We start from the raw sequence: 57,671 nt of genomic DNA, 5'->3' as shown, positions 1-57,671 counted from the left end.
ATGGCATCGGCTTTGGATCGCGGCGACATCGGATACATTGAGGGCAGTGATCACGTGCGAACGCTGCTCGCAACCGCGCCCATGTCACGCGACGGTACCCCACGGATCGATCGTCAGCTTCCCCTACGATACACAGGAGCGATCCTCCACCTTTCAAGTGATGCGGCCCCGCTCTACGCCGCTCGCGCTCGCATCGTGTGGGGGAGCGTCGCCTTCGCGGGCGTCGTATGGTTTTTGGCCGGCTTGCTGGGTTTTGGAATGATTCGTCTCTGGCGTTCGCGTGAAGCGACGGTCGAGCGCGATATCGAGCAGGCCCGGCTGGAAAGCGTCATCGCCGTTGGCCGGCGCATCGAAATCGAGCTGCGTAAAACCGCCGAAACGGATGCCCTGACCGGGCTTCCCAACCGCTCGGCGTTTTGGGGGTTTGCGTCCGAAGCGATCGCGACAAGCCGTGACGCGATCGACTACGCCATCCTCTTCGTCGACCTCGATCATTTCAATATGATCAACGACACGCTGGGGCACTTAGCCGGCGACACGCTCCTCAAGCTCATTGCAGTCCGCTTACGCGAGGCGCTTCCCGCACAAGCATCGCTCTCGCGGCTCGGGGGCGATGAATTCGTCATACTCCTCTCTACCGATACTGCGGGTGCACCCGCCGTTGCCGAACACATCCTTGCGTGCCTGCGGGAGCCGATGGTGGTGACCGGCCGCGCTGTCTATACGACGGCGTCGATCGGCGTCGTCCTGGTCGATGCGAGCTATAGCCGGCCGGAAGAACTCCTGCGCGATGCCGACATCGCGATGTATCATGCCAAGCGAACGGGCCGAGCGAGATACGCCATCTTCGATACGGAAATGCGAGAGCGCGTGGCCGCGGAGTCCGCGTTGGAAAACGATCTGCACCACGCGATCGAGCACGACGAGTTCGTCGCGTACTACCAACCCATCGTCGATGTCGAATCGCGCGCCATCGTTTCGTTCGAAGCGCTCGCGCGCTGGAATCGGCCCGGCCACGGCGTTTTGCAAGCTGCGGATTTCATCGGTTACGCCGAATCGCATGGATTGATCTCGGCGATCGATGCCTCGATCCTCGATAGCGTCTGCCGAGACTCGGCCGCACTCTTTAGGCGCTTCCCAAATACGACGATTGCGATCAATGTTTCGGCGACGCAACTGACCACCACGAAACTCGCGAGCCAGGTTGCCGACGCGCTCCGAATCCATGCCGTTTCAACCGATCTTATTCGGCTCGAGATTACGGAAACCGCGGTGATGACCGACGCCTATCAGGCCCACGCCGCACTCGATCAACTGCATCGCAACGGCATCAAGATCATCGTCGACGATTTTGGAGCCGGCCACTCGTCGCTCGCGTACCTCCATCGATTGCCGATCGCCGGGCTCAAAATCGACCGCTCGTTCGTCGATCCGCTCGCGACCGACCGGCAAGCGGTGGCCATCGTTCGCAGCATCGTCGCGCTGGCAAAAACGCTGGGGTTTTACACGGTCGCGGAGGGCGTCGAAACGATCGAGCAATTCAACGTCCTGCGATCGCTCGGCGTGTCGTATGCGCAAGGGTTCTTGTTCTCGCCGGCAATCGAACTCTCGGAGTTGCTGGAGTTCGAGGCCCATGCAAGTTAGGCTACGCGAGGGGTTCCGCTAGCCGGTCCACGACGATATCGATACCATATCGAGCAAGATCGGCGGAATCGGATGGATCGATGACGGTATCTCCCGCCTCATCAGAATCGAGCACGTAGAGCAGCGACACCAGCGCTCCGTGCGATCGCAGCAACGGTGCGCCGGGACGATGGAGGCCGACCCGGTGCGCGCACTCGATACGCTTGGACATCACGTTCAACGCCTCGACCGGTCCGTCTTGGAGGTCGGCCGAAACCGCCCGCTCTCCGCGGAACGCGTAGGGCCGTAAAGCCTCGAGCGTTACGGCTTCGTCGTCGTCGAATCGCAGCACGCACCCGTTCCCGCTGACGACGACGATCGTACGATCGTATCCCGTAAAATCCGAAAACGGGCCGGCCCGTTCGATGCTCGCGAGCGAGACACGCCACGCAGGCTCGCTTCCCGGAGCGATCGCGATATCCAAGGTGGTACCGTAGCCGTTTTTCCATGGCGCGCGACGGTAGGCCGCGCGCGCTATACGCCGTATGGGCACTACCGTTGCAGAAAGCTCGTCAGCGCGGCCCGAGCCTCATCGCCGCGCAAAGCCTCGGCAAAAGCGCGAAACTCCTCGTCCATCGTCGTGCGAACCAGCTCGGCAAACGGTTCCTTGAGCATGCGTTTTGCATTGGCAACCGCCTTCGGCGGGAGCTTCGCTAATTGTTCGCACATCGAGAGGGCCGTCGCGTCGGTCTCTTCGTCGGCAACCACGCGCGTCGCGAGCCCAACGCGCATCGCTTCGTCGGCGCCGAACGTTTCGCTCGAGAGCAGCAGCCACCATGCCCGCAAGCGTCCCGCAATCAACGGCAGCAACACGCTCGAGCCGCCCTCGGGCACGAGGCCGAGTTTGGTGAACGGCATCGCCATCTTCACAGAATCGCCTAAGACGACCGCATCGCAATGCATCAACATGGTCGTGCCGATCCCGATCGCGGCGCCCCGTACGCCCGCGATAATCGGTTTCGGGCAGTCGCCGAGCGCGCGCAGGAAGCGCACCGGCGGAGGGTCGTCGCCCATTCCGCCGCTCGCGACGAAATCCGCGATGTCGTTGCCGGCGGTGAAATCGTTGCCGCCGAGCAGCGCGATCGCGCGTACGTCCGCATCGCGCGCGGCGTCGGCGATCGCTTCGGATAACGTCGCATACATCGCGGTGGTGAGGGCGTTTTTCTTTTCGGGGCGATTCAAGCGAATCGTCGCAACCGCACCCGTTTTGGCATAGAGAATCTGTTCGTTCATGACCACGGCAATCGTTGGAGCGGCGTCGACGAGCGCGCAAGGACTTCGTCGGGCACAAAGAAATCGGGGACGAGCGGCGAGGACGGGTCGTTTGCATAGGGCGCGAAATCGGTGATGCCCTCGGCGCGAAGCACTTCTTCGTCGATGAAGAAATTGCCGGTACAATCCGCGGCCGGCCGGCCGAGAATCGCTATCGCGGCGTCGGCGACGATTTCGGGCTTGCGTGAGAGCTTGGCCATACCGTCGCCACCGAGTACGTTCCGCACGGCGGCGGTATCGATCGCGGTCAACGGCCAGAGCGAGTTCACCGCGATGCCTTTGCTCTTGAATTCGGCCGCCATCCCGAGGGTACACATCGACATGCCGTATTTTGCCATCGTGTAGGCGACGTGTCCCGCAAACCAGCGCGGGTGCATGTCCAGCGGCGGCGCCATGTTGAGGATGTGCGGATTCGAGGCGTTCAACAGGTGCGGAATCGTCGCCTTGGAGCAGAGAAACGTGCCACGCGTGTTGATGCTGTGCATCAGGTCGTAGCGTTTCATATCCGTTTGCAGCGTCCCGGTCAGCGCGATGGCGCTCGCATTGTTGATGCATGCATCGATCCCGCCGAACCTCTCGACCGTTTTAGCGACCGCAGCCTCGACTTGTTCTTCGCTGCGAATGTCGCACTGGATCGGGAGCGCTCGGCCGCCCGCAGCCTCGATCTCCGCTGCCGCGGTGAAGATCGTGCCCGGGAGCTTCGGATGCGCCTGCGTCGTTTTTGCGACGATGGCGACATTAGCGCCGTCGCGAGCGGCCCGCAGGGCGATCGCCAAGCCGATGCCGCGGCTCGCACCGCTGATAAAGAGCGTCTTTCCACGCATTACGGTGCCTGGACCGGCGTCGAAGAAAGGCTCCAACCGCGAACGATGAATGAACGGTAACGTGCAACGATCATCACGTCTGCTTGTTCGCAACGGAGAAGCGATCCCTGCTTTGCGCACGCGCATCCGCACGCCGCTGGGGATCGACTTGCTGGTCGCGACCGATGGAGACGCGATCACCGCGAGCGATTTTGTCGCCCGAACTCGCGCGAAGAGCGAGCCCGCGCCGCATCCGCTATTGGCGCAGGTGCGCCTACAAGTAAACGCCTATTTCTCCCGGCGGCTCGATCGCTTCGACGTGCCGCTCGCCCTGGCGGGCACGCCGATGCAAGTGGCGATCTGGCGTTTCGTCGCGCAACTGCCGTTCGGCGAAACGATCTCGTATGCCGACGTCGGGCGAGCGCTGGGGTATCCGCGCGCGCACCGGGCCGTCGCTATGGCCATGGGCCGATCCCCATTCGATCTCTTCATCCCCGCACATCGCGTGGTCGGCGCCGACGGCCGCATCAAGGGCGCGGGCGTGGGCTCGACCCGCCGCGCTTTACTGCATTTCGAGGGCCTGTTCAGGGCCGTAGCAGATGACGCCATTCGATCATCGGGCCGATCCCCACGTTCCGGTCGGCCGCCTCGCCCGTCGCGATAAATCGCGCCGTGAAATTGAGCGTCCGCACGCCGAAAAGCCACTCGGTGCGGCGGTGATGCCAACCGAATGCAAGCGATGCGTCCAGTTCGGAGGCGCGTTCGTCCTTGTTCACCGGCGCCGTGACCCCGTCGCTATACAGAAAACGATCGACGCCGGCGAGGCTGGGCGCCACGCCAAGATACGCTTCGATAAAATGCCCGGGCGATCGCGTGGACCGGCGCGCGACGAGCGTGTAGCGCACGCCGGCTAACCGGGACGAAACGACTTGCTGAAGATTCGGCAGCGGAGTGCGCTGATTGATGATCGTCGTACCGATGCCGAGCCACACGTCGCGCCGCGCATCGAGCGCGGCCTCCACATCGCCGTTAAAGAGGCCTAGAGCCGGTGTTGCCTGGCCGTAAAAAGCCGATGCCCGTTGCGGCGCGCTCACAACCGGAATGCCTTCCAGATGGAGCGCGAAGCGCTTGGTGCCGGCGCCAATTTCGAGCAGCGGCGCGCCGCCGATACCGTGCTGCGTACCGGCAACGTCGCGATGCTGCCCCACGATCATCAGCCCCTGGACGCCGAAATAGGTCTGCGGAATCGGGCTAGCAGGGGTATCGGCAGAAGCACTGCCGGCGGCAGCGCAAAACAGCGCACATGCCACGAGTACGGAACGGATCACATTACCTCTTACTAGCGTCGAGCAGTACGATGCCTCGTTGGCCGGAGGAGCGAAGCGTCGAAAGTGCGCCCAGGGCCGCGCCGATGGGCGTATTGGGGTCGAGCGCTTCGCTCACCGTAAAGCCGGTCCGCGCCTTGGCTTGCGCGTCGATCGGGTCGCGAAATACGGCGGGGAGCATCTTGTATTTACCGATCAAGCTGATGAACGAGCCGGCTTTGGCATCGAGCTGGGCCGGATCGATCGCAATCACCACCACGGTATGACGCTTGCCCGCGATCGGTTTCTCGAACGACCCGAACGCTAAGCCGAGCGCGTTGGCACGCAGACGCGCTTCGTCGAGCGCGCTTCCCTTGAGAGCGACGGTGTAGCCTAGGGGCGGCATCCGGTCGATCGTATCGATCCACGATTCGAGTTGCGGGAGGGTCGCCGAGGTCTGCGCGATCACCTCATGCCCGGCGTACGACCCGGCGCCCTGGCCGTAGATGCTGCGCTGGTTTTGAGCGGTAGTTGCGCCGACCGTGGCATGCCAATCGCGCGTTGCGACGACGGCGCTACCGGCGTAGAGCGGAAAATCGACCGGATTCGTCGTCGCCGTTTCGGACGACGGGCTCGAGCCCGATGTCGTCGTCGATCCATGCGAACACGCGGTCAGCACCGCCAATACGACGGCGGCGTAGCGGAACTTCATCTACCCCTCCAAGATGTCGAACGAGGAACGCTGCCGCTTTCGAGGAGAAGCGCGCCAAGCCCCGTAAGCCCTTCGGTACTATGACGTTCGAAGAGTTTTGGCCGCGTTACCTCGCCGCTCACCGCGACCCGCGAACCCGGGCCTATCACGTCGCCGGGACGATCGCGGCAACCGCGATCGTTCTCGGAGCGATCGCGTTGCGCAAGCCGTGGCTGGCGGCCGTCGGCCTGGCCGCCGGGTACGGGCCGGCGTGGTACTCTCACGCTGCCATCGAGCACAACAAGCCCGAGACGTTCCGCGCGCCGCTTGCCTCCCTCCGGGGCGACTACCTGATGGCCTACCACGTGCTGCGCGGCAGCATCGACCGGGAGTACGCACGCATCGGAAAGGACTCGGCATGATCCGCAAAATCGCCGCTACCATAGCCCTCGCATCGTTCCTCTGCGCAGCACCGGCGCTCGCCATGCAATTGCACGCCACCGTCTTTGTCGACGCCTCGCAGACGGCGATGGTCGCGGCGGGCGACGATTTCTTCATCGCGCTTCCCTCGAACGTCACCACCGGGTATTCCTGGACAGCGAGCGGCTTCGACGGAAAGCTTCTCGCATACGAAGGCAACGTTTACCAACCGCCGCTCGGCGGTCTCCCCGGCGCGGGCGGGCAGCAGATCTTCGTCTTCCACGCGAATCGCACCGGCACGACGACGGTCACCTTCAACTACTCGCGCCCATTCGATAGTAATGCCGCGCCCGCAAAGAGCGCGACCTTCACGGTTACGGTTCAGTAGCATCGTGGAGCAGCGCCTTTCGTACGGGAGCTATCTGCGCATCGACGACCTACTCGCCTTGCAGCACCCGGTCTCGTCGCCTCCGCATCACGATGAAATGCTGTTCATCGTGATCCATCAGGTCTACGAATTGTGGTTCAAACAGGTGCTGCACGAAGTCGAAGCCGCGTGCCGGGCCTTGGATCGCGACGAACTCCACCGCGTGGCGAAGCATTTCAAACGCATCCACACGATTCAACGCCTGCTGGAGCAGCAAGTCGACATTCTGGAAACGATGACGCCGCAAGAGTTCAATCAATTTCGCGATCACCTCAACCCGGCGAGCGGCTTTCAGTCGATCCAATTTCGCGAGTTGGAGTTTCTGTGCGGCGTGCGCCGTTTGGAAACGCTGCAGCACATTACCATGAGCACGCCGGAGCGGGCGCGTCTGGATGCGCGCCTGCACGAACCTTCCCTCTACGAACGCCTCAAGCAGGCGCTCGCGCGCCGCGGGTTTGCCGTGGACGACGAGACGCAACTCGTCGAAAGCTTACGCACGATCTACGTCAACGAAGCCGGCCACTACGACCTGTACATGCTGCTCGAAGATCTGATCGAATTCGACGAACGTTTTCTGCTCTGGCGGGGGCGGCACGTGCGTATGGTCGAGCGCATGATCGGCCATAAGACCGGCACCGGCGGATCGTCCGGCGCCGAGTATTTGAAGCGCACGCTCGAGTATCGCTTCTTCCCCGCACTCTGGGAGGTGCGTTCGCATCTCGGCCAAGGAACCTACGCATGAGTTCGACGTTGACCCAGGCGCTGCGGCGCGAAGAATTTCCGATATTGCAGAGTTCGACATACCTGGTAAGCCATTCGATGGGCGCCGCGCCGCTCGGCGCCAAGGCGGCTTTAGACGACTATTGGAACGATTGGGCAACCGATGGCCCGGAAGCATGGGAGCGCTGGTTGCCGAAAATCGGCGAAATCGCCGACGGGATCGGGGCGATCATCGGCGCCGCGCCGGCGAGCGTGTTCCTCGGCCCGAACGTTTCGGTCTTACAAGCGGCAATCGCGACCTGCTTCAATTTTAAGGCCAAGCGCAACGAAGTGGTCTACGAGTCCCTGCAGTTTCCGTCGCTCACTTACGTGTGGCGCGAATGGGAGCGCTACGGTGCCACCGTGCAGATCGTCGATTCGGATGACGGGCGCACCATTCCGACCGAGCGTATTATCGCCTCGATCACCGAACGCACCGCGATCGCCGTGCTTTCGCACGCGTACTACGTCTCCGGCGCGGTTGCCGACGTGCGCGCGATCCAAGCGCACTGCCGCAAGGTCGGCGCCATCCTCTGCGTCGACGCCTATCAAACGACCGGCGTCTACCCATACGACGTGCAGGCGTGGGATCTGGACATGGTCACCGGCGGCTCGCATAAATGGCTGATGGGCGGCCCCGGCTGCGGGTTTCTGTACATCAAGCCCGCGCTACTCGACCGCTTTCTTCCAGCCGTGACCGGATGGATGGCGCACGCTTCGCCGTTCGCCTTCGAAGATGCGCCGATGCGCCACGCGCCGTCGATGTATCGCTTCGGCACGGGCACGCCGACGATTCCCGGCTACGTGGTCGCAAAACCGGGGCACGATCTCATCCGCTCGATCGGCGTGCCGCGCATTCGCGAACACAACGTCCGGCTCACGTCGATGATTGCCGAGATGGCGCTCGAGCGCAAACTCCGCGTCAATACGCCGCTCGAACCGGCCGCGCGTACCGGCTGGATCGGCATCGATTTCGAAGGCTCGCAACGCGTCAGCGAGCGATTGATCGCGGATCGCGTCTTTCTCGATTACCGCCCGGGATGCGGCCTGCGAGTGAGCCCCCACTTCTACACCACCGACGCCGAAATCGAAACGTTTTTCCGAACCTTGGACGAACATCGGCGCACATGACCTCCGCGTCCATGATCGTCGATCACCGCCGAGTGGGCGCCGCAGTGCGGCGCCTTTCTCTTCCGCTTGCCGTGCAAATGCTCGGCGATCAATTGCTGGGCATCGTCGATACGATCGCTATCGGCAGCCTCGGGGCCGTCGCACTTGCGGGCGTAACCGCGGCCACCACCGTTTTTTTTACCGTCATCATGACGCTGGGCGGGTTGTGGAGCGGCCTGGGCATCATCGCGGCGCAGCGCATCGGCGCGCACGACGTAGATGGCTTCGGCCGTACCGTCCGGGCAGGCTTCGTGATCCCCTGTATTGCGGCGATCGCACTAGCCATTGCCAGCACCTTCGCCGGCGTGCCCATCATCCACCTGATGATCGGATCGATGGCTTCCGCGCATGCCAGCGGCATCTATCTCGCGCTTCGCTGCGCGTCGCTGATTCCAATCAACATTTCCGCAACGCTAATCGTCGGATTAGGCGCCGCCGGTAATCGTAAACTCGGCATCTATCTGCTTGCCGTCATCAATCTCGTCCACATCCCGTTGTTGCTGATGCTCGCGCTTGGATGGTGGACGCATCATCCGTACGGCATCGTCGGAGCCGGCATCTCCACCCTCATCTCGGAAGCAATCGCCGCGATTTTCGCGGTCGTCTACACGGCACGCAAACCCATCTACCGCGTCTTTTCATCCATGACGCTCGACTGGAATCTTGCCGCGCGATGCGCGTGGCTCGGCTTGCCGGAATCGGTGTTCGGGCTGGCGATCGTCTCGCCGGATATCGCCATCGTCGCGATGCTCGCCCCGCTCGGTGCAGTAGCCATCGGCGGATTCAGAGCGCTCAACGTCGTGAGCGACCTCACGTTCGTCGTTCCCGGCCCGCTGCAGAGCGCAGCGCAAACGGTCATCGGGCAACGCTTAGGTGCCCGCGATGCCGAAGGCGCGCGCTGGTTTCTGCGCCGTTCGCTTCACCTGACGCTGTGGGTCACGTCGATCGCAGGCGTATTCGTCGCGATCTTTGCATGGCCGCTGGCATATCTCTTTACGCTCAACGCCGTCATCGCATCGGTTGCCGCGTTGCCGCTCGCCGTACACATGATCACGCTGCCGATCAAAGGCTGGGCGATGGTCTCGCTCTCACCGATCCGCGCTGCAGGCGACACGCAATTCTCGATGTTCGTGGGCATCCTGTGCGGCGTCTTGGTGCTACCGATTGCGTGGTTCTGCATCGAACGTTTGCACGTGGGATTATTCAGCATACCGATCGCGTGGATCGTCGCCTGGAGCGCGCGCGGCGCGCTCACGGCATGGCGGCTGCGCGACGACGCATGGAGCCGCGCCGAACCCCTTGCAGCGTAGGTGCTAGGCTCGACGTAAGCGGGCTCCTGAGAAGCCTCGGTGTTTCGGGGGACCGTTCGTCGGCGTGCATCCTGCACGCCTCCTACTCCTATGTTTTTGGGCAACGGCCAAAGGAAGTCGACATCCATGTCGATTGCCCAAAAATCACAGGTCCCCAGAAACACCGAGGCTTCTCAGGAGCCCGCTTACGCTAGACCGGATTCTCCAGCGAACCGCGGCCGTAACCGGCGTATGCTGCGAGCAAGAGGATGAACGCGTGCAGCGCAACGTCGTAGCCGTAGATCGGCGCGACTCCGAACAACGTATCGGTAATCGGAATCGAGCCCAGCACGACCAGAACGGCGTAGACCCACGTGACCGCGCGGCAGTACGTGACGGCCTTAGCGAACGTACGCGCCGCAATCAATCCCCAGATTCCGAAGATGACGTGCAGCCCGTCGTGCACTGCATTGACGGGGAAGAGATACGCGAGCATCCGATAAACGTGATCGAGCGTCACGACTTGCGCGTCGAACGGCATCGGCGCCGTGACGTAGGGTAAAAACCCCGCGATCCCCACAAGCAGAAGCAGCACGCCCAGGATGCGAGCGATCAGCGGTGCGTTCATGGCGGGAAGGTTACCCTCGCCTGCTAGGCCTTCCTTGCAGCGGGTACATGCCTGGGCCGGGCAATCATGCATCGGTCGCCGGTACGCACCCGTTCTTTAAGGGTAAGATGCGGAGGATGTACCTTCGATCGCTACGACAGGCGCAGCGCTGGGCTGCCTGGATGCAGGTCCTCCTGTTCGTGGCAGTGACCATCGTCCCGGCCCGCGCGTTCACCCTCCACGAGCGCCTCGTTCCAGAGCCGTTCGCCGAGATTGCCGTTCTGCTGTTCCATCAAGTCAGCAACCATCCGATCGAGAGCGCCCACGGAGTCGACCATGTCCAGAAGCCGTGGACGAGTCCCGCTGCCTTCGATCGCTTCCTCTCAGATCTAAAGAGCGACGGCTATCATGTGATTCCGCTCTCGCTGGCGCTCGATTTTTTCGAGGGCAAGGTCGATGCCGCGGCGCTCCCTCCGCATCCTGCGCTGCTCACTTTCGACGATGGGTTTCTCACCGCGCTGACGGTGGCCACGCCGATTCTGCGCAAGCACGGCGACGTTGCGACGATGTTCTTCGAAGGCCACGCAACCGACAATCCGGCAGTTCCAGGCCGATTAGGGCGCGCCGATCTCAAGCTTATGGCGAAATCGGGGATTTGGACGATTGAATCGCATGGATTCGCCGGACATAGCAACCTGCAAATCGATAGCAAGGGCACGCTCTCGCCGTATTGGTATGCCAACCTCGCGTGGCTGCCCGCGAAGCAGCGTTTTGAGACGAAGCCCGAGTTCGAAGCCCGCGTCCAGAGCGATTTGCTAAAGATGCGGACGATGTTCCAGCCGGTCATCGGAGCGTCGATCCGAGCCTTTGCGTTTCCGAGCGGAGAGTACGGGCAGAACGCCGCGCTTGCCCCGGGCGCCGATCCGAGCACGCGGATCGAAGCCGGGCACTCCAACGCTCTCGGGTTGAGCGCGCTGGTCATCGAAGCGCTCAAGAATGCGGGCTATCGGGCGGCCTTTGCGGTCTCGCTGCCGGGAGCGGCCCATTTCGCACAGCGCAGCGATTCAATTTGGGAGCTGCCGCGCCTGGGTGTCGGAGCGAATTTTCGTGAGAGCGAGCTTTCGGCATTGCTCGGAACGGGTGATGAGTACCCCGAGATCGCCGATGGGCGCTACGCCGACGTCGGTCCGATTTGCCCGCATAACGGCGGGCTGTTGGCGGCGGCAACCAATCGCCCAAGGATCTTTACCCTCAATCGCAACGGACGGGTACTTGGAAAGCAAGACTTCCCGGCGCTGATCGCCGATCGGCCCGGCGGCAGCGCCGCCATTTCGGGCCTAGCATGCGATGCCGCTCACATGTGGGCGGTTCAGCAGGCGGGCTTCGATCCGCATCCGCAACCCTATCTCGATGCCTTCGCCCTGGACGCCGGCGGAGCTACGCTCGTATCCCATACGCCACTCCCTAGCGCGATGAGCTGGCTGGTGGGCATAACCATGGACGCGGGCATCCTCTACGGAATAGACGACCATGGCTCGGTTTTCAACGTTACGACGAGGATGAAGCTCTTCGAACTCGATCCCTCGCTCGCGCAGATCACCCGGCAGAATCGTTTTGCCGGGCTCGCGACCCGTAAGGGACTGCTCTATTCCTTCGATCGCCGGGCAAAAACGGTTGTCGCATTCGAACCCACGGGAGCGATCGTCGATCGCATTCCCGTGAACGCCGCTCTGCACGACCTCACCTTCGACGGATCGACGCTCTATGCGAGCAATTGGCTACAGGCGCGACGCTCGCTGCACGTGTACGATCTGCTCGAAGGGAACCCTTAATGTGCCGCACCGTACTCCCTTGGCTGCTCGCCCTCATCGCTGCGACGAGCGCGTTCGCGCAGGCGGACCAGGCCGGGTACCTCTATACCTATGCGATCAACGAGAGCCGCTACGGCGACTTCGTCTACTCCGTCGACGCATACAAACCGGTCGGATCGCCGAACGCTCGCATTCGGCCGTTCGTCGACGTCTTCGGTAACGACGATTCAAAATCGGCCGGTGGATCCGTTCCGCGCATCTACTCCGACAACTACGCGGGTGGCGCGTTCGGTTTGCAGTACACCACGCCGGCCGGGCTACGCATTTTCGCGCAGGCCGGAGCGACGCATTCGATCGGGCCGATCGCATCGGTTCCTTCGGGCGGCGACGTACGCGGCGGCATCGAGCTCTATCGCGAATGGGGTGGCCCGAATAATCGTAAGCGCACGTACGGTAACTTCTACGGCAGCGGCACGTATTATAGCCGCTACCAAGATGCCGTGTTTTACAACCAACTCGAGACCGGACGCACCTCGGGCTCGGCAAAACGGCCGATCGACACCTACGTTCGCGGCGTACTCACCGCCGATAGTCATTCGTTCTACTACGACAATATCGCCGAGATCACCGCGGGAGTACGCTTCCATCCGTTTGGCCTGAAAGGCCCCTCGATAGCACTGGAAGAGGCGGCCGGCATCTACACGCGCGCGGCGCTACTGCCCATCGGCACCAATCGCAGCTACTTCGATTTCCGCCCGACGATTTCGTATGGGGTCAATATTTAATGCGATCGCCGCTCGAACTTGCTGCGGACGCCGCGAACGATGCGTTAGCACAGTTTGCGCTCGCGCACGTGCGCGTCTGGCTCGTGGAGCCTCCCGGCACCGGCGAGCCGATTCTCGCCGGGAGCGCAACGGCGCAGAGCAACATCGTATATGGCGGCCTGACCGCAAAGCAGATCGCCAGCTCGTTAGAAGTCGGCGCTTCGATGCTCCACGCAAAGCCGAGCGCGGATGCGCGCGAAGGCGCAATTCCGAACGGCGCGTATCTCGGCGTGCCGATTCTGGGCGATGGCGTGACCTACGGCTACGTCGAATGCTATAGCGACGGCGCGATCGGCTTCGCCGAAGCGGCGGCGATTGAGACGTGGGCCGCAGGCCTAGGCGCGGCCTTACTCTCCGGCAACCAAACTTCGGCGCTCGAGTCGCCCAAGCGCGGGCACGTGCTGATTGCCGACGACGACCCGGCGATTCGCAAATTACTGCAAACGCTGCTCTCGCGCAACGGCTTCACCGTCACGGCGGTATCCAACGGATTGCTCGCATTCGAAACCGCGCTGAAGATACGGCCCGACCTCATTCTGCTGGACTGGATGATGCCCATTCTCGACGGCCGCAGCGCCGCCCACAAGCTCAAGAACGACGAGCGCACGCGCCATATCCCGATCGTCATGCTCACGAGCCAAGCGCGCACCGAAGATAAGGTATCGGCGCTCGAAGCGGGCGCACAGGATTACATTACCAAGCCCTTCGATTCGCGCGAACTGGTCGCACGCATCGAGCAGCAGCTCCGTTGGCGCAAACTCCTTGCCGACGATGTCGTGTCGCCGCAGCCCACGGCGGGCACCCCCGCCGCAGCGGCTCCCGCGCAGGATCCTTACGTCGATGCAGCGCCGCCCGCCGACGGCAATTATTGGAACGCGGCCGTGCAAGCGCAGCAGCTCGGAAAGCTGCGCGAAGCGCTCACGCACTACGTCGCCGAAGCCGAACGCGCCGAAATCGCCAAGCAGTATCCCAGGGCCGCGATTGCCTTCCGCAACGCTTCGGCGGTAGCCGGCCAGCTACAAAATCTCGATCTCTCGAATAAATTTTTGCGTCTCGCGGGGAAGATGTATCTCTCCTGGGCAGAGACGTCGAACGACGGTAAGGCGATCCAAGACGCCTACGTGAATGCCGCTCGGTGCTTTCTTGCAGCCGGCAATCTGAAGCTGGCGCGCAAATCGGTTGAGATTGCCGAATCGATGCACTCGGTCATCTCCGACGATCAGCCGTCGAACCTGCGTTGATGCGCATCTGCCTGTTGACCGAAGGAACGTATCCATACGTTCGCGGCGGCGTCTCGACGTGGTGCCGCGATCTGATCGCCGGGCTCCCGGAGATGACGTTCGACGTGTACGCGCTGGTAGGAAATCCCGCGGCGCGGCTGGAGTACGAGCTTCCGAGCAACGTGCGCCGCGTGCTCAACATTCCGCTGTGGGGGCACGAGCGCCTGACCGAATACAATGCCGGCGACCTGCACAGCGCCGGGCATCGCTCGGTGCGGGCTTTGCGCCAAGAGTTCATCCCGATCTTTACGGCCTTCCTCGGCCAAGTCGTACGAGGAATGGATTACGGCGAACCCTACCAGTTAGTGGAGGCCATCGGCGCGCTCTATCGGTACTTCCGCCACAACGACTACGATTGGACCATGCGGCGCGAGGAGACGTGGACCGCCGCGCTCGAGCTCTTCCGCGCGCAGCCCTGGCACGCTCGGTTCATGAGTTCGCTCGAAGCGATCGAACTCGTTCGCTCGCTCTATCGCTACCTGCTGCCGCTCGCGATCGAACTCCCCGAATGCGACGTGATGCACACGAGCGTCGCCGGGCTCTGCTCGCTGGCCGCTATCGCGGCAAAGGCCGTGCATGGAACGCCGATGATCCTCACCGAGCACGGCGTCTATTTGCGCGAACGGGTGCTCTCGCTCGCGCGTGCCGGCTTTCCCGCCAGCGATCGTGCGATCAAGAAAAATTTGTTCTCCGCGATCGCACGCGCCGCGTATGCCGCCTCGGATATCATCGCGCCGGTCTGTTCCTACAACACCACGTGGGAAAAATACTACGGCGTCTCGGACGGGCGCGTGCGCGTGATCTATAACGGCGTCGACGAGCATCGCTTCGCCGACCGCGACATCTGGCCCGCCACGCCGACCGTCGGCGCGGTGCTGCGCATCGATCCGCTCAAGGATGTCGCAACCATGATCGCCAGCGCGACGCACGTGCGCGAACGCGTGCCCAACGTGCGGTACGAACTCTGGGGCCCCGTGCACGATCGCGACTACGATGCCTTCTGCCGAAGGCTCGTCGAGGAACTCGATCTCCAAGAAACCGTGTTCTTTATGGGATCCACGAAAGACCCGGCCGACGCCTACAGCAATGCCACCATCGTCGCGCTCTCGAGCATTTCGGAGGGTTTTCCCTACACGATTATCGAGGCGATGATGTGCGGCAAGGCCGTCGTTGCGACCGATGTCGGCGGCGTGCGCGAGGCGATCGACGATTGCGGAACCGTCGTTCCGCCCAAACGCCCCGAACGTCTCGCACAGGCGCTGATCCCCTATCTCACCGACCCGCAAGTCGCGCGCTCGGTCGGGAAACGCGCTCGCGAACGCGCGCTCGAGTTCTTCACGCAGAAGCGTTTCCTCGATAACTATCGCGCGCTCTACGCGCAGGTTGCGGCAAGCTCGCATATCCCCGAAGCGGCATCGCATGGATAACGCCGATTTCGAGCCGTTCGAGCGGCGCGCGCGCGAGATCGAGATCGCCGCGCGGAGCATCGTTTCGATCTGCCGCAGCGACGCATTCGGGCGCGGATGGCGGCCGAAAGGCATCGACGAAGTCGCGATTCTGCTGGAGTCACTCGGCTACTCGAACGACATCGTCGCCGAACTCTGGTATCCCGATCTCTTCGCCTTGGCCCGCGACGTCACCGAGCTGATCGATCAGTACGTGAGCGACGAGGAGCGCACCGAACAGCGCGACCTCTCGTGGTTCGTGGACGCCTGCCGCGACTATGCGATCGGGTCGCTCTATTCGGGGCCATGGATCATCGCGGTGATCGGGCTAGCCGTCTTCGGCGCTTCGCTGTGGTCGAGCCTCTCAACGCCGCTCCACCTCGCCACCGCAATCGCACTAGGAGTGTACGTCGCGCAATTGGTCAGCGGCTTCTACTCGCAGGCCATCGCGCGCCGGCTGACGTTTTATTTCCTACAAGATAACACCGGCCTGATGCGATGGACGTTCGAACGCTTCATCACGCTCGCCCTCGGCACGACGCTGGTGGCAGCGTTGCTGCTCTGGTTAGCGCTCCGCGCTGCGTACGGCAACCCGGATGCATGGCTGGCCGCGAGCTTCTGCGCCGGGAGCGCGCTCTTTCAGCTCTCGCTGGTTCCGCTCTACACGCTTCGGCGCTTCGCCTGGATTATCGCGATCGCAACGGTATCGACCCTCGTTACCGGCGTAACCTTCGTGCTGCTCTTCCACCGGCACGTCGACGTGCCGTGGGAACCGGCCACGCTCGCCGCGGAGATCGGCGCCATCGGCGCGCTCGTGCTTTTTGCGACCTATCGCTGGCTGGCCCGCGCCGCGGCAAGCGCGAGAAGCGACTTCGTTCCGCCCTCCTTGCGATCGATCACGGCTTCGACGCTCCCATATGCAACGTTCGGATTACTGTATTTCGCCTCGATTCTCTGCGATCGCATCTTCGCAGGCATCGCCGCCGCAGGCGGACACGGCTATGCGTATTCCGAGGTCTATGAATTGGGGGCGGACGTTGCGCTGCTGGCCGTGCTTCCCGTCACCGGCGTCGTCAACGTCATCCTAGAAGCACTGCCCAAACGCATCCTTGCCGGCGCGAGCAAGGGCATCGGCTCGACCGGAACGATGCAGGCGGGAATGTTTCGCTTCTATGGCCTAGGCGTGCTCGCTATTCTGGCTTCAACGCTCGCAGCGGTCGCATTAGGCGAGATCGTCGGAGCGCTGGTCGTTGCATCGCCCCATTTAGGCGGCGGCAATCCCGATTCGCTGCTCGTCCTCCGCTACGGTGTTGTCGGCTATGCGCTCATCATGCTGGGATTGCTCAACGCGCAGCTCCTGTTCTTCTTGAGCCGTCCGTTATGGCCGCTGCTCGGTAGCGCTATCGCGTGTGCCGCAAGTATCGCGTGGTGCAGCGTCGCGCTGATCCTCCACGCGCAACCCGGAGCCATGGTCGGCGGACTCGTCTGCGGAGCATTAGCATTCGTTATCGTCACCACGATCGCGGCAGCTTCGGCGATGCGCCGCTTCACCTACACGTACTACGCTGCATACTAGCGGGCAAGTGAACGACGCGGGCTACCCTGCCCGATTGGGGGACCGCTGTTGGATTTTACCTCCTGTAAAATCCAACGCTGCTACGTTTTTTGGGCAAAGCAAGCTTTGAAACACACCTCCTGTGTGGGCCCAAAAAATCGCAGCTCCCCCAATCGGGCAGGGTAGCCCGCGTCGTTCACTTGCCGGCCCGCGCCAGTTCGCCATCAAGGCCCGCGTGGATCCGGCCGTTCGTCGCGAGAATCGATGATGCGTCCAGCGCGGCGGTAGCTCCGCCGAGTTGCGTAACGCGGCCGCCGGCTTCGCGAACGATCAGCGTACCGGCTGCAACATCCCATGCGTGCAAATCGAACTCCCAAAAACCGTCGAAACGCCCGCAGGCGACGTAGGCGAGATCGAGTGCGGCCGAGCCGTCGCGCCGGACGGCTTGCGCCACCTGCGATATCGCCCCGAAGTGCGCGCCGTTGCGCGCGTAATCGGCGGGATGAAACCCGGTGCACACCATGGCATCGCCAACGGCGTCGATCGTGGAGACGCGGATGGGCTTGCCGTTTAACGTCGCCCCGCCTCCGCGCTCTGCCGCGAAGCATTCGTCGAGGGCGGGAGCGTAGATGGCGCCCGCCAGCAGTTCGCCCGCGCGTTCGTAGGCGATCGAAACGCAATAGATGGGGTAGCCGTGCGCGAAGTTGGTCGTACCGTCAAGCGGATCGATAATCCAGCGCTCGTCGCTACTACCCGGGCTCGCCCCGCTCTCCTCGGCCAATATGGCTGCATCCGGGTAGGCTTCCCGAATGCGGGCGATGACGATCGCTTCGCTCGCTCGATCGGCGCTCGTCACGATGTCGGCACGCCGGTCTTTCTGGCGGATATCGAGCGGCAAGCGACCGGCCTCGAGTAAGGCCGCGCCCGCTTCGCGCGCGGTCTCGATGGCGAGTCTCAACGGGTCGGGGTGCTTGCGATGTGCAATGCTCATGATATGTGGAGTATGCTTCGCCTCTTGGTCCTCGGAATCTGGGTCGGCGCGATGATCGGGTTCGCGTTTCTTTTTGCGCCGGCGGCGTTCGCCTACGTCGGCCCGACCCCCGCCTTCGCTGCGACGATCGCAGCCTGCGTCGGCTTGCTGACGCGCCTGGGGGACTGGTGCGGAATCGTTGCGGCCGGAATCACCGTCTTCGCGTATCTCGAAACGCGAAAGACCACAACGATCATCGTCGCCTGCATCGCGGTAGCCATTGCGTTTGGATTTGTCGAGACGGCCTGGATCGTTCCGCAGATGCAATCGACCCCGTTGCAGACTCCGGCTTACGACGCCCTGCACCAGCGCAGCAGCACGGTTTATTCCGTTATCGTCCTCGCCGCGCTGGTCGCGTTCGCGCTCTCCGCATGGAGGCCGCGAACGCGAGTTTAGTTCGGGATCAGCGTATAGGTCACGGTGACGACGTGGGCCGTGATCGTTTCGTTGCCGATGGCGATCCGGTAGTTCTGGATCAGATCGTACGGCGTCGAGCGGTTGGTTTCCGGAACCGTACCGACCAAGAGTCCGCCGCTCGTTGGGACAACCGCCATCGTGGTCTGACTAAAACCTATACCGGCCCCCTGCGTCGAGTTCGTACTGTCGATATCCGTCAGCATCTCATTGGTCGGCGTTCCGGTCGAATTCGTGGGATTGCTGTTCGCGCTCACCTGCAAGAGTAGATCGTGGCCGGGAGTCGTCGCGCCGGTGTAATAGACGCTCGCACGCACGACGTCGAGGAAATTGAATGCGGTATTGTTCGCGATGTTCCCAAAGTCGACGGTCGTGCCCGAGAAAGCGCACGGGTTACCGCAATTGACTACCGGCGTCGACCCGCCGGGCCCGGGGTTGCTCGGATCCACGATGATATCGAGGCCGATCTTGAACGACTCGCTGATTTCGTCGGCGCCCAGCCATGCCGCACCGGCGTTGCTTCCGTCCACCGTCGCCGGGAAGACGTAGCTATCGCTCTGCACTTCCGGATTGGCGGCGGTGAAGTTGGCGTAAATGGTGTCGCCGGGTTTGAAATTCGTGCATCCGTCGAGCGTGATCTGCCCGTTCGCTCCAGCGGTCGTCGGGTTGAACGTCTTGGTCGCGCTCGTATCAACCACGCAACCGCCGATACCGTCGGCCTGGCCGCCGGGCGCACTGAGGGTTACGCCGCCGCTCGCGATGTTGGTGATGTTCCACGTGTTTCCGCTCGGGTCGGTCGCGTTCTGATTGTTCACGTCCAGGCCCGGAATCGTGATGATCGTCGTGGAAATATTCGAGGTTTGGCTGGTGTTCTTCACCGCGTACTGATAAGTGTTCGGGCTGCCGCCGATCGTCGGGACGGTGTTCGTCGGCGTTACCACGCCGTTGACCTGATTGAACCAGATCGAAGCCGACTCGGGTGTGACCGTTAGCGAGAACGGTTGCCCGGCAGACCAGCCGCCGGCATCGGCGCCGTGAGCGTACATCTTCCACGTCTGCACACCGTTGGTATTGAAATTGGTGAACTGCATGTTCGAGATCGTCACCTTCGCCCCAGGACGCGCAGCGTTGATTTCTTGCGCGCCCGTACATGGCGGAGGCGACGGATAGGGATTCGTTAACGGCACGCCCGACGCACCGTTCGCCGTCGGCGGCCCGGCGTACGTGCCGTTGCTGGCCCCGTTGAACTGATTGGTGCAAAGCCCGAACCAGTACTGCGTCGCCGTCGCGCCATTTTTCTTGAACTGCCCGAGATAGCTCCAGCCCGCAGGTGTCACGCTTGGAGTAGAGCTCAGGGTGAGTCCGGTGCTCGGGGCTTCCAAAACGACGATATCGAGCGAATCGGGGTTGGGATCCACCGATGTCGAGGTGTTCTGCACTTGGGCTCCGAGCGTTGCCGTAGAACCCTGGCCTACCGTCGACGGCGAAAAATACGTCGTCATGTCGGAACCCACCAGCGAATACACTCCGAACGAGAGATTATCCAGCGTATTCAAGCCGTCCGGAGTCGTATTCGCCCCGGCAGCCGGCGTCATTGCGAACCATTGGTTGTTCGCGTAGGCCTGCATGGCGATATCTTGGAACGGAAAGCTCTGCAGCGTCATCGTCAGATCGAGATAGATGTAATCCGAGTTTCCGGCCTTTACGTTACCGTTGTTGAGGCAGATCCACTGGACGCTAAAATTGGCTGGGCAGGCGGCCACGAACCACGCGCCCGGAGTCGCACCGTCGAGTGCATAGATGCCCTGGTTCAAGTACAACGGCGGCAGCTCAATCGCCACCCGCGAAATAACATTCGTCCCGGTGTTTTTTATGGTAAACAGGGCGATGTCCTGATTGGAGGCGTTTTGGTTGGTGAGCGAGACGGGGACGTTGTACGGCGAATTGTTATTGTAATCGGCTTGCATAAACGGATTGAGGAAATAATGCGTACCGACGAACGGAGCGCTAAACGGCGGCCCGGGGTTTAGATTGTAGTTGCCTTGATTGAGCGAGCCGACGAGTTGAAACATCGCCGTGCCGCTCTCGGAAGCAGACGAGTTCCGGAAATACACCGGCTGCCATGCGAGAGCGCTCGTCGTATTCGACCAAGTAAGACCGTGTTGAGGAAATTCCGACGTTAGCGCCTGGCATGAGTTGCCGCACGTCGCTCCTGTCGAGCTAAAAAACGTGACGTTATTGAGATTGATATATGCGCCCGGAGCGAGGGTCGTGCTAGTGCTTGCCGGGTCGAGCTCAAGATTGCACTCGCCATTTTTTTGTTTCGTGGTTGCGCTGCACGTTACCGTCGCGTTCCACGTGTTACCACTAGAGTCGGTCGTGGTGGTCGAGCATAAGCCGCAGGGATTGGTGGCGCCGTTCACCACGGACATCATGATTCCGTTTCCGGTCGTGTTACTGACGTTAAAATCCGGTCCGGTAGTGAAAATGATCTTACTGAGATTATCGCCAAACCCGTTGTAAATTCCACCGCCGTTATTCGTAAAACGAATCCCTTCGGTGACCTGGCTATTCGGCGTGATGGCCACCGTGGAACCGAGCGTGCCGGCGTTGTTGAATTGCGTCGTCGTGGAGTAACCGAGTACCTGAAAACTCTGCGATGCCACGACGTCGTTGTTCGTCGTATCGTACAACTGGACCGTAAACGTGTGCGAGGGGTAGCTTCCGGGCTGCAGCATGTTGGTGTTGTCGAACGTAAAGACGTGGCTGCCGGCATTCCCGGCGATCGTCCCGGCAGCGGTCGAAAGCACCTGCCCTTGCGGGTCGCTGAGCGTCCACTTGTAATTCGAGCCGTTGCTCGCGCCGGAAATCGACGCACTCACGCCGGTCGCCGATTCATCGATGGGATTGTTACCGTCCCACGCAATGATAGTCGCCGGGGTCGGCGCCGGGATCGGCGCGGGGGATGGATTGATGTTTGCGCCGGTTCCATCCGCACGCGTGATCAATACCAAGCCGCTTGAGCCCGTCAGCGAAACCTGCACTTGTCCGAGTCGAACGCCCTGGGTAAGGTCGTAGACTTCGATCGAATAGATCCCCGATTTGAGCGTCGGGCCGATCGGCCACGTGACCGAAAGATTTCCTCCCGGAGCCTGGATGCCGGTCGATGCCGTCAGAGCGCATAGCTGGTTCGCGGGCGGCGTATATGGTGCGGGAAGCGGAGCCGGAGCGATAAAGACACAGTTCGGCGCTACCGACGTTTGCGTGATGCCGACGACGTAGTAGTCCGACTGCGAGACATTTTGAAGGTAAATATAGGCGTTGTTGCTGGTACCGGCATCGAATTGGTACGTCTCTTGCGAATGGAACGAGTCCTGATAGACCTTGATCGAGAACACCTGGCCTGCATTCACATAGATGATTGCCGCCCATTGCCCTTTCGTCACATCGTAGGTACCGAAAATGTACGTCCCGGCAGCACTCAGCGTCGTCGAACGCCCCGGGCCGTTCCCGCTACCGTGCGCTCCGCCGACCGCTGTGGCGCCGGCGTTTAGCTCGTTGCCGTTAGTTGAGAAAACGTAATAATCCTGATACGTGTCACCTGCAGGCATGCTCGCCGCATACCATTGCAAGGCACAACCTACGTTAAAATTATCGCCGAGCGCGCCTTGCGTAAAGCAGTTGGTGTTGGAAATATCGATGTACGCACCGTTAGCTGCCAGCGGATGCACGCGTGCGCGCGCCATCTTCGGCGTGACGGTGTTGAGCGTGCTTGCACGCGGCAGCATCGGTAGCCGCGACAGCGGAACCTTCGTGCCCGGCGGGACTACACCGATGTACTGTGAGTTCGAGGTGGAAACGCCCGGCGCGGAAGGCAGGCCGATCGGGCGGCCGATCGGAGGCATCGTCACCGTCACGGGCGGCATCGTGACGCGGACGATCGGCTCGTGCGGAGGTACCCCACGCACCTGCGCGAACGCCGTCGCGGCTAACGCGATGAAGGCGATGAGAACGAAGAGCCAGGCTCCGCGCAGATGACGCATCAGTAGTACACCGTGTAGATCGCGTTGGAACTATAGGAACCGGCCGGAACGCTAATCGGAACGCTGACCGTTAAGGAGACGCAATAGGTTTTCTTAAGCGTATTGGTATCGACCAGCGTCCACATGCTGCTGTCATCGGCGTAGACGGCAAACGGCGAAGATGTGGGATGAGGGGTCGCAAGGTAATTGTCGCGCCCGACGTCCTTTCCAGGAAAGGTCGATCCGTAAAAGTCGGTCCCCAAGCCATCCTTGAGCTGCCAATAGGTTTGGGTCGTATCGACGGTGACGTGGTACGCGCACGGAACCGTGATGCTTTGTCCGGCGGCGACGTTCACCGTCACCAGGCTCTGATCGCTGTACAGCAGGGTTGCCAAGGGGTTTGGAGAGACCTCAGCCTCCACTTTTACCGCCCTCTGGCTGCCTTGGGCGACGAGCATCGAGGTCCGTTCGAAATGCAGGCTCTCCGCATGAAACGACGTTTTGCCGGTCGCGCCGGCGAGCGCGAGCGTGCCAAAGACCCCTCCCGATGCCGCGTTCGGCGCGTGCAGATTGACGGCAAGCGGCGGAGCGACGTTGACCACGATCGTCACGCCGATCTGGTCGCGCTGCTGAACGAAGAGCGCTTGTACGGCTACGGGAAGCAATGCCAATATCGCAAAAGCGATGAGCATCCGCCGCATAACGATCGTCATTTAGGCACCACCGTATAGACGATCCAAACGTAGTACAGGCCGCTGGTTGCTGTCGGCGGCACCTTCATCTGGTAGTCGTAGTAGAAGTCGCCCGTCGCGGCCGCATCGGCGGCAATCGGGGAGGGATAGGTCGTGTACGAAATCGACGGCGTCGTGAATTGCCCGTTACCGGTAACCGCACCGGCGGTCCGATAGAACGGCAGTCCGGGCGAGAAGCCGGTGTTGCTATCCGCCGGAGAGCCGCTGGTTGAGTTGACGTAGTAGAGCGTTTGGTTGAGCGTCTGCGTCGAGCTATCTACCGTGTTAAAGAAATCCGCGGCGCCTTCGCCGTACAGATCAAATCCGGTCGAAGAGTTGGTGACGACGTTCACGTGCGCCGCATACTTATACAGATACGTGTTGCCGGCCAGCACCGAGCCGAAATCGATCGGCGTCCCGGGGCCGGTTGCGTCGGGTCCGTGCGTAGGTGCGGGTTGCGTACCGAACACCGCCTTGACCGAGCCGTAGCCGGTCGCGTAATTGCTCGTTAGCGTGACGTTGACGATCGCTTGCGCCTGCCACTTGATCGTGACCGGGCTTGAGGGAGCGGCTGCGCGGGCGGGGCCGAGCGCAGCGAGCGCTGCCAAAAGGGCGCCTCCTACTGCTATCGACCGCCGAGTAAACCTTTTCATCTGCGCTTCCTATACACTCCCTGTTCCACGCAAGCTCCATCCTGCGTGGTGTGCGGCTAATGAACTTCGAAGTTGATCTCGCCGCCGGTTTCGTTTTTTCCGCCGTAGTCGATCGTGGCGATGGCCTGATACGAGCCGGGTGGAAGGGCTTTACCCCGCACCTCGACATCGCGCTCGCCGCCGCGTTCTACCAATAAGTTGTCCGGCATCGCGGTTTGGTATACCGATGCACCGTTTTTCTGTACCGTTATTTGGCCGCGCAGATAGACGTGCGCGTTTCCGGTATTTTTGAAGAGCACCCGGAAGATCTGGCCATCTGGCGTCTTCGCGCTCGTCATCTTGACGATCGCTCCTTCAATCTTGACCGTGCCCGGAATCGTTTCGTAAATCTTTGAGGCCACGCGAACGGAGAATGCTACGTTCTGTCCGGGTTTGCGTTCCGGCCGGGTTTGGAAGAAAATGATGCCGGCGTATTCGCCCGTGAGATGTTGGTTGGACGGAATGGCCAGCGTCAATTGAACTTGCTGCGAGGTTCCGGGAGCGATATCGAATTCACGGGGGCGAATCGCGGCCCACTTCAAGAGCGAGTACGGTCGCGAACCAACCTTGCCGAATTCGTAGTTGCCGCTTTGCGAGAGGCCGAAATCCACCATGGTCGCCTGCACGTGCGTCGAGGAGAAGTTGGAGTTCTGAACGGTGACCGGTACGTTGTAGGTCGTCCCCAAGGGGATCGAGACTTCGAACTTGCCGGGTGTCACCGAGAGCCCTAGTCCGACCGAACCGGCCGGGGTTGGGATCAGTGCCGCCACCGCCAGCAGGCCAACTAGTACGGCAATGCGTCGTGTCTGCATCATGTCGGCCTCTTCGCCATGGGGCCGCAAGCGGCCCCGTGACAAAGCGGTACGTTACCCTTCAGAGACTAGTTGAGGGCCATCGTGTAGGTGACGACGCCCGAGTTTGCGCCGGTCGGCGCGTTCGGAGCGATCACGAGTTCGACGTCGGCGCCGAAGTTTGCGCCGGCGGTCGAGGCTGCGCTCGTGTACAGGGCCTGCGTCGTTCCCCAGATGGTCGTGTTACCTGCGCCGCAAGAAGTACCGCTGGCCGTCGTCGTGACGATCGACGTTACCGAAGCATTCGTCGTGCGCGTGCTTTGGGCAACCGCGCCCGTATTGCTGTACGTGCCGTTGGGCAGGAGACACAGCATGTAGCTGCCGGGACTCGTAGGTGCGGTCGTCTCTTGAACGTTGACGGCGTATCCGAGCGTATCGTTCGTCGCGACGGCGGCATTGATGCCGTTGTCGTAGAGGCAATCGACGTACTTCGCCGAGTCCGGGGTGACGTTGCCGAAGTTCACGGTCGAAGCAACTTCGCTGCCGGCGCCGGCAGCCGTGCATCCGGCGCTGGCTGCGCCGCCGTTGGTGTTCTGAAAGATCGCCGGGGCGCCGAGGCCCTGGGCGCCGGTCGCCGAGTAGTTGGTCGTCAGGGTCATCGTGGCGATCGATTGGGTGTTCCACTTGATCGTGACCGTTCCGGTCGGGTTAGCCGCATACGCGGGTGCCACTGTGGTGGCGAGCACTGCTGCAAAGGATGCGAGTGCTGCAAATTTCTTAATGTTCATCGTCCTTATTTCACCATGCGCGAGAGTGCCATCCGTGGCAAAGTTCTAAAGCGGGTTACATTAAACTTATCGGCAAGCGCGAGCCCTTGGTTAGCAGTACTCCGTGCAGAGGGCGTAAAGAAATACGCAGGCTGAATGTAAAGATGCGCCCGACCACGGGTTTGCCCAGAATCGTCGTGGTGCCGTCCTGCCACTCGATGCGATCGCCTTCCCGCACGTCCACCAGGAAGCGCGCGCGGACGCGAACGTACTGGCCGACGATCGCATTAGCAGGCTGCACCTGCAAGATCGCAATCGGCATCTTTGGATCGACGACGAGTTTCGCCGAGGCCGGCTTGGTCCCGGACCCGACCGTCGCCGCGATGGTGTACGTTCCCGCCTTCGCGGTAGCGGGCACGATGACGTCCCCCACCCACGCGCTGCGGCGATCGTCGTACACGAGGTCGCGCAATGCTCCGAAGGCCTCGAGCCGGACGCGTTCGGCGCTCTTGGGAGCGTCGACGCTGACGCTCGCGATGCCGTGTGGCGGAAGGCGCTGCTCGCTCAACTGCACCTGCGCGGGCGCCGAAGCGGTCGCGCCGCTTCCGAGGAACGAGAACACCACCTTCTTCTGCGCATGCCCAACCAAGAAACGCAGCCCGTGATAGTGCTCCTCGGATCCCAGCGCGACCGGCACGCTATCCGGCGTAGCGCCCGTTCCATCGGGAAGCGTCTCCGGATCGACGGAGACGGTGTAATCGCCCGGCGGAAGGTTGTCGATGATGAAGTCGCCGCCGTCGTCCACGATCGCCGCATGTTCGCCGGGCTCCGCTACGACGTAGGCGTTGGGCACGGGGCCGGTCATGTTCTCCGAGGCGAGTTCCGGAGCGAACATGATCGAACCGGAGATCGATCCTAGCGGCTCGGCATCGAAGTTGAGCGGCGTGTAGACGCCATCGTGCACCTGAACCACCTCCGTTTCGGAGGCTTTGCTGAACGACGCGAAGGCGGGAACCGACTGCGGCACGATGGTGACCGTGTGCTTGCCGGGGCGAAGCCGCCCGAAGCCGTACGCTCCGGCGCCGTCGGTCTGCGAGTAGGCGCCCCCGTCCACGCGGAGCAGGACGTTGGGCAGCGGAACGATCGCGCCGGTATCGTCGCGGCCGTAGACGTGCCCGCTGATGCCGCCGAAGTTCCCGACCTGGAAGATAACCTGCGCGGTTTGGCCGCCCAGGACGCTGATGGTTGCGATGGGTTGGTCGGCGGTCACCCCGCGCGGGAGCGACGAATTCTCGATCCGCAATTGGTGCTGACCCGGCGTGACGAACGAGAATTGGAAGCCGCCGGTTACATCGGTGCGTTGAATCGTCTGGTTGTCGAGCACGATCAGGATATTGCTCACGCCGCTGCTCGCGAGGCCGGCGAAGCTCGCATTCGTGCCCGCGTCCGTAAGCACTTTGCCGACGATCGTTGCCGGAAGCCGCGCGTCGCTCCGGCCGGTGACGATGCTGTTTCCGTAGCTGAACGGCGCGTTGATCTGAAAGCTGAACGTTCGCGATTTGCCGTTGGCCGCCGGGTTGAGCGGGTCGCGCAGCGTCTGATATCCGATCGAGGTTTGGACCGAGATCACCGGAGATATTTGACGCGTCACGGTAAAGAGCGGATTGGTCTGCACCGCCGCGGATTGCGCGCTGTACGTGTGCGAGAACGTCTCCGAGAGCCCGAGCGAGGTGCGTCCCCACGTCCGCGTCGCGTTGAAACCTTCGGACGCAATAGTCGTGCGCCCGTAGAGTTGCGAGATCTGCCGATAGGCCTGATACGAAGCGCCGAACGTGATCGAGCCGAGCGGCTCCTCGAGCGACGCATTGAAGCCCGAGCTGCCGACGTCCCCGCCGAAAGATTGGGTCGTGCGCGAAGCCTGCGATCCGAGCAGCAAAAATCCATGGCCGAGGTTCGCCGAAAACTGCCCGATCGCGGTCCCGATCCACTGCGAGGTAAGCCCGGAGCCCCCCGTATTCTGCGATTGCAGGCTGACCGTATATTGGCCGAAGCGCGCCGGGCCGCCGTAGGTCATCGATTCCTGGCGGTTCGTCGATGCTCCGCCGAGCGTATTCCCGATCCGCTCGCGGCTGATGTCGAACGAAAAATTCTGCAGCGTCGCGTTTTTGTGATATCCGAAATCTTCGTAATCGTCCCCGTAGATCTCCCCATTACCGAACGCAACGAAGTTGTTGGACACGTGGCGCAGGATCGCGGTCACGTACGTGTTCGTGCCGCCGTCATCCAAACGCAGTTGATAGGTGAGGCCGGAGGCATTCGCGTCGCCCCCCTGCCGGTGTTGCGCCGCGGCCTCGCCGGTGAGGGTCAACGGCCCTCGAGACGCCGCCCCGCCCAAAATCGCGGTCACCGATTTTCCGGTTTCCAGCCCGTTCGCGAAGGCCAAGCCGGCTTCGTAGAGCGCGCCGTTCCCGAGGTGGCGGATGCGAACGCCGTAGAGCGGCACCGTCTCCGAGAGCGCCCCGATCGCCGGGCCTTCATAAAAGGTGGCGTCGCCGGCCGGCAGGGGCACGATCATGAACGGGCCCCGCTGCGTTCCGCCCGCCGGGATCTGCCCGAAGAGCGTCAGCACCTGCGAGCCGTATCCAATCGCGTACTTCGGGGTCGAAAAAATCGCCTGTACCAAGCCGAGCTGCGTCCCCTGGCTGCCGAACCCGAGCGGCAGCTTGATGTCGGTCATCGTGCTTCCGGTGCGCCGAGTCAGCTCGGCAAGCATCCCCACCGACTCTTGGGCGAGCGACTGATTCGTCGTGAACGTGGAGCCGATGAACTCCGACGGGCTGGCGCTCGGGGATGGGCTGGCCACGCCGAAGGGACTGTATTGCGTCGAGCTGATGGAACGCGAGCCGAACGAAAGGCTGCCCGAAAGGCCGAACTCGAGGGGTCCGCCCCGCGTAGCCCGGTAGGCCTTCGGCGTGGGGGTCGCATTCGGGAGCACGATGCCTCCGGGCGCGGGCGACGGCGAAGGCGATGGGCTCGGCGATGGGCTGGCGACCGGAACGATCGCCACAGTCGAGGCAAACGAGCGAACAAGGCGATCGACGGGTGCCATGATGGCGGCATAGGCGGGGGTACGAAAAGCGGCCGCATAGAGTAACCCTATCAGCATCGTTCCCGCACCAAGACACTGGAGCAGACGGCCGACCAAGCGGCGCCTACGCCGGACCACGCAACTTCCCATCTTCTATAAGTGGGTTTCGACGCTCCGGCCGAGCGTCTTAACGGGAGCCTTACGGGGTTATCGCAAACTTTTCCAGCCGTAGCGCCGATAGTAGGACTACAAGGGACTGTTTCAAGGAGGAAACCGCCTTTTCCATGGATGTGCTGGGGAGCTCGGGATTGATTCTACGGAATCTCTCTCTGGTTCAAAATAATTTAGGTACGGACGCTCACACGCTAGCAACAGGCTTGCGTGTGAATTCTGCTGCCGATGACCCCAGCGGTTACGCGATCGCGCAAACGATCCAATCCAAGATCAACGGGCTGCAGCAGTCGGTGCAGAGCGTCCAGACGGCAAACAACTTGCTCGACGTCGTGGACGGCGCACTCAGCAACGTCGAAATGATCCTCCAGCGCATCCGATCGCTCATCGTTGAGTCGCGCAGCGATATCAACTCGCTGAACGATGTCCAAAACATCCAAACGGAAATCGATCAGCTGCTGCTCGAAATCAACAAGATTTCGCAGAACACCACGTTCAACGGCCTCTCACTGCTTAGCGGCAAATACGATACGGGCCAGGGAATTTCCAGCGTTCCGTACGGCGCGACGCAAGTGGACAATCTCATCCTCGCGCCGGGCGGTTATGCCGGCACGTCCACGGTCGTCGATTCGCAACTCCCCGGATACGGTTCGGGCCCCGGCCCGCTCGTTGTCCCGGGCGATGGGACCCCGGGGTCGCCGGGCGTTCCACCGGTCGGTTCGTTTACACCGGCTCTGATGATTTTTCAAGTTCTTAGCTACAGCGCCAACCAGATCGATCCGAACACCGGCATCAACGTTGGGCCCGGCGTGCTCGTGCAATTCACCGCGTACAGTAAATCGCCGTCGATGGGTGCCGCGCCGACCTTTATCGATCAAGAAGCCGTCCCGATCAATTCGGGCCCGATTACATCATCGTACGCCACGCCGGGCTCCTATACGAGCGGCGGCGGAGCTCCGGGCGCAAGCCTCTTCAACTTCACGATCGCGAATCTCACCCAAGCGGATGTGGGCGCGACGATCGCGTTCATCAGTACGGACGGTACGCCCACCAATCCGAGTGGCCAAGCGCTCAGCGTCAACGACGGCGGCCAAGAAGGTACGATCGTCCCGATCGACATTCCGTCGGTCAGCACGAACGCGCTCAACATCAGCGACATCTCCGTACTGCCGACCGCCGATGTGAACCTTTACAACCAAATCATCGGGCAGAATTCCAGCAACGTCGTCCCGGCCGGCGATGCGGAAATTCGCGTCGATGCCGCGCTGCAACAAGTCAACGCGGTGCGCGCGGTGGTCGGAGCGCAGGCGGTTTCGCTGCAAGAAGACGGCGCCAACGATTCGGTTGCCGCCCTCAACCTGACGACGACGGTCAGCAACATTCGCGACGCGAATATCGGCGCGACGGTCACCGATTTCACCAAGCAGCAAATCCTCACGCAGGTCGGTAGCAAGCTGCTCGCGCAGATCGAAGTCTCGGCCTCGGGGCTCACCAACCTCCTCATCGGATCCTTCGGCGGCGGCGGGGCAAGCCTCAAGGGTTGACGCGGGCGCCTATACTAAGAAGTAGATACCTCGCTAGGTGAGGCGTCCACGCGATACATAGGCCGCTGCCCGGAAACGTCGAGAGACGCCAAGTGGGTAGACCAGACTGCGCCGACTTAAGGCGGTGTCTAACGCGGCTGAGGACCTCTCCCCAATGGGAATTCTCTACGATGCGTGGTGCCAAAGCTGTGTGCGATTGAGGTAGGGTCGTAGCGGCTGCATCTTTCCTCATTCACACCGGGCGCCAGGCGGGGCGTGCCGGTATTTTTATGCGTCGAAGTGGAGAGGAGGTGCCCGGCCATGTCGTTTCAAGAGGGATTCATCTCCGAACTCGTGGGGCGAAAGGCGACGATCGACGATCTGCCGATCGGCCGGGTCGCCGATTTTCTCGTCAGCCAGCCCGACGCAGTTTTTCCGCATATCGACGGCTTAGTCATCAAGACATCCCAGGGCCCCCGCTACGCGCCGATGGAGAGCGTCATCGATGTCGACGCCGACGGCTGCGTTGCCCTGCGTTTAGCGCCCAAAGAGCCGGCCCCACCCGACGTCGACTCGCTCTATCTGGTAGCCGACCTCCTGGACAAGCAGATCGTCGACGTCGATGGCCGTAAGGTCGTGCGCATCAACGATATCGAGGTGGCGAACGCCGGCGGCGCGCTCCGCGTGGTTGCCGCCGACGTCGGCGTCGCCGGGCTGCTCCGGCGCTTGGGGCTCAAGGCTTTCGGCAAGCGCTTCACGCCGGGAATCTACCGTTCGGTCCCGCGTTCGATGATCGCGTGGGATTCTGTCGCGCCCATTCGCGACGCCAACCCCTCGCAAGTCAATCTTTCGGTGAAAGAGAGCAAGCTCGCACGGCTGCACCCCTCCGAACTCGCCGAGATCATCAGCGATCTCTCCAAGCGCGAAGCCGCCGCCGTCGTAAGCCAGCTCGATGACGAGACCGCCGCCGACGCCTTCGAACATCTCGACGCCGAAACGCAGCGCTCCCTGATCGAAGACATCGGCACCGAACGCGCCGCCGACATCATCGAGGAGATGGATTCCGACGATGCGGCCGATTTGCTCGCCGAACTCCCGAAGGAGCAGCAGAGCCTCTTGCTCGCGGAGATGAGCGACTACACCGCGGACGAACTGCGCGAACTCGTCAAATACGCCGAAGACTCCGCCGGCGGTTTGATGACGACCGATTACGTGTGGATCTACCCGCATCGCACGACCGAAGCGACGATCCGCAAGATCCGCGAAATCGCGCCGAAATCGGAATTCATCTACTATCTCTACGTCGTGGATAAAGACGACACGCTACTGGGCGTGCTGAGCTTGCGCGCGCTCCTGCTCGCGCTACCTACGGCATTCATCGAGCGCATCATGAATACCGACCTCATCTCCGTGCACCCCAATATGCACGCCGACGACGTTGCCGCCACCATCGCCAAATACGATCTTCTCGCGGTCCCGGTCACCGATCCCAACGGGAAAATGCTCGGAATCGTCACCGTCGACGATGCCATCGATCAACTGATGCCCGACGACGCCATCAAGCGTCTACCACGCATCACACGCCATCGCGCGGCGCATAACCACGAGCACAACGGCTCTCAGCAATGAAGCAACCGACGAACACCTCCGCGCTTGGAATGCGGTGGCGCGCGAACCTGCGCACCGTGCTGATGTTTTTTTCCATCGTCGGCCCCGGCATCATCACCGCCAACGCCGACAACGACGTCGGCGGCATCACCACCTACGGCCTAGCCGGCGCTCAATTCGGCTACTCCTTGCTGTGGCTGCTGATCCCCGTCACGCTCGCGCTGATCGTCACCCAGGAAATGTGCGCCCGCATGGGCGCAGTCACCGGCAAGGGCCTCGCCGATCTCATCCGCGAGAACTTCGGCGTCAAGGTCACCTTCTGGGTGCTGCTGCTGTTCGTCTTCGGCGATCTCGGAAATACCGCCGCGGAGTTCGCCGGTATCGCTACGGCCTCGCCGATCTTTCAAACGTACGTCCCGCTACTCTCGAAGTTTCTCTTGGTGCCGTTGGCCGCCGCATTAGTCTTTTTCACCATCACGCGTGGGAACTATAAAGTCGTCGAGCGCGTCTTCTTTGCCTTTTGTATCGTCTACCTCGCGTACGTCGTCAGCGGATTTCTCGTCCATCCCAACTGGCCCGACGTCTTACATCAGACGATCGTCCCGCACTTCACGCCATCGAGCGCCTACCTCCTCATGGCCATCGGCGTCATCGGCACCACCATCTCGCCGTGGATGCAATTCTACATCCAATCAGCCATCGTCGATAAAGGCGTGACGAAGTCCGATTATAAGTACTCCCGAGTCGATGTCGTCGTGGGCTCGGTGATTACCGACATCATCGCTTTCTTCATCATCGTCTCGAGCGCAGCAACGATCTACGTCCACAATCTCCACGCGGTACATCCTCTGGCTATCAACGACGCCGGCGATATCGCCGCAGCCCTCGCGCCGCTCGCGGGCAAGTTCGCCTCGCTCCTCTTCGCAATCGGCCTGCTGAACGCGGCGATTTTCACCGCATCGATTCTGCCGCTCTCGACGGCCTATTACGTCTGCGAAGCCTTCGGTTTCGAACGCGGCGTCGACCACAGCTTCAAACAAGCCCCGATCTTCTACAGCTTCTATCTCGCGCTCATCGTGATCGGAGCGGGAACGGTCCTCATCCCCGGCTCGCCGCTGCTCGCAATCATCTTTTACTCACAGGTCCTCAACGGGGCGTTGCTGCCAATCGTTCTCGTGCTTATGTTACTGCTGATCAATAACAAACGTTTGATGGGCACCTGGACGAACGGCATCTTCTTCAACATCGTCGCCTGGGCGACGGTTATTATCGTCGGATTACTCACGATCGTCTCGACAGTACAAACGATTTTCCCCGCGCTCGGCGGAAGCTAACCGCACGGAGCGGGAGTCGAATCACTCCCCGCGCGAGGACGCTTTCTTTAATTCGCGGCGTGCCGCTTCGGCGTTCGCGAAGCACCAGCGGTTGCGGCCTTCGTGCTTGGCGCGGTAAAGAGCGCGATCGGCTTCTTCCATCAGATCGGGGATCGTCGCGGCGTCTGAGGGATAGAGCGCGATGCCGATCGAGGCGTGTGCGAGGTGCGCGTGGCCGTCGATGACGACCGGATCCTGTAACGCCAAGTGAATCTTGCGCGCGAGATCCGCTGCATCGCTGGGGCCATCGACGATGGGCTGCAGAATCACGAATTCGTCGCCGCCGAATCGCGCGACCGTATCGCTCTCGCGTAGCGTCCTTTGTAAGCGCTCGGCGACGACCGTCAAGGCCGCATCGCCGATCGCGTGTCCGAATCCGTCGTTGATCGCTTTGAATTGATCGACGTCGAGGTACATCACGGCAAATCCGCGGCCGTAGCGCTTGGCAGTCGCCATCGTGTTGACGATGCGATCGTTGAAGAGGACCCGATTGGGAAGGCCCGTCAATGCATCGGTGAAGGCCATCTGTTCGATGCGTTCGTTCTGCCCGGCGCGTTCGAGCGCCGCCGCGACGAACAATGCCATCAGTTGAATGAACTCGCGTTCGCGCCGATCGATACCCTCGTGGCGGGCAAGCCGCCCTGCAAAGACCAGGGCACCGAAGACGCCGTCGCCGAGATTGAGTTGCACGGCTAGGTAGGAACGCCAGGGAGCCGTCGTGCGCGCGGGGTCGTTCCGCCACTCCTCGCTCTCCATATCCGGGATCCACAGGAGTTCGGCACCGCCGGCAAGGTGGCGCGAAAGCGACGTGCCGAGCGGATAGCGCGTGCCTTGCGAAATCGCGCGTCCGCCGCACGCGTTACGAATGAAGACCCGATCGCCTTCGAATTGCGTAACGTAGGCGTCGTCGAAGCCGAAGAGTTCCAGCCCAAGGCGAAGGGCCGCGTCGATCTGCTCGTCGGTCGACGCGTCGCGTGACGCGGCGACGAGATAGAGGCGCCGAATCCGCTCGTTTTGCGTCGCGATCGCCCGTTCGGCTATGCGCTGCGGGGTGACGTTTTTGAAGATCGCGTAGGCGCCCAGTATCGCGGCGCGCGCGTGGAGCGGGACGAGCTTGAGTTGCACGTCCAGGCGGTTGCCCAGCCGGTCGAGTAAGAGGGAGTCGGATTCGACGGCTTCGCCGCGCATCGCCGAACGGAGCGCTTCGTCGGCGGCGGGGCGCATCTCCGGAGCGATTAAATCGATCCAGGGCTTGCCGACGATTTGCTCGCCGAAGAAACCCGTCTCGCTCTCGAGCGAAACGTTGATGCGCGAGATTTGGCCGGTCGCCTTGAGTTCCATGATGCCGTCGGGGTGATATTCGAAGAGCGATCGAAATCGCTCTTGATTGATGCCCAGCGACTCCTCGGCGGAACGTAACGCGATAATGTCGCGCGCCTGCGCGAAGACCCCGACGACCTGGCCGTCGAGACGCGCCGGAAAAACGTCGCACTCCACGGGGACGATCGAGCCGTCCTTGTGGCGCGCGCTGGTTTCGAAATGATCGCTTCCGCCGGCTAGGGCGGTCTCGAACGCCAGGCGCACGCGGTCGATATCGCCTCGCGCGACGTGGGTGCGATACTCGGACCCAGCGAACTCCGAGAGAGGGTACCCGGTTAAGATCGCGGCGGCTTCGTTGGCGTCAATAACGTGGCCGCTACGATCGTACAGGACGACCGCATCGGGGGTATCGGCGTACAGCGAGGCTGCGATCTCGCGAAGTTTTGTTTCATCCATCGTTCAAAGAGCCGAAGCTCTCTTCGCCGAAAGGGCGCGCATGACTCCTGTGGAGGTCGTCGAGTTTGCCGAAGGACTGGCGCGCATCGCCGCCTCGGGCGGCGGTGCCAAGGCGCTCGCGACCTACGTCGCGCAGCGCTTACCGGTCGGCGTCCTCGTGGAAGACGCAGAGTGGCGCCACGTTGCTACTGCCGGCGAGGCGACCATACCGTCGTCGGCCCGCGATCTCTTCGATCACGAAACCGGCGACGGCCAAAGCGCGCCGCGCGCTCACCGCAACGGCGACCGTGGGAGCACGCTCCCAATCGTTGCCGGATCGAATCATCTGGGCTGGCTCTCCGTGTTTCCGACGAAGCGCGCCGCGCCGGAGGATTTAGCCCTAACGATGCGCTTGGCCGCGGCGGCGATCGCCGTGGAGTTGGCTCGCGATGCCGACGGAGGGCGCGGGCGCCGGCGCACCTATTGGGAACGGCTCATCGCCGGGACCTATCCCGACGCCACGACCGCGCGGGACGATGCGATCGCGCGCGGGATCGCACCCGCTCCCTCGTACATCGCGATCGCGATCGAGACCGAACCGAGCGATGAGGCACACGCGCCGTCACATGCGGCCGACGTGCGAAGCATCGTCGCCCAAACCTTTCATGCCGGCCAGACGGATCTCGGGATCCTCGACCGCGGGGGAGCGCTCTTGGTGTTGGCTCCGGTAGCGCGCGAAGTGGATGCCGAAAACGCGCGGACCGCCGCGACGCTGCTGCCGAAGACGGTCGGCAAACGCCTTGCAGGGCTGCGCATCAGCGGCGGCGTCGGGACGGCGGAGCCGTTGCTGAACACGAACGAAAGCGTCGCGCGAGCCGAAGCCGCGCTGCAAATCGCGCGCAGGCTCTACGGCAGCGGCCATATCGGGCTCTACGAAAGTCTTGGGGCGTACCCGTTGCTCCTGGAAGGCGCGAGCGTCGATCGTTTGCGGCCCTTTGCCGAGCGCGTGTTGGCACCGCTCCGCGCGTATGACGATAAACACCAAACCGAACTGGAGCGAACGTTGCAACTCTACTTCGAAACCGGCGAGAACGTCAAAACCGCCGCCGCTCATCTCAACGTCCACCGTCACACCGTTTTTTACCGGCTACGGCAAATCGGCGACATCGCCGGATGCTCGCTGGAGAGCCCGCACGACCAACTCACCCTTCGTCTAGCGATTGCGATCGATGCACTCCACACCATCTGAACCACGGCGCCCCGCCACCAAGCGCGACGCGCTCAAACTCGCCAAAGAGCGCAACGTGCGCTTTATCCGTCTGGTTTTCGCCGATATCTTCGGCGTCTCCAAGAACGTCTCGATTCCGTTCGCGGAACTGGAGGCGGCGTTCGAAGGACGCGTGACGTTCGACGGAGGATCGATCGACGGTTTCGTCCGCGGCGAAGAGCTCGACATGGTGCTGCGCCCCGACCCCGCAACGTTCGCGCTCTATCCATGGACGAGCGCGGAGGGCGCGGAAGCGCGGCTCATCTGCGACATCGCGATGCCCGATGGGTCGCCGTTCGAAGGATGTCCGCGCACGACGCTGCGCCGCACGCTCGAATCCGCGCGCGCGCATCTACCAAATCTGCGGATCGGCTCCGAGATCGAATTCTATCTCTTCGACCGCACGCAGAGCGCGTTCGGATCGACCCAAACCTCGGACGTGGGATCGTACTTCGATTTCTCCGCCAACGACCCGGGCGAACACGCGCGCAACGCGATGGTGGCGGCGCTCCAATCGATGGGCGTGCCGATCGCTTCGGCGCATCACGAGCACGGAGCCGGCCAGCACGAAATCGATATCGCGATCGACGACGCGCTAGCGGCTGCCGATCACATTCTCACGCTGCGCACGGTTGCAAAACAACTCGCGGGGAGTTGCGGCTTGGAAGCCACCTTCATGCCCAAACCGCTGGAGGAAAGCGCCGGAAGCGGCCTGCACGTGCAATTCGATCTCGGCGAAGATGCCGATGAAGAGCGCATGCTCTACGCGATCGGCGGCTTGCTGGCGCACGCCCAGGCGAGTACGGCGATCTGCAATGCGACGGTTAATTCCTACAAACGGCTGGTGGCCGCGTGGGACGCGCCGATTTATACGGTCTGGTCGGAGCGCAGCGCCAACGCGCTGGTACGCGTGCCGCCCGCGTCGCGACCGCGTGCGATCGAGATGCGCAGCCCCGATCCCGCCTGTAATCCCTATCTAGCACTAGCGGTCCTCGTCGGCGCCGCAGCCGACGGCGTCGCCAACGCCACGCTTCCGGGCGCGGCGCTCACCGGATCCACCTACGATTTAGGTGCGCGCGAACGGCGCGAACGCGGGATCGGCACGTTGCCGAAATCGCTGCGCCAAGCGATCGTCGAGCTCGATGCGGACCCGATCGTGCGTTCGACGCTCGGCGACCATCTCTACCACGCATTTCGCGACGCAAAGCTCGCGGAGTACGAGCAATACCGGCGCGCCGTGCATCCGTGGGAGCACCGCGCGTACCTACGCCTCTACTGACGATACCGCGCGCAACAGGTCGGCGACCAAGAACGGACGCGGAAGGAGATCGTCGTAAGCTTCGGCGTCCGGGCTGCCCAGGCCGACGTAGCGTACGCCGATGTCGCGCGGCACGATCGCGGCGATATCGCTGCGGGCAGCGGTCGCCGTGTCCACTAGGACGACGTCACCATCCCGAATGTCGTCCACATGGGAGAGATCGGAGACGCTCGCGCACTCGCGCACGCGAAAGCCGCGCGCCCGCAGTTCGTAGGCGACAAAATGGCGCAAGCTCGCATCGGCGGTGACGACGGCGACGCGCATCGAACGCTGAGCGTTCGCCGCGTCGAGCGACGGCAGCATCACGGTGAACGTGCTGCCCTCTCCGAGCACGCTCTGAACCGCGATCTCGCCGCCATGACGCTCCACCACCATCTTTACGATGAAGAGCCCGATACCGGTGCCCGCGATCTTCGCCCGCTTCGCGTTCGAAGCTCGCGAGAAGCGCTCGAAGAGACGCGGCATTTCGTCGGTCGGAATTCCCATGCCGCGGTCGCGCACGTCGACCAGAAAGCGGTCGTCCTCCCGGCGCACGTTCACCTCGATCGGCGACCCCGGCGGCGTGTACTTGAGCGCGTTGCGGAGCAAGTTATCGAAAACCTGACGCAGACGATCTTCGTCACCTCGCACCATCGCCGAGGTACACGACGATGCGAACGCGATGTCACGCTCGCTCGCATGCGAAGCGATCGTCGATTCGATCAACGCGACCAGGTCGACATGCTCGTCGGCAATCTCGAGGTCGCCATGTTCGACGCGAGAGAGCGCGAGGACGTCGTTCGCAAGCGTCGCGAGCCGGCCCGCGCCGGAGCGAATCGTCCGCGCCGCGTCGACCGCGGCGGGGCCTTCCAGGGCCCCTTCCTCAAGGAGCTCGGCGTACCCCATGATCGAGGTCAGCGGGCCTTTGATATCGTGCGCGAGCACGGCGATCAGATCGTTTTTGAGGGCGTTCAATGCCAACACGCTCCCGCGCTGACGCTCCAATTCGTCGATGCTCGCGGCTAGACGCGCGCGCAGGTCCTGACGGTCGACCGCGTAACGCAAGGCGCGGCGCAACACGACGTCGCTTGCGTGCCCCTTGAGCAAGTAGTCCTGCGCTCCGGCTTGCACGGCGCTCGTCGCCATGCGTTCGTCATCGTCGCCGCTGAGAATGACGACGGGCACGGCGGGCGCGACGTCTTGAATCGCGCGCAGCCCCGCAAGGCCGCTTCCATCCGGAAGGCCCATATCGAGCACGACGACATCGGTGCGGCCGTTTCCGAGTATCTCGATGGCCTCGGCGATACGGGATGCCACAGCGATGTCGAATTCGCCGCCGTCGAGGACGGCCTTTACGTAAGCGGCATCGGCTTCGTTGTCTTCAACGAGCAGAACGCGCAGCGGCTTCATTCGGCCACGACCGGAAGTTTGACGACGGTAAGCCAAAACGTCTCGATCGCGGCAATGACCGCGAGAAAGCGCGTCAAATCGACGGGCTTCTGAATGTAACAGTTGGCGTGATACTCGTAGGCGGCAAGCACGTCGACATCGGCCTGCGAGGTGGTGAGAATAACCACCGGAATCGTCATCAACCCGGGATCGGTCTTCATCCGTTTGAGCACTTCCCGGCCGTCCATTTTCGGCAGGTTCAAATCGAGCAACACCAGATCCGGACGCGCGGCATCCGCAAAACGGCCCTCCCGCCGCAGGTACGCCATCGCTTGGACGCCGTCGCTCACGACGGCCAGATTGTTGCGAACCTTCCCATCCTTGAACGCCTCTTGCGTCAATCGGGCGTCCGCGGGACTATCCTCAACCAAGAGGATCTCGACGACTTCGGAGGGGAGCGACACTACGATATCTCCGCGGGTAGCGTAAAGAAGACAGACGTGCCGCTTCCTTCGCTAGATTCGAGCCAAATCCGGCCACGATGGCGTTCCAAGATCCTGCGGCAAAGGGCGAGCCCTATACCCGTGCCTTCGTATTCATCGCGCGTGTGCAGGCGGGTGAAAATACGGAAGATCTGCTCGTGGTACTGCGGGTCGATCCCGATCCCGTTGTCGGCTACGCGGAGCACCCACCGTCCTCCATCGCGCCGCGCACTAATTTCGACACGCGGGTGTCCGTCTTGATTGTATTTTATGGCGTTGCCGATCAGGTTCAAAAAAAGCTGCGAAAGCTGGGCCGGATCGCCCGTGACGGTCGGCAGGCCTCCGAGGACCACGATCGCCGCGGAGCGTTCCGCAATGCGTCCTTGCAGCGCCGTGACCGCGCGCTCGACCGCACTCCCGATCGCGACGCGTTCGAACGTTTTCCCGTGCGTCGTCACTCGCGAATACTGGAGGATGTCGTTGATCAGCTGCTGCATACGCTTGGCGCCGTCGACCGCGAACCCGATGAATTCGTCGGCTTGCGCATCGAGTTTTCCCGCGTAGCGTTTTTGTAAGAGCTGCGTGAAGCTCGCTACCGTGCGAAGCGGTTCCTGCAGATCGTGCGAGGCGACGTATGCGAACTCTTGCAGCGACTGATTGCTGCGCTCTAAAGCGGCGTTGCGAGAGGCAATATCCGCGCGCAGGCGCACCTCCTGGGCGAGCCTGCGCCGTTCGCTGCTCACCGCCAACGCTCCGAATCCCGCCGTCAGCACGACGACGACGAAGACCCAGCCTCCGATCGCGAAATTCGCGACGCCGGCAATCCACTGGCTTCGGCGCCGCAACTGTGCGTCGATCGTGGCGGCTAGCGTGCGCATGCGATCGAGCGGCGCCGCTCCGCCCCGGTCGCGCTCCCATTGCGAGTGTTCGACATCGTAGCGCTTAACTTCGCCGAGCATCTCGGCCTGCTCGGTTAAACCCAGATCGTTTTCCAATCGTTGGAGGGCGGAAACATATGTGCGATGCGCGGAATCGTACTCACGGCGAAACACGACGTCGCCCGTCATCGCGAAGCCGCGGAGGCTCGTGGCTTCGTCCTGCGTCGCTGCGACCAGCCGCTGTACGTCGACCCGCGCATCCAAACTGCGAATAAAGATCGCGCGATGCTTTGCGATAACGTGAAACGCTTCGATCCCGGTCCCCAGCATCAACAGGACCAACACGACAAAGAAGCGCGCGGTGGAGCCCGCGGGCCGGGCGTCCTTGACATCGATCATCCGAGCACCGCCTCGCGCTCGAGAATCGCCCACGCCGCCGCAACGTCCTCGCGCCGAGTGCGCAAGTTTCCGATCGCCAGGCGAATTGCATAGCGGCCCTCGATTTTCGTGTGCGAAACGAACATTTCGCCGGTCGCGTTGACGGCATCGAGCAAGCGAGCGTTGAGCGTTTCGAGTATCGGCTCGCCGTCGTTACCCCGCGGATGGTACCGGAAGCAGACCACCGAGAATGGGTGCGGCGCAAGGAGTTCCCAGTCCGGCGCCGCCTCGATCCACGACGCGAAGAGTTGTGCGAGAGCAACGTGCTCGCGTAGCCGCTCGCGCAATCCCTCGGCACCGAACGACCGCAGCACAAACCATAGTTTTAGCGCGCGAAAACGTCGCCCGAGCTGAAGGCCGTAATCCATGTAGTTACGCACGTCGCCGTCGGTGGTGGTGAGATACTCCGGTACGAGCGCGAACGTACGGCGCAGCAACGCTTCGTCTTTGACGTACAACGCCGAGAGGTCCATCGGAACGAAGAGCCACTTGTGCGGATTGACGACCAGCGAATCGGCTGCTTCCACGCCGTCCATCAGCCAGCGAAACTCCGGGACGATCGCCGCGACGCCCGCATAGGCGGCATCGACGTGGAGCCAAACCCCGTGCCGCTTCGCAACGATCGCGATCGCCGCAACCGGATCGACGGAAGTCGTCGACGTCGTTCCCACCGTTGCGACGACCGCGAGCGGGCGCATGCCGGCGGCGAGATCCTGCGCGATCTGCCGATCTAGCGCCGCAGGACTCATGGCAAAACGGTCGTCGCAGGGAATGCGCACGACGTTCTCCTGTCCGATGCCCAGCGCGATCGCGCCCTTCTCGATGTGCGAGTGCGTGTGCTCGGTGATATAGACGCGCAGCCGCGGCAGATCGCGCCCGGTCATGCCCCGTTCGCGAATCTGCAGTCCGAGCGATTCGCGAGCCGCGGCGAGCGCCGTGAAACCCGCGATCGAGGCCGTATCGTAAATAATGCCCGTCCATGCGGCGGGGACCCCGATCAGTTCGCCGAGCCAGCCCATCACGACCGATTCGAGTTCCGTCGCGGCCGGAGACGTGCGCCAAAGCATCGCCTTCACATCGAGCGTGGCCGCCAACGCTTCCGCCAGGATCGCGACCGGAGCCGCGCTCGTCGCGAAATAGGCGAAGAATCGCGGATGATTCCAATGCGTGATGCCAGGGATCACCAATCGCTCGAAATCGGCGAGGATTCGCTCGAAAGGTTCGCCCTCTTCGGGAGCGTGGGACGGTAGGGAACGGATCAGATCGCCCGGCTTGGCCCGTGAGAGCACGGGATACCGCCCCGGATCGCCGAGATAGCGCTCGATCCAGCGTGCTACGCTAGCAAAGTCGTCTTCGAAAACGGCCTGATCTTCCACACTATGCGGAGTTGGCGGCCCATGTGTCGAAGCCCGCCTTCGAACCCAGTAAGGAGATCGAGCATGAAATACCGGACGTATCCTAATAGCGATGTCACCGTCAGCGAGGTCGGCTTCGGCCTATGGACCACCTCGACCGGTTGGTGGGGCAACAACACCGACGACGAAGCGGTCGCGATGCTTCGCGAAGCGCATGACTTGGGCATCACCCTCTTCGATGCCGCCGATACGTACGGCAACGGGCGCAGCGAGGAGCAACTCGCCACCGCGTTCTCGGGCGTGCGCGATCGCGTCATCTATGCGACGAAATTCGGATACGATTTTACGTCGGATCCGAACGCACGGCGCGGACAGTTTGAATTGCCGCACGATTTTTCTCCCGCGTTCGTACGCAAGGCGTTGGAAGATTCGCTCCGCCGGCTCAACACCGATTATATCGACATCTATCAGATGCACAACGCGCGCATGGCGCAAGTCGCCGACGACGCGTTGTGGGAGCTCCTGGCTTCGCTCAAAGCCGAGGGGAAGATCCGCATGTACGGCGTCGCGCTCGGACCGGCGATCGGCTGGCTCTACGAAGGGGTCGACGCGGTCAAGGAACGCAACTGCGCAACGCTGCAAATCATCTGGAACATCCTGGAGCAGTATCCGGGCAACGAGCAGATCAAAGCCGCGTACGAAAGCAGTGCCGATACCGGCTACATGATTCGCGTACCACACTCGAGCGGAATGCTTGAAGGGCACTATACCAAGGACACCGTTTTCGCGGAGAACGATCATCGGCGTCATCGCCCCCGTTCGTGGCTGCTCGGCGGCATCGAAAAAGTTGAAACGCTGCGCTTCCTCGAGCGTCCCGACCGCACCCTCGGGCAAGCGGCGATCCAATGGTTGCTCGCGGAACCGCGCGTGATGTCGGTATTGCCGAACATCTACAATCGCGAACAGTTACAGGAATTCGCGAAGGCGCCGGATACGCCGGTTCTGACCGCCGATGAATTGGCGCAAGTCGCGGCGCTATATGCGAAGAACTTCGGCATCGAAGAGCCTCCGATGAACTTCAAGGGCACGATGACGCGCGACGAGATTCACGCTTAGTGAGCAACGAAGCCGTCCTCACTTCGGGAGCACCCGCTCCCATCGGCCCGTACAGCCAGGCCGTCCGCAGCGGTAAGGAGCTCTTCTGCAGCGGCCAGATTCCGCTCGATCCGCAGACCGGCGAGTTGGTCGCCGGCGACATCGGCGCGCAAACGCAGCGCGTGCTCGATAACCTCGGAGCCGTGCTGCGCGAGGCTGGATTCGATTACGGCGACGTCGTCAAGACCACGATCTATCTCATCGACATGCAAGACTTCGCTGCCGTCAACACGATCTACGAACGCGCCTTCGGTGCCGCGAAACCTGCGCGTTCCACCGTCGCCGTCGCAGGCCTACCGCGAGGCGCTCGCGTTGAAATCGACGCGATAGCACGCAGGAGCTAGCCGCGTGGAGCACCTGGGACTGGGTCAAGCACTAGCGCTGATCGCAAGTTTCCTGGGAGGCGCAATTTTTGTGGCGGTGGCCGCCCTGCGTCCGCCGCCTCCCGTCGCCGTGCCGATCATCGGCGAACCGCATTCGCCGCGTGAAATCTATTGGCCGCTGTTGCTCGGAACCGGAGAGCGGCTCTTCACCCGCGAGCAGCGCCTTTCGATGCTGCGCGAGCTTGCGAGCAGCAAGACCGATTGGTCGATTCCGATCCTGCTCTGCGCGCGCGAACAAGAACTCGACCCCGATCTTTTAGCCGCCATCGACGCCGGGCTTCCCGCATAGTCGCGGTGGGGACACTGTTGGAGTGCGCGGGCGCGGCGAGCGCGGGCGCGTATCTGGCGGCGATCATGGCCAGCCTGGTGCGGCCGGGGTGGTTAGGCGCGCGGACGTCGCTCCCGGGCGCGGCGCTGATGTTGCTTGGATTCGCGGTGCTACGCGCGATGCCGGAGTGGGCGTTTTATGCCGCGCCGTTTGCGCTCGTGGGCGCCGCGATCGCCATCGTTACCGCCCGGGGTGCGCTGCAGATCGCGCTGGCCGGCCCGTTAGCGCTCGCGATCGCTTCCCTCGCGGCCGCAACGTTCGTTCCGGCCGCCTCGGCCGCTACGCTTCGCGACGCGGGAGCCATAATGCTTGCCCTCCCGGGGCCGCTCGTTGCGGCAATCGTGGCAGGGCGTTGGATCGCCGCGACTACTTTACGACGATCGCAAACGTAAGGGTGCCTTGGCTCTTCTGCCCGGCATAGTTGATCGGATAGAGCGAGAACGCCGCACCACCGATCGTGGCGGTAAACTTCGTCGCCGCGGTACCGCTCGGATGCCCCGCATCGTAGGTGAACGTCGTTCCCGCGGTTGAGTCTCCGCACGTTCCCGCCGTCGTTCCGCAGTTCACGTTGGTCGCTCCCAGATTATTGGAGAGCGCTTCCTTGAGACCGTTACTGAAGGTTGCCCAGTTGGGAACCGTGGTTTGGCTCGTCGTGCTCTGCGTCCCGTCATCGGTTACCGCGAACGAGCCGGCGCCGGTCTCTAGGAAGGCGCTCGGCAACGTCGCTTCGGTTCCAAGCCCGCCGCCGGCGACGATGTTCCGGTAATCCACGGTATATTGCAGCACGCCGCCGGGACAGACGCCAAGCGTCGGATACGTCGGCGTCGCGCCGGCCGGACAGCCGTTCGAAATCACTTTAAAGCTCTTCGTGAGCGGTACGAAGCCGGGGTAGAGCTCGTCGTGGGTCGCGTTGTAGCTGTTGTTCGGCGAGGCGATGTTATCGGTTGCCGCTATCGAAGCATCGTAGCGTTGAAATGCCACCAGCCCATTTGCGGGCGCCGTGTAGATCGTCCAATACCAGTCGTAAAACTTACCGCTATTTTTCTCCGCACAGTACGTTGCCGTGTAGGTGTTACCGATGGTACCCGCCGTGCCGGCTATAATCCAATTGTTCGGCGGCGGCCCGAAATTCGACGGCTTACAGGTGACTCCAACGTTGTTCGTCGCACAATTCGGCGTCGTCGGCGACGGTAGCGGTGGACCGGTTCCTCCGGTATAGTTATCGGCGCAGATTTCGACCGTCCAGCCGCTCGGGGCGGTCGGCGCTTGTGCGGTAAGCGTGATGATGTGGTTTGCGTTGCTCGTCGTGTTGTCGTAGTAGAATGCATGCGGCACCTGGATCGTTACCGCCGATCCGAGGCTGAGCGTATTGCCGGCCGGGGACCCCGGCGTGGTTGAAGTATTGACCAATGACGTCGCGCCCGTCGGGATACCCGCGGCCGTGAAATCGTTGTTGTCGGTCACGGGCACCGAGCCGTCGAAACTTCCCGTAAGATTTGCTCCGCCGTAAGTGGTATCGGCACTCGAATCGGGGCCCGTATACAATGCGTTGGTTCCCGTTGCGCTGTAACACTCGGCACCCGATGCGACGCCGGGAATCTGCGTTGCACTCACAGTAGATACGACCCCGCTCTGTCCGTTCGTCGCTCCATAGGTCGTCGCATAGGTTGTGGTCGTCCCGGCCGCTCCGCCGGCAACCGTTGCCGTGACGGGGCTGCTGGTGACGACGATGCCGCCACCGCCGCCGCCACCCGGCCCATGCTGTTGCGCGTACGAATTCGGCGCTGCGTTGGCGGTCGTGCCTGCAGCTCCGTCTGCGTGGACGGTGATGCCGCTAAATGCCGTCGGTGACGTAATGATGACCGTGCCGCCGGCTCCGCCGCCGCCGCCGCCGTCGTTGGCGGGCGCGAGGCCCGTGGTTCCGTCGGCATAAATCGTCGCCGCACTACCGCTGGTTTGCGCGATACGCATCATCACGACGCCGCCGCCCGTGCCGCCGGATGAACCGTAGTTGTTGTAGGTATTGTTATTGCTGCCGTTATTGTTGGCGCCGCCGCCACCACCGCCGCCCAAGAACGCATGCGCTACGTCGACAGTGGGGATGGCCGTGCCGCCGCGGCCGCCGATGTCGTGGAAGTTGCCGGCTGCGTACGTTTTCGTAGCCCCGTTGACGTACGGATATTGCAGGTACGACGGCGTGTTACCGCTATACGTCGGCGTCCAGGGATAGCCGCCGTTACCGCCGGAGCCGCCGTTCGCACCGCCGCCGCCGCCGGTATTTTGATCGTTAGCGTTCGGGTCGTCGTCGGTGCCGCCGCCGCCGGCGTCGCCCGGCGCGCCGCGCGCTTGGTCTCCACCCGGATAACCGTCGCTGCCGGAATTGGCGATGGTCGGGCCGGTGGGCGTAGACGGTGTCGTATACGTGTTGTAATAGAAGGTGTAGTTCGGCGAGCCGAGTATCCCTTCGCCCTTCGAGCCGTCCGCCGGAGGCGTTTGCGCCGTTGAGGTTTCCGCGTAGTCGCCACTGCTCCAACCGGCCGGCGACGAAGTCTGCACCGTACGAGCGCCCCCGCGAAATCCGTTTCCGGTGGCATAGATCGTCGCGCCGCCTAAATTTAACGTGCTCGCGAGATCGAGCGCCGCAACTCCCCCGGTCTGCCCGTCCCAGTATGCGGCTCGGAAGTTGCCGCCCAGGGTCGCGGTGAGGAATTGCGGCACGCGGATAATTTGGAAGGTTTGTTGCCCGGCCGTTCCCGTCGCAGCACTTTCGTGATAGGTGTTGATGAGGCCGCCCCCACTACCCGCTCCGGCAATCGTCACGGTGCTGCCCGCTATACCCGTGACCAGGACGTATTCGTAGAGTCCGGCATTTCCTTGCCCCGTGTAGCCGGAGCCGCTGGCGCCGTCGCCGTACGCCGAGCTATTGCTCGAATCGAACGAACCGTCTTGCATTTGAATGATCAGCAACTCGTCGCCGACCGTCACCGCATTGGTAGCGCCTCCGCCGGCGGTGTCTTGGGTTCCAAGCGAGAACGAGGTGCTTCCCGCAGCAATCGTCGTCCCGGCCGACGGGGCATAATACGTATTATAGGTTCCGCTTAACGTGCCGGGCGAGCCGTCTTTTCCGGGCGTTGCACAGACGGTGGACGCTAAAGCGGGCCGCATCGCCGCGAATTGAGCGCCGATCGAGATGCCGGCTAACAAGGTGAGTTGCACGAGAATCGTCGTGACGGCAAGCGCCTTGCGAGCGAGCCTTCCTACTGATGCCTTCACGTTACGGCTTCCCCCATCCGAAGACCCGGTCGACCAGCGAAGTCAGCATCACGTAGACGCCCTTACGATCGGGATGACCCGTCAGCGTCGGATCGACGCTCCCGGAGAAATTATAGCCCACGGCAACGCGCGAACTCGATCCGACCGCATAGCCGGCTTCGACGGCGAAGTCCGTCGCGCGCGCTTGAGCGGCCTGGGGAATCGCGATCGTTCGTACTGCAGCGCCGATATCGAAGCGTCGACCGATACTCTTGCGCGCGCGTAGCGAGAGATACGTCGTCCGCGCGGCATAGGCGCCGCCGTTATCGAGTTTGTATGCAACGCGGCTAGCGAATTCGAGCGTCTCGATGGGGCGATACAGCTCCTCGAACGACACCACGCTCGCCGAACCCGGCGTGGAACTGCCGTCGTTGGTGCGCTGGTAACCAAAGAGTGAGGTGAAGCGATCGTTCTGGGTTGGGCGATAGGCCATCGAGATGCGATCGTCGATCGCGTTGCTGCCATTACCGTATGCGCGCGAGATACGGCCCAAGACCGAGACTTCCGAGGAGAGCTTACCGGTGATGCCCATGCCGATCGTCGAGCCGCCGCCGGCACCGGTTCGGTCCTGATAGGCGAGCGCCGCATGAATGCCGTTCTCGCGCGCATACGCGAGCGATGCGGTGTACACGTTAAACCCCGATGCCGTCCCACCGATCGCATGCGCGAGCTGGGCCGATACGGCACCGCCGAGATATTTGCCCAGATGCACCTTCTGGTTGACGCCGAGCGCCGAGTAGATGTTCGCGGCGCTCCCGACCCCCGAGACGATATACTGCGAATCGACCGTGGTCGTCGGCGAGAGATCGTTTTCGATGCCGAATTGCATGATGTGGGTCGACGATGCCCCCAGCGCCAACCCGGATGTCGCATTTGCGAACGTCGCGGCGGGCTGCGCGCTCCATAATTCGCGCAAATAGGCACGCCCAACTTTGGAGAACCGATAGCTCACCTGTGCCGTCGTCCCCGATGGCTGGCTCGACCCGACGTCGCTCCCCGATAGCGTTTGCGTACGCGCGGCATCCATCTCCAACCGCTTGTTCGGCGTATATGTGATGCCCACTTCCGCCTGCGTCTGCGTAAGGTTGGCGAGCGGAATCGCGCCCGGCGTCGAGGAGGGCAGCGGTGCGGGAGCGGCGGCATTCTGTTTGTGCTGCGTTAGCCCAAAGAGCAGCGCATACGCTTTGCCGATCGCGACGTTGTAGGTCGCCGAGGCGTCGGTTTGCGCGCTGGCCTGCCCCACGCCGCGGTTGGCCTGCCCGTCGAACGAGAGTGAGAACGAGTGCGTGCGATCCTTGCTCCGCGTCCATGCGAAGCGATAGGCAAGGAGCCCCGGTGAAGAGAGCCCGCCGAACGGATCGGCGAAACCGGCGGTGGTCTTTTGAAAGGCCGCATCGTAGCGATTGCTTTCGTGCTGCTCGTGCATGACGAACGAGATCGCGTCGCCGCCCGGTAAGCCGGTTACGGCCTGAACGACCCCGGGAACTACGCCGCGATTCGACGCATGCTCGATCTCCCAACTCCCGCCGTTCCACGTCCGCGTAAACGATTGCGACACCAGTGAAAAGTTCGCGGTGCCGCTCGCGTCGTTGACGTAGCCGGTCTTTAGTTTCGTACCTTTGTCGCGCCCGAGTGTCAATTCGACGCCCGCGCCGGTAGTCTGCGAGAGGACGCCGGGGCCCTGGTATTCGTATTGAATCGAGATCGCTTGCGGATTGAAATTAGCGTCGAATGGCAACGGCACGTTGATGAAGCGGAGCACACCGGTTGCGTAGTCGATGGTGTAATCGACGTTCCGAATCAGCGGCGTCTGCGAGATGACGATGCCGGTGTGCCGGTCCAGGACGATCAATTGCAGAATATCCGACCCGACGACGATGTTGGGCTCCAATGGCTGCGCGAGCGCCGCCAGGCCGCTGATGGGCAGGACGAGCGATGCAAACGCCTGATCGTTTCGCGCCGTAAATCCGAGCAGACGCACGCGTCCATCGCGCCCGAGCGTGAGATCGGCCTTTGCCCCGCTGAGCAGTTGATGGTAGGCCCCGATGGTATCGCCGCCAGCCGCGACGTTGAACTGCCCCCACATCAGGCTGCTTCGTCCGCGCTCCAGACGCGCGTAGAAATGATCCGCGGAGTGGAGCGTATCGCCCGCCACACTCGAATCGCCGTATGTGAGATACGGCCGCTCGTTAGGGTCTTGAATAAACGGGCCAAAGGATGAGACCGGCGAGAGCCTATTCTGCGATTCGTAAGCAAAAGTCAACACCGACGATGCGCCGATGCGCCCGTTTCCGAAGATGGCGATACGGCCGCGGCGCGCGCCACCGCCATCGTAGATGCCGTCACCGTCGACCGCAACCGGCATCGAACCCGCACCAATCGAGATCAGTCCGCTCACAAATGGAGCGCGCGCATTTGGCGCGATATAGAGGCCGAGGCTCGTCGTGATGCCGCCCGCGAGGATGTCGATGCGTAGCGGTCCGGCGACCGTCCCCGGGACGACGTGCAGGTCTTGCAGGCCGCCCACGGGCAAGGGCCCTTCATAGACAAGGCCGCTCGCCACCTGCGCGCGATTTCCGCGATCGGGCGATGATGTAACGTCCGCATGCGGATCGCCCGCCTGAGGTCCGGTGCTCAACGGATCCGGCAGCAGGACGCCACGGTCAGAAAAGTGCGCGTCGCCGCGGGCGATCGTGATGCGTAATTTCGTTCCGGGTATAGCCGCGTGGCCGAAGCGGTCGAGTACCTGCACGCGCAGAACCGTCGAGGAAACGCCGTCGGCAATCAGCGCACCTTCCAACACCGCACTCGCGCTCGCCGGTTCGTCGGGCCCATACACCACTTGCGTCGCCGAATCGCCGCGTAGCCCACCGGCGCCGAGGGCGGTAATCTGCAGCGTATTCGGCCCCGCTACGAGCGGAACGCCGTAAAAGAAATACTCCGTCCGGCCGGTCTTTTCGTTGACGGTTCGCTTGCCCAAATGTTTGCTGTCGACGATCGCGCCGTTCGCCCGCAGTTCTATGCCCGCGCCGCGTACCGTTGCCGCCGTCACTTCCACCGCGTCGACCGGGGAAGCGCTCTGCGCGCTCGGGCTCACGAACGTTGCATGCAGATCGCCGGTCGCCGTATACGTGAGGTGCGAGAGATCGCCGTAGACGGTACGCGAAGCCGGCGGCGGCGTCGGTTCGGTAATCGTTTTCCCGCTAGCATCGCGGCGGCTGGCTCGTGCCGGAAGATCCGACGCCGCAAACAGCGCCGCGACGAGCGCGCCGGCGAGGGCACGCCGCACGAACGACGCGCGCAGCATCACGTTTTCGGTTCCAACGCGAACTCGATGTCTTGCATCGACGCATCGTCGAAAATGCCGTGCACCAAGCGTTGGAGCGCTTTGTTCGAGGTAATCGGTTCGGAAAGATCGGTGCGCACGGTCTTCGGCAGCGTCGCAGGATCGAGGCGCAGGACGTGTTCGCCCGGGCGAATGGCAGGGATCGAAAAACGGCCGTTCGCATCGGTGATGACGTACGAACCGTCTTCGAGATAAATGCGCACGCCCGGAACGCCGGTATCGCCTTTGACGAAGTAACCGGTACCGCGTGCGTCGATGAAGACGCGGCCGGTAAGGACGCGGCGCTGCGTAAACACGCCGCTGGTGGCCTCAACCGTCGTGGTCGCAGAACCGGAGGTCGTCAGCGCCGTGCCTGCGACGTGCCCGCTTACCACAACGGTATTGGTGAGATTCGTACCCGGCGCGACGCCGGGAAAGATCGTCGCGGCATACGTGATGACGTGCTTGGTTCCAGGATCGAGCGACGGGAGCGCCCACACCAGCGTGCGGCCCGATGCCGTCGGTTCGATCGCCGCGCCGTCCATTCGGGCCGAGCTATTGAGGTACGCCATGCCCGAGGGGAGCGTATCGGTGACGGTCGTCGGCCCGATGCCGAATCCGGACGCATTGGCGAACGCGACCGTAAACAGGAGGCGATCGCCCGGGCTGGCCGCTTGCCGATCGACACTCTTGGTGACGTCGATCGTCTGCTTTGCAAAGAGCGGCAAGTTGCCGAACAGACCGAATACGTTTTGCAGCGCGACGTTGGTGGTCGTCAACGTGAAACTGCCGGCTTTCGCAAGCGGTTGCCCATCGAGCGAGGTCTGCGTAACGTTATAGAGGACGCCTTGCGCTCCGGGCGTGATATCGAGCGCAATGCGACGATTCAGATAATTGGGAGCGACGATCGTCAGGAACAAACGCGAGCCGCCCGGTGCGATATTCGCAGGCGCCAGCGCGAACCCGTAGGTACCGTCGCTCCCCGTGACATCGGGGTTTTGCATACCGCCCTGGACCGCCGAGAGCGTCCGCGCTTCCGCGGTGCTCTTGATCGCACTCAGCGGTGCCGGCAGCCCGCTCGCGTCCAACAGCGTCACGGTCGCATCGGCAACCGGATGTTGGCCGCCTTCAAATCCGTCGAAGACGATATCCGCGGCACCCGCGAGCACGCTGGCTGGCGTCGTGGTAATCGGTGGCACGCCGGTTGCGGAGATCGATGCGACGTTCACAAACGTCAGCCCGAGAATTTGGTTCTGCGGCACACTTGCATCGAACGAAACGTCGAGCGTCGCACCCGGTGCCAGCGTTGGGACTGAAATCGTGATCGTCTGTCCCTGCAAGGTTGCGGCCGCACCGGCGGGCTGCCCGTCGATGGTGGCGCTCGAAAGGTCGACACCCAAACCCGCCGGCACCGCATCGGAAATAACCACGTTCTGCGCCGCCGATCCGCCGCTATTCATGGCGTCGATCGAAAACGTGACGACCGCACCCGGCTGCGATTGTACGACGGTCACGCGGTTAACGGTCTTGGTCACTTGCGTGTTCGCACCGCCCGGGCCGACCAACTTGGGCGGCGAGGCGCCGACGATCCATTCCGTGCCCGAATCCGTTTGCAAACCGTTGACGGTGCCCGCCGCGGTCGTCTGAGCGACAATGTGCACGGGAACCTTGGCTCCGACAGCCATACCGGAGGTATCGATCGTTACCCGCACCTGCATCGACGCGCCCGGCACGACCTGCGGCGAAATCGCTCCGCCGATCGTCGTCGGAATCGCACCGTTCGGTCCGATCCACGCGATCGAAGTGGCGGCGAGCGCGCCGGCGCTCAGCGCCGTGACGCGATATGCATCGGTGACGTTGCTGTCGTTGGTGACCACAAAGGTGCGGACCGCCGGCTGGCCCACGGGCGCCGTCTCCGACGCCGGAATCGGCGCCGCTTCTTTGGGCGAGACGACGATGGCCGCAAGTTTTGCGACCGTCGCCGTCACCGCGTTCGAAGACGTCGTGTATGTGCGATGTGCCGCATCCTGGTAGGTTGCGGTCGCGGAGTTGGTAATCTGCGATCCACCCTGCGTCGCAGCACCGGTCAAGGAGTACGAGAAACCGCTCAAGAGCAACGCGGCGAGGAGTGGCCTCGTCATGAAGCCTTTCACGGTTTTCCGATCCTTACTTCACCGTAACGGCGAAGCTCAGCGTCCCCTGCCAATCCTGGCTCGCAGAAGGGGCGAGGTAGTTTTTCGGAACCAACTGAAAGCCCGCTCCGCCGATCGTTCCAACGAACTTGGTGACGCCGGTGGAGAAACTTCCCGCACTCACCGGCGGAATGCCGGTGTAGTACGCATAGGTCGTTGCCGCGCGCGTGGTGCTGGTGCTGGTGGTATCGACCGGCGCAGCGTTGATCGTCGCGAAGGTGGCCCAGTTGTTCTGCGTAGCCGAACTTGTCGTAACGGTCGTGCCGTCGTCGGTTATGCCCAACGTTCCGGCCGTCGTGATGGTCGAATCGAACGAGACGTTCGTATCGGTCGAGCCCAGAACCAGATTGCGGTAGTCGACCGAGTAGGTGATCGTGCCGCCCGAACAAACGCCGGAGACGATGGCGGGGGTAAGCCCTGCAGGGCATCCCGTGACGATCGATTGCGACTTCGTCAACGCGATGAAGTTCGCGTAGAGATCGTCGTGCGTGTCGTTCACCTTGGTGGTATCCCCGGCACTCACCGCGTGGATCAGCGAGTCGTAGCGGTAGAAGTACTTGGTGGCGGCAGGAACGACATACTTCACGTAAAGCGTCGTCGTGCTTCCCGAAGTCACCGCTACGCCCGTCGCGGTAGAGGTCGTCGAGCCGTCGATAGCGCCGCCAAGGTTGGTCGAACAGGTGCTATTCGAATACAACCCAACGCTCCAGCCGGCGACTTGCGTTCCACCGGCGCTGAAGCTGCCGGCATAGGATTGTCCGCCGGTCGTCGGGATGCCGAAAGCGGTCGGCGCGTACACGGTTACCGAATACGTGTCGTTGGAGTTGCCGTTATTTTCCAGGGTGTTCGGAATGCAGACGGTCTGCGACGCGCCGGAGGTTTGCGCCGTCGTCGGCGAACCGGGTGTGGTTGACGTATTCTGCGGCGTATCCGCAGCCTGCCCGATCGGGAACGCGGTGAAGTCGTTCGAAGTCGAAGCCGTCGCCGCGCCATCGAAGGAGCCGGACGAAGCCGGTACGCCGAACGGCCCGACCAGCGCGTTATACGCCGTCGTCGCCGCATCCGAGGTTTGGTTCGATGCGCCGCCGATGGGCGTGCCGGTTGTGCTGGGTGTGACGTTATTGATCCCCTGGCCGGCCGTCGTCAACGCCGTCGTGGACGTTGAATCGGTCGTACCGCTCAAGGTTCCGCCGGGGCCGAGGATGTGTTCGGTGGGCTGGTTGTCGCCGATCACGCCGTTGGCCATATTGGTCACGGCGCCGGGGTTACCGGATCCGGGCCCGGTCGGCTGCGTTACCGAGAATTGGAACTGCAGAGCCGCCGCTGCGGCCACGTTAGCGTTACCCGGAGTCGTGGCATGGCCGGTGTCGGCGCAGAGTTCGAAGCCGCTGGTGCCGCCGCACGAGCCGCCCGAAACGTAGATACCGATGTAGTAGACCGAGCCGTCGGTCGGAACTTTACCACCGCTTGCGAGCGTCCACCCCGACGAACCGGTCGTGCTGGTGGTGTAGTAGATCGCGGTGCTTGCGCCGGTTGCGAACCCGTAGGTAGCGTTGGTGGTCACCGTAATGGTGCCGCTATTGCTCACCGCAAGCGGAACGGGCACGCTCCCGAACTGCGGAATCTTATCTGTGACAAGAATGCCACCCGTGCCGGCGCCGACCAAGGTCTTCGCCGAGATGAGGTCCTTCGCGCTAAAGGCGCCGCCGTTATGCGCGGAGATCGTGTACTGGATATCGGTTGCGGTCGGCGTACCCACAATGCTGGACTTGTAAAGATCCAATCGCGCATCCGAGTTGATATTGTTCGTCTCGGTCGCATTCTGCGAGGCGGACGTCTCCAACGGAGCCGTGCCGGCGGCAGCCTGCGTGATCGTTGCATAGATCTGCGAGGTTACGTTGTTGCCGGTCGTTGCCGCAGTCGACATCGTGTAGTACGCGCTGACGACGATCGAGGCGGTGGTGCCGGTCAATCCGTTCGTGTGCTGGAGCCAGTAGTCGAGCGAGTTGTTATCGGCCGAGCCGTCGAGGCTCGTGAAATAATACGTCGTGCCTCCGACGGTCGCCGCATACTTACACGGCGAGGCTTGCGAGCCGACCGGAGTCGTACAGGTCGCGGCGTTATTGCCCAGCGTCGCGAACGTCGCGTCGGTTCCGCCGAGAACCGCGTCGGAGCTCGTCGTCGGTGCAGAAGCGTTGCCGGAGACTTGAAAGTACCCCGAGGCGTTACCGGTATTCACCAGCGTGAACGTATCGGTCACGACCTGGCCGGGCGCGTAGGTCGTACCCGTGCCGGCGGTGTTCGTCAGCTGCGGCGCGTTCTGCACCGTCGTGGTGACGATATTGGAGAGCGTATTGTACGAATTACCGGCGGCGTCTTTGTAGATCGCGCTCGCGCTATTGGTAATTTGAGTGCCCGGTGCGGTCGCGGTATCACCGGCGACCGGCATCAAGACGATATTCGAGAGCATCGAGAACGCGGCAAGCCAAACGAGGCTCCGCGATACGGTAGAGCGCATCATTGAACGCGAACCTCGTAACTAAATGTCGCCACACCGCGTACCGGGAGCGGCTGCTTAAGGGTCCATCTCACCGCGCGATACGACGAAAGAGGAGCCGGCTTCATCACCGTCTTGCCGTTGGCTTCCCTGACCGCGATCGTGGGATGCACGGACCAGTGCGAGCCGTCCACCGTATAAGCGACCTCGGACGCCCTGGAGGCTCCATCGATTTTGACAAACGCCGTGCGGTCGGGCACGCGCCCGATCGGAGCCACGCTGAACGCGGGTGCGGAGCCGGCGTTGGTCGCATCGATCGTGTACTGCAACAACTCGCCGGCTTTAACCGGGCGATCCATCGGTTCGTATCGCACTTTGCCGTCGTGCATCGAAACGATTCGGCCGACGAGGCGCAGGGCAATTTTTGGGGCGGCAGCCGACGCGGCGACCGTACATACCAGTACGACCGCTACAACGAGGGCGTGCATGCGGAGCATCCGCATAGAAACTCTCCTCACAAGGCACGACAAGACCAACCTCGGCGGAAACCGCGTTGTATAACGCGGACATAACCGGGGCTCGACACCCGCATCCTAGCAGCAGAGCGAGTGGTCGCGGCGTTCGCCTTGGGGAGTTTACAGAAGGTTGTCGATATTAACGGTGCGTAAGCGCAACGTAAAGCGCACGGCGCGGGCGCAAGAAACGCCCGCTCGGGAACGCATTCCGGTTAGTTCGAGAGCGCGCTCTTCGCCAGCTCGACGACGCTCGGATCGATCGCCGTCGTCGCGGCCTGGAACTGCACTTTGGCCAAATCGTGATGCCCCTGCATCAAATACGTTTCGCCCAGCAAGTAGTGCATCCAACCATCGTCTGGAGAGACGGCCAACCCTTCGAGAAGGGCCGCTTGCGCGAGCTGATAGAGGTGATGCGTCTCGTAGGCTATGGCGATATTGAAGTAGGCGTCGCGTCCGTAAGGCCATACCCGTATCGCCTGCGCGTAATAGGTGACCGCCGCTTTCCAGTTCCCGCGGTCGTCCTCAATATAGCCGAAGTTGACGATCGCCTCCGGGCGTTCCGGCGCGTACTGATAGGCTCGCTTCAAGATCGGCAGCGCGAGATCGTCGCGATGAAGATCCATATAGGCCACGCCGAGGTTATCGGTGCAAGAATAGTTGAACGGGTCGAGCCGCAAGCACGTCTCGAATTGGTCGATCGCATCGGTCGGGTCGTGCAGATCGAGAAAGACTAAACCCAGGCCGTTAATCGCCGGGATCGAGGTAGGATCGAGATTGAGCGCCCGGCGGTAACGCCCCAGCGCCAGGGTCGGATGATAGAGCGCCGCATATACCTGCGCGAGTTCTACGACGAGATCGGCATCGCTCGGATTTTTTTCGACCGCCTGTTCGACTTGAAGGCGGTATTGCTGCAGATCGCCCTTGCGTTCGTGGAGTACGACCAGATCGCCGACCGATGAAATGCCCGGCAGGCTTTTGTTGAATTGATCGATGGCGTCGTCGACGCGATTTTCGGCTGCGTAAACGGTCCCCAAGCGATTATGCGTCTCGCGATCGCGAGGATCGATATCGAGCGCCTGCCGATACGTCGCCTCCGCCCTGCCCATCTGGCCCGCCCGGTAATACAGGTCACCCAGAAAGCGCAACGCATCGGGCTGGTCGGGATGCCGTGCGACGTACAACTCCATGGACCTGAGCGCACCGGTCATGTTCCCCGCGGCAATGAGCTGCCGCGCCGTGTGAACGGCCTCGATTGCCGACTCGGCACGCGCGGCCAACGGCGTCATCGCAGCCGCCAGCAGCAGAGCCAGCACGAATATGAGAGCGCGGCGCACCATGGGATTACCCTCCGCTTCTGCGACCATTCTACACCCTTAATGCATCGAACAGCCCACACGTGACCGGCACAGTTCCGGAGGCCGGGCAAGGCGCGAACCCCAGGCGAGGCACACGGTTGGGGGAGCTACGATTTTTTGGGCCTTCACAGGATGTGAACTTCAAAGCTTCGCTTTGCCCAAAAAACGTAGCAGCGTTGGATTTTACAGGATGTAAAA

At 62.5% G+C, this 57,671-nt stretch carries 46 protein-coding genes and 1 riboswitch (1 of these 47 running past the window's edge); of the genes, 22 read left to right on the top strand and 24 right to left on the bottom strand.

Annotation, left to right across the window (positions count from 1 at the left end; genetic code table 11):
• On the top strand, positions 1 to 1,644 hold the 3' portion of the coding sequence (locus VMW12_01600; GenBank protein ID HUZ48415.1) for an EAL domain-containing protein. The gene continues 693 nt to the left of window position 1, outside the view; 1,644 of the gene's 2,337 nt are visible here — the last part of the coding sequence; its start codon lies beyond the left edge, outside the window; it ends in the stop codon at positions 1,642 to 1,644.
• 1 nt (position 1,645) lies between these two features.
• On the opposite strand, the gene VMW12_01595 is transcribed toward VMW12_01600, so the two are convergent.
• The 3 genes from VMW12_01595 to VMW12_01585 are packed head-to-tail and all read right to left on the bottom strand — an operon-like array spanning position 1,646 to position 3,779.
• The gene (locus tag VMW12_01595; GenBank protein HUZ48414.1) at positions 1,646 to 2,176 is read right to left on the bottom strand and encodes a HutD family protein; all 531 of its coding nucleotides are present in this window, start codon (positions 2,174 to 2,176) and stop codon (positions 1,646 to 1,648) included.
• Positions 2,176 to 2,916, bottom strand: coding sequence for an enoyl-CoA hydratase-related protein (locus tag VMW12_01590; protein HUZ48413.1), 741 nt, complete (start codon positions 2,914 to 2,916; stop codon positions 2,176 to 2,178). The genes VMW12_01595 and VMW12_01590 overlap by 1 nt, the downstream gene beginning before the upstream one ends.
• A complete protein-coding gene (locus VMW12_01585; protein HUZ48412.1) occupies positions 2,913 to 3,779 on the bottom strand; it encodes an NAD(P)-dependent oxidoreductase in 867 nt (288 codons plus the stop codon). The genes VMW12_01590 and VMW12_01585 overlap by 4 nt, the downstream gene beginning before the upstream one ends.
• 61 nt (positions 3,780 to 3,840) lie before the next feature.
• Between VMW12_01585 and VMW12_01580 the strand changes: the two genes are divergently transcribed.
• On the top strand, positions 3,841 to 4,422 hold the full coding sequence (locus VMW12_01580) for a methylated-DNA--[protein]-cysteine S-methyltransferase (GenBank protein ID HUZ48411.1): 582 nt from the start codon (positions 3,841 to 3,843) through the stop codon (positions 4,420 to 4,422).
• Here the strand turns inward: VMW12_01580 and VMW12_01575 are convergent.
• Positions 4,343 to 5,086, bottom strand: a complete 744-nt coding sequence (locus VMW12_01575) for a hypothetical protein (GenBank protein HUZ48410.1) — start codon at positions 5,084 to 5,086, stop codon at positions 4,343 to 4,345. The genes VMW12_01580 and VMW12_01575 overlap by 80 nt on opposite strands.
• Before the next feature lies 1 nt (position 5,087).
• Positions 5,088 to 5,774, bottom strand: a complete 687-nt coding sequence (locus VMW12_01570; protein ID HUZ48409.1) for a hypothetical protein — start codon at positions 5,772 to 5,774, stop codon at positions 5,088 to 5,090.
• 80 nt (positions 5,775 to 5,854) lie between these two features.
• Here VMW12_01570 and VMW12_01565 point away from each other — a divergent pair, with 80 nt between their 5' ends.
• From VMW12_01565 to VMW12_01545, 5 genes are read left to right on the top strand one after another with little or no spacing between them, the layout of a single operon-like run.
• Positions 5,855 to 6,175 (top strand): DUF962 domain-containing protein, encoded by a 321-nt coding sequence (locus VMW12_01565; protein ID HUZ48408.1) that lies wholly within the window; start codon positions 5,855 to 5,857, stop codon positions 6,173 to 6,175.
• A complete protein-coding gene (locus VMW12_01560; protein HUZ48407.1) occupies positions 6,172 to 6,561 on the top strand; it encodes a protease inhibitor I42 family protein in 390 nt (129 codons plus the stop codon). The genes VMW12_01565 and VMW12_01560 overlap by 4 nt, the downstream gene beginning before the upstream one ends.
• Before the next feature lie 4 nt (positions 6,562 to 6,565).
• Positions 6,566 to 7,342, top strand: a complete 777-nt coding sequence (locus VMW12_01555; GenBank protein ID HUZ48406.1) for a tryptophan 2,3-dioxygenase family protein — start codon at positions 6,566 to 6,568, stop codon at positions 7,340 to 7,342.
• Positions 7,339 to 8,490: an aminotransferase class V-fold PLP-dependent enzyme gene (locus tag VMW12_01550; GenBank protein ID HUZ48405.1), complete on the top strand. Its 1,152-nt coding sequence runs from the start codon at positions 7,339 to 7,341 to the stop codon at positions 8,488 to 8,490. The genes VMW12_01555 and VMW12_01550 overlap by 4 nt, the downstream gene beginning before the upstream one ends.
• Positions 8,487 to 9,839 carry an MATE family efflux transporter gene (locus VMW12_01545; protein ID HUZ48404.1) on the top strand — a complete coding sequence of 451 codons (1,353 nt, stop codon included), beginning with the start codon at positions 8,487 to 8,489 and terminating at the stop codon, positions 9,837 to 9,839. The genes VMW12_01550 and VMW12_01545 overlap by 4 nt, the downstream gene beginning before the upstream one ends.
• A 190-nt stretch (positions 9,840 to 10,029) precedes the next feature.
• Here the strand turns inward: VMW12_01545 and VMW12_01540 are convergent, their stop codons facing one another.
• Positions 10,030 to 10,446 carry a DUF4383 domain-containing protein gene (locus VMW12_01540; GenBank protein HUZ48403.1) on the bottom strand — a complete coding sequence of 139 codons (417 nt, stop codon included), beginning with the start codon at positions 10,444 to 10,446 and terminating at the stop codon, positions 10,030 to 10,032.
• A 116-nt stretch (positions 10,447 to 10,562) separates the two neighbouring features.
• On the opposite strand from VMW12_01540, the gene VMW12_01535 reads away from it, so the two are divergent.
• The 5 genes from VMW12_01535 to VMW12_01515 are packed head-to-tail and all read left to right on the top strand — an operon-like array spanning position 10,563 to position 17,361.
• Positions 10,563 to 12,257 (top strand): polysaccharide deacetylase family protein, encoded by a 1,695-nt coding sequence (locus VMW12_01535; protein ID HUZ48402.1) that lies wholly within the window; start codon positions 10,563 to 10,565, stop codon positions 12,255 to 12,257.
• Entirely contained in the window at positions 12,257 to 13,021 is a 765-nt protein-coding gene (locus tag VMW12_01530) for a hypothetical protein (GenBank protein ID HUZ48401.1), read from the top strand. The genes VMW12_01535 and VMW12_01530 overlap by 1 nt, the downstream gene beginning before the upstream one ends.
• On the top strand, positions 13,021 to 14,301 hold the full coding sequence (locus VMW12_01525) for a response regulator (protein ID HUZ48400.1): 1,281 nt from the start codon (positions 13,021 to 13,023) through the stop codon (positions 14,299 to 14,301). Before VMW12_01530 ends, VMW12_01525 begins: the two co-directional genes overlap by 1 nt.
• Entirely contained in the window at positions 14,301 to 15,767 is a 1,467-nt protein-coding gene (gene pelF / locus VMW12_01520) for a GT4 family glycosyltransferase PelF (GenBank protein ID HUZ48399.1), read from the top strand. Before VMW12_01525 ends, pelF begins: the two co-directional genes overlap by 1 nt.
• Entirely contained in the window at positions 15,760 to 17,361 is a 1,602-nt protein-coding gene (locus VMW12_01515) for a hypothetical protein (protein ID HUZ48398.1), read from the top strand. Before pelF ends, VMW12_01515 begins: the two co-directional genes overlap by 8 nt.
• Before the next feature lie 175 nt (positions 17,362 to 17,536).
• Here VMW12_01515 and VMW12_01510 read toward each other — a convergent pair whose 3' ends face one another.
• On the bottom strand, positions 17,537 to 18,331 hold the full coding sequence (locus VMW12_01510; protein ID HUZ48397.1) for an inositol monophosphatase family protein: 795 nt from the start codon (positions 18,329 to 18,331) through the stop codon (positions 17,537 to 17,539).
• Positions 18,332 to 18,343: 12 nt separating this feature from the next.
• Between VMW12_01510 and VMW12_01505 the strand changes: the two genes are divergently transcribed.
• Positions 18,344 to 18,766, top strand: coding sequence for a hypothetical protein (locus tag VMW12_01505; protein HUZ48396.1), 423 nt, complete (start codon positions 18,344 to 18,346; stop codon positions 18,764 to 18,766).
• Here the strand turns inward: VMW12_01505 and VMW12_01500 are convergent.
• From VMW12_01500 to VMW12_01475, 6 genes are all read right to left on the bottom strand, one after another.
• The gene (locus tag VMW12_01500) at positions 18,763 to 22,827 is read right to left on the bottom strand and encodes a hypothetical protein (protein ID HUZ48395.1); all 4,065 of its coding nucleotides are present in this window, start codon (positions 22,825 to 22,827) and stop codon (positions 18,763 to 18,765) included. The two genes, VMW12_01505 and VMW12_01500, sit on opposite strands and share 4 nt — an antisense overlap.
• Positions 22,827 to 23,519 (bottom strand): hypothetical protein, encoded by a 693-nt coding sequence (locus tag VMW12_01495; GenBank protein HUZ48394.1) that lies wholly within the window; start codon positions 23,517 to 23,519, stop codon positions 22,827 to 22,829. Before VMW12_01495 ends, VMW12_01500 begins: the two co-directional genes overlap by 1 nt.
• Positions 23,516 to 24,145, bottom strand: coding sequence for a hypothetical protein (locus tag VMW12_01490; protein ID HUZ48393.1), 630 nt, complete (start codon positions 24,143 to 24,145; stop codon positions 23,516 to 23,518). Before VMW12_01490 ends, VMW12_01495 begins: the two co-directional genes overlap by 4 nt.
• Positions 24,146 to 24,246: 101 nt before the next feature.
• On the bottom strand, positions 24,247 to 25,044 hold the full coding sequence (locus VMW12_01485; protein ID HUZ48392.1) for a hypothetical protein: 798 nt from the start codon (positions 25,042 to 25,044) through the stop codon (positions 24,247 to 24,249).
• Positions 25,045 to 25,109: 65 nt separating this feature from the next.
• Positions 25,110 to 25,808: a hypothetical protein gene (locus VMW12_01480; GenBank protein ID HUZ48391.1), complete on the bottom strand. Its 699-nt coding sequence runs from the start codon at positions 25,806 to 25,808 to the stop codon at positions 25,110 to 25,112.
• 55 nt (positions 25,809 to 25,863) lie between these two features.
• Positions 25,864 to 28,953: a carboxypeptidase-like regulatory domain-containing protein gene (locus tag VMW12_01475; protein HUZ48390.1), complete on the bottom strand. Its 3,090-nt coding sequence runs from the start codon at positions 28,951 to 28,953 to the stop codon at positions 25,864 to 25,866.
• A 206-nt stretch (positions 28,954 to 29,159) separates the two neighbouring features.
• Here VMW12_01475 and VMW12_01470 point away from each other — a divergent pair, with 206 nt between their 5' ends.
• From VMW12_01470 to VMW12_01460, 3 genes are all read left to right on the top strand, one after another.
• Positions 29,160 to 30,590 (top strand): flagellin, encoded by a 1,431-nt coding sequence (locus VMW12_01470; GenBank protein ID HUZ48389.1) that lies wholly within the window; start codon positions 29,160 to 29,162, stop codon positions 30,588 to 30,590.
• Between the two features lie 22 nt (positions 30,591 to 30,612).
• Positions 30,613 to 30,798: riboswitch (M-box (ykoK) riboswitch) on the top strand.
• A gap of 92 nt (positions 30,799 to 30,890) precedes the next feature.
• Positions 30,891 to 32,198 (top strand): CBS domain-containing protein, encoded by a 1,308-nt coding sequence (locus VMW12_01465; protein ID HUZ48388.1) that lies wholly within the window; start codon positions 30,891 to 30,893, stop codon positions 32,196 to 32,198.
• Positions 32,195 to 33,511, top strand: coding sequence for an Nramp family divalent metal transporter (locus VMW12_01460; protein HUZ48387.1), 1,317 nt, complete (start codon positions 32,195 to 32,197; stop codon positions 33,509 to 33,511). Before VMW12_01465 ends, VMW12_01460 begins: the two co-directional genes overlap by 4 nt.
• Positions 33,512 to 33,532: 21 nt before the next feature.
• On the opposite strand, the gene VMW12_01455 is transcribed toward VMW12_01460, so the two are convergent.
• A complete protein-coding gene (locus VMW12_01455; GenBank protein HUZ48386.1) occupies positions 33,533 to 35,326 on the bottom strand; it encodes a diguanylate cyclase in 1,794 nt (597 codons plus the stop codon).
• Positions 35,327 to 35,366: 40 nt separating this feature from the next.
• Here VMW12_01455 and VMW12_01450 point away from each other — a divergent pair, with 40 nt between their 5' ends.
• Together VMW12_01450 and VMW12_01445 are read left to right on the top strand one after the other, a co-directional pair.
• Positions 35,367 to 36,554, top strand: a complete 1,188-nt coding sequence (locus VMW12_01450) for a helix-turn-helix domain-containing protein (protein HUZ48385.1) — start codon at positions 35,367 to 35,369, stop codon at positions 36,552 to 36,554.
• A complete protein-coding gene (locus tag VMW12_01445) occupies positions 36,535 to 37,851 on the top strand; it encodes a glutamine synthetase family protein (protein HUZ48384.1) in 1,317 nt (438 codons plus the stop codon). Before VMW12_01450 ends, VMW12_01445 begins: the two co-directional genes overlap by 20 nt.
• Here the strand turns inward: VMW12_01445 and VMW12_01440 are convergent.
• From VMW12_01440 to VMW12_01425, 4 genes are read right to left on the bottom strand one after another with little or no spacing between them, the layout of a single operon-like run.
• The gene (locus tag VMW12_01440) at positions 37,837 to 39,279 is read right to left on the bottom strand and encodes an ATP-binding protein (protein HUZ48383.1); all 1,443 of its coding nucleotides are present in this window, start codon (positions 39,277 to 39,279) and stop codon (positions 37,837 to 37,839) included. The two genes, VMW12_01445 and VMW12_01440, sit on opposite strands and share 15 nt — an antisense overlap.
• Positions 39,276 to 39,722: a response regulator gene (locus VMW12_01435; GenBank protein ID HUZ48382.1), complete on the bottom strand. Its 447-nt coding sequence runs from the start codon at positions 39,720 to 39,722 to the stop codon at positions 39,276 to 39,278. The genes VMW12_01440 and VMW12_01435 overlap by 4 nt, the downstream gene beginning before the upstream one ends.
• Positions 39,722 to 41,017, bottom strand: a complete 1,296-nt coding sequence (locus tag VMW12_01430; protein HUZ48381.1) for an ATP-binding protein — start codon at positions 41,015 to 41,017, stop codon at positions 39,722 to 39,724. Before VMW12_01430 ends, VMW12_01435 begins: the two co-directional genes overlap by 1 nt.
• Positions 41,014 to 42,432 carry a pyridoxal-dependent decarboxylase gene (locus tag VMW12_01425; GenBank protein ID HUZ48380.1) on the bottom strand — a complete coding sequence of 473 codons (1,419 nt, stop codon included), beginning with the start codon at positions 42,430 to 42,432 and terminating at the stop codon, positions 41,014 to 41,016. Before VMW12_01425 ends, VMW12_01430 begins: the two co-directional genes overlap by 4 nt.
• A 63-nt stretch (positions 42,433 to 42,495) precedes the next feature.
• Here VMW12_01425 and VMW12_01420 point away from each other — a divergent pair, with 63 nt between their 5' ends.
• The 4 genes from VMW12_01420 to VMW12_01405 are packed head-to-tail and all read left to right on the top strand — an operon-like array spanning position 42,496 to position 44,669.
• Positions 42,496 to 43,527, top strand: a complete 1,032-nt coding sequence (locus VMW12_01420) for an aldo/keto reductase (protein ID HUZ48379.1) — start codon at positions 42,496 to 42,498, stop codon at positions 43,525 to 43,527.
• Positions 43,527 to 43,910 (top strand): RidA family protein, encoded by a 384-nt coding sequence (locus tag VMW12_01415; GenBank protein HUZ48378.1) that lies wholly within the window; start codon positions 43,527 to 43,529, stop codon positions 43,908 to 43,910. The genes VMW12_01420 and VMW12_01415 overlap by 1 nt, the downstream gene beginning before the upstream one ends.
• A 4-nt stretch (positions 43,911 to 43,914) precedes the next feature.
• Positions 43,915 to 44,238 (top strand): hypothetical protein, encoded by a 324-nt coding sequence (locus VMW12_01410; protein HUZ48377.1) that lies wholly within the window; start codon positions 43,915 to 43,917, stop codon positions 44,236 to 44,238.
• A gap of 5 nt (positions 44,239 to 44,243) precedes the next feature.
• Positions 44,244 to 44,669, top strand: a complete 426-nt coding sequence (locus VMW12_01405) for a hypothetical protein (GenBank protein ID HUZ48376.1) — start codon at positions 44,244 to 44,246, stop codon at positions 44,667 to 44,669.
• Here VMW12_01405 and VMW12_01400 read toward each other — a convergent pair.
• The 6 genes from VMW12_01400 to VMW12_01375 form a co-directional block, all read right to left on the bottom strand.
• The gene (locus tag VMW12_01400) at positions 44,644 to 47,550 is read right to left on the bottom strand and encodes a hypothetical protein (GenBank protein HUZ48375.1); all 2,907 of its coding nucleotides are present in this window, start codon (positions 47,548 to 47,550) and stop codon (positions 44,644 to 44,646) included. The genes VMW12_01405 and VMW12_01400 overlap by 26 nt on opposite strands.
• Position 47,551: 1 nt before the next feature.
• Positions 47,552 to 50,899, bottom strand: coding sequence for a hypothetical protein (locus VMW12_01395; protein ID HUZ48374.1), 3,348 nt, complete (start codon positions 50,897 to 50,899; stop codon positions 47,552 to 47,554).
• Positions 50,896 to 53,055, bottom strand: coding sequence for an isopeptide-forming domain-containing fimbrial protein (locus tag VMW12_01390; GenBank protein ID HUZ48373.1), 2,160 nt, complete (start codon positions 53,053 to 53,055; stop codon positions 50,896 to 50,898). The genes VMW12_01395 and VMW12_01390 overlap by 4 nt, the downstream gene beginning before the upstream one ends.
• A gap of 25 nt (positions 53,056 to 53,080) precedes the next feature.
• Positions 53,081 to 55,627: a hypothetical protein gene (locus tag VMW12_01385; GenBank protein ID HUZ48372.1), complete on the bottom strand. Its 2,547-nt coding sequence runs from the start codon at positions 55,625 to 55,627 to the stop codon at positions 53,081 to 53,083.
• Complete coding sequence (locus tag VMW12_01380) at positions 55,624 to 56,091, bottom strand: hypothetical protein (protein HUZ48371.1); 468 nt, start codon at positions 56,089 to 56,091, stop codon at positions 55,624 to 55,626. The genes VMW12_01385 and VMW12_01380 overlap by 4 nt, the downstream gene beginning before the upstream one ends.
• A 239-nt stretch (positions 56,092 to 56,330) precedes the next feature.
• Positions 56,331 to 57,455: a tetratricopeptide repeat protein gene (locus VMW12_01375; GenBank protein HUZ48370.1), complete on the bottom strand. Its 1,125-nt coding sequence runs from the start codon at positions 57,453 to 57,455 to the stop codon at positions 56,331 to 56,333.
• Positions 57,456 to 57,671 lie beyond the last annotated feature (216 nt).

It is taken from the genome of Candidatus Dormiibacterota bacterium (assembly GCA_035532835.1).
Taxonomy (GTDB): Bacteria; Vulcanimicrobiota; Vulcanimicrobiia; order Vulcanimicrobiales; family Vulcanimicrobiaceae; genus DAHUXY01.
The sequence above is the reverse complement of the archived record's forward strand: the minus strand, read 5'-3'. Positions and strand labels throughout refer to the sequence as shown.

What these genes read in the sequence shown, in the direction of transcription:
- VMW12_01590 (HUZ48413.1), bottom strand. Translation starts at nt 2,916, where the DNA reads ATGAACGAACAGATTCTCTATGCCAAAACGGGTGCGGTTGCGACGATT.
- VMW12_01530 (HUZ48401.1), top strand. Translation starts at nt 12,257, where the DNA reads ATGTGCCGCACCGTACTCCCTTGGCTGCTCGCCCTCATCGCTGCGACG.
- VMW12_01470 (HUZ48389.1), top strand. Translation starts at nt 29,160, where the DNA reads ATGGATGTGCTGGGGAGCTCGGGATTGATTCTACGGAATCTCTCTCTG.
- VMW12_01515 (HUZ48398.1), top strand. Translation starts at nt 15,760, where the DNA reads ATGGATAACGCCGATTTCGAGCCGTTCGAGCGGCGCGCGCGCGAGATC.
- VMW12_01420 (HUZ48379.1), top strand. Translation starts at nt 42,496, where the DNA reads ATGAAATACCGGACGTATCCTAATAGCGATGTCACCGTCAGCGAGGTC.
- VMW12_01460 (HUZ48387.1), top strand. Translation starts at nt 32,195, where the DNA reads ATGAAGCAACCGACGAACACCTCCGCGCTTGGAATGCGGTGGCGCGCG.
- VMW12_01505 (HUZ48396.1), top strand. Translation starts at nt 18,344, where the DNA reads ATGCTTCGCCTCTTGGTCCTCGGAATCTGGGTCGGCGCGATGATCGGG.
- VMW12_01475 (HUZ48390.1), bottom strand. Translation starts at nt 28,953, where the DNA reads ATGCTGATAGGGTTACTCTATGCGGCCGCTTTTCGTACCCCCGCCTAT.
- VMW12_01545 (HUZ48404.1), top strand. Translation starts at nt 8,487, where the DNA reads ATGACCTCCGCGTCCATGATCGTCGATCACCGCCGAGTGGGCGCCGCA.
- VMW12_01445 (HUZ48384.1), top strand. Translation starts at nt 36,535, where the DNA reads ATGCACTCCACACCATCTGAACCACGGCGCCCCGCCACCAAGCGCGAC.
- pelF (HUZ48399.1), top strand. Translation starts at nt 14,301, where the DNA reads ATGCGCATCTGCCTGTTGACCGAAGGAACGTATCCATACGTTCGCGGC.
- VMW12_01450 (HUZ48385.1), top strand. Translation starts at nt 35,367, where the DNA reads ATGACTCCTGTGGAGGTCGTCGAGTTTGCCGAAGGACTGGCGCGCATC.
- VMW12_01565 (HUZ48408.1), top strand. Translation starts at nt 5,855, where the DNA reads ATGACGTTCGAAGAGTTTTGGCCGCGTTACCTCGCCGCTCACCGCGAC.
- VMW12_01375 (HUZ48370.1), bottom strand. Translation starts at nt 57,455, where the DNA reads ATGGTGCGCCGCGCTCTCATATTCGTGCTGGCTCTGCTGCTGGCGGCT.
- VMW12_01570 (HUZ48409.1), bottom strand. Translation starts at nt 5,774, where the DNA reads ATGAAGTTCCGCTACGCCGCCGTCGTATTGGCGGTGCTGACCGCGTGT.
- VMW12_01560 (HUZ48407.1), top strand. Translation starts at nt 6,172, where the DNA reads ATGATCCGCAAAATCGCCGCTACCATAGCCCTCGCATCGTTCCTCTGC.
- VMW12_01525 (HUZ48400.1), top strand. Translation starts at nt 13,021, where the DNA reads ATGCGATCGCCGCTCGAACTTGCTGCGGACGCCGCGAACGATGCGTTA.
- VMW12_01455 (HUZ48386.1), bottom strand. Translation starts at nt 35,326, where the DNA reads ATGGATGAAACAAAACTTCGCGAGATCGCAGCCTCGCTGTACGCCGAT.
- VMW12_01550 (HUZ48405.1), top strand. Translation starts at nt 7,339, where the DNA reads ATGAGTTCGACGTTGACCCAGGCGCTGCGGCGCGAAGAATTTCCGATA.
- VMW12_01385 (HUZ48372.1), bottom strand. Translation starts at nt 55,627, where the DNA reads ATGATGCGCTCTACCGTATCGCGGAGCCTCGTTTGGCTTGCCGCGTTC.
- VMW12_01440 (HUZ48383.1), bottom strand. Translation starts at nt 39,279, where the DNA reads ATGAAGCCGCTGCGCGTTCTGCTCGTTGAAGACAACGAAGCCGATGCC.
- VMW12_01390 (HUZ48373.1), bottom strand. Translation starts at nt 53,055, where the DNA reads ATGACGAGGCCACTCCTCGCCGCGTTGCTCTTGAGCGGTTTCTCGTAC.
- VMW12_01480 (HUZ48391.1), bottom strand. Translation starts at nt 25,808, where the DNA reads ATGAACATTAAGAAATTTGCAGCACTCGCATCCTTTGCAGCAGTGCTC.
- VMW12_01540 (HUZ48403.1), bottom strand. Translation starts at nt 10,446, where the DNA reads ATGAACGCACCGCTGATCGCTCGCATCCTGGGCGTGCTGCTTCTGCTT.
- VMW12_01585 (HUZ48412.1), bottom strand. Translation starts at nt 3,779, where the DNA reads ATGCGTGGAAAGACGCTCTTTATCAGCGGTGCGAGCCGCGGCATCGGC.
- VMW12_01430 (HUZ48381.1), bottom strand. Translation starts at nt 41,017, where the DNA reads ATGATCGATGTCAAGGACGCCCGGCCCGCGGGCTCCACCGCGCGCTTC.
- VMW12_01380 (HUZ48371.1), bottom strand. Translation starts at nt 56,091, where the DNA reads ATGCACGCCCTCGTTGTAGCGGTCGTACTGGTATGTACGGTCGCCGCG.
- VMW12_01465 (HUZ48388.1), top strand. Translation starts at nt 30,891, where the DNA reads ATGTCGTTTCAAGAGGGATTCATCTCCGAACTCGTGGGGCGAAAGGCG.
- VMW12_01500 (HUZ48395.1), bottom strand. Translation starts at nt 22,827, where the DNA reads ATGCGTCATCTGCGCGGAGCCTGGCTCTTCGTTCTCATCGCCTTCATC.
- VMW12_01510 (HUZ48397.1), bottom strand. Translation starts at nt 18,331, where the DNA reads ATGAGCATTGCACATCGCAAGCACCCCGACCCGTTGAGACTCGCCATC.
- VMW12_01535 (HUZ48402.1), top strand. Translation starts at nt 10,563, where the DNA reads ATGTACCTTCGATCGCTACGACAGGCGCAGCGCTGGGCTGCCTGGATG.
- VMW12_01495 (HUZ48394.1), bottom strand. Translation starts at nt 23,519, where the DNA reads ATGACGATCGTTATGCGGCGGATGCTCATCGCTTTTGCGATATTGGCA.
- VMW12_01485 (HUZ48392.1), bottom strand. Translation starts at nt 25,044, where the DNA reads ATGATGCAGACACGACGCATTGCCGTACTAGTTGGCCTGCTGGCGGTG.